General features: G+C 41.7%; 54 protein-coding genes and 1 pseudogene (1 of these 55 cut by a window edge). 11 read left to right on the forward strand and 44 right to left on the reverse strand.

What is annotated here, in order from left to right; all coding sequences use genetic code 11:
• Positions 1-442: 442 nt before the first annotated feature.
• The gene (locus U0035_RS10595; RefSeq protein WP_162817775.1) at positions 443-1,465 is read left to right on the forward strand and encodes a LacI family DNA-binding transcriptional regulator; all 1,023 of its coding nucleotides are present in this window, start codon (positions 443-445) and stop codon (positions 1,463-1,465) included.
• A 5-nt stretch (positions 1,466-1,470) separates the two neighbouring features.
• Here the strand turns inward: U0035_RS10595 and U0035_RS10600 are convergent, their stop codons facing one another.
• A complete protein-coding gene (locus U0035_RS10600) occupies positions 1,471-2,052 on the reverse strand; it encodes a 5' nucleotidase, NT5C type (protein WP_114789771.1) in 582 nt (193 codons plus the stop codon).
• A 221-nt stretch (positions 2,053-2,273) separates the two neighbouring features.
• On the opposite strand from U0035_RS10600, the gene U0035_RS10605 reads away from it, so the two are divergent.
• Positions 2,274-3,470, forward strand: a complete 1,197-nt coding sequence (locus U0035_RS10605; RefSeq protein ID WP_114789772.1) for an MFS transporter — start codon at positions 2,274-2,276, stop codon at positions 3,468-3,470.
• On the opposite strand, the gene U0035_RS10610 is transcribed toward U0035_RS10605, so the two are convergent.
• The 4 genes from U0035_RS10610 to rsmA form a co-directional block, all read right to left on the reverse strand.
• On the reverse strand, positions 3,457-3,846 hold the full coding sequence (locus tag U0035_RS10610) for an HIT family protein (protein WP_114790454.1): 390 nt from the start codon (positions 3,844-3,846) through the stop codon (positions 3,457-3,459). The genes U0035_RS10605 and U0035_RS10610 overlap by 14 nt on opposite strands.
• 79 nt (positions 3,847-3,925) lie before the next feature.
• The gene (gene greA / locus U0035_RS10615; RefSeq protein ID WP_114789773.1) at positions 3,926-4,399 is read right to left on the reverse strand and encodes a transcription elongation factor GreA; all 474 of its coding nucleotides are present in this window, start codon (positions 4,397-4,399) and stop codon (positions 3,926-3,928) included.
• Between the two features lie 145 nt (positions 4,400-4,544).
• Positions 4,545-5,468, reverse strand: coding sequence for an NAD(P)-dependent oxidoreductase (locus tag U0035_RS10620; RefSeq protein ID WP_114789774.1), 924 nt, complete (start codon positions 5,466-5,468; stop codon positions 4,545-4,547).
• 137 nt (positions 5,469-5,605) lie between these two features.
• A complete protein-coding gene (rsmA, locus tag U0035_RS10625; protein ID WP_114789775.1) occupies positions 5,606-6,358 on the reverse strand; it encodes a 16S rRNA (adenine(1518)-N(6)/adenine(1519)-N(6))-dimethyltransferase RsmA in 753 nt (250 codons plus the stop codon).
• Positions 6,359-6,528: 170 nt separating this feature from the next.
• Between rsmA and pdxA the strand changes: the two genes are divergently transcribed.
• The gene (gene pdxA / locus U0035_RS10630; RefSeq protein WP_114789776.1) at positions 6,529-7,611 is read left to right on the forward strand and encodes a 4-hydroxythreonine-4-phosphate dehydrogenase PdxA; all 1,083 of its coding nucleotides are present in this window, start codon (positions 6,529-6,531) and stop codon (positions 7,609-7,611) included.
• Positions 7,612-7,640: 29 nt separating this feature from the next.
• Here the strand turns inward: pdxA and U0035_RS10635 are convergent, their stop codons facing one another.
• From U0035_RS10635 to U0035_RS10665, 7 genes are all read right to left on the reverse strand, one after another.
• Positions 7,641-8,138: a DUF937 domain-containing protein gene (locus U0035_RS10635; protein WP_114789777.1), complete on the reverse strand. Its 498-nt coding sequence runs from the start codon at positions 8,136-8,138 to the stop codon at positions 7,641-7,643.
• Between the two features lie 194 nt (positions 8,139-8,332).
• Positions 8,333-9,244: an OmpA family protein gene (locus U0035_RS10640; protein ID WP_114789778.1), complete on the reverse strand. Its 912-nt coding sequence runs from the start codon at positions 9,242-9,244 to the stop codon at positions 8,333-8,335.
• A gap of 4 nt (positions 9,245-9,248) precedes the next feature.
• The gene (locus tag U0035_RS10645; RefSeq protein WP_114789779.1) at positions 9,249-9,647 is read right to left on the reverse strand and encodes a hypothetical protein; all 399 of its coding nucleotides are present in this window, start codon (positions 9,645-9,647) and stop codon (positions 9,249-9,251) included.
• A complete protein-coding gene (locus U0035_RS10650; protein WP_114789780.1) occupies positions 9,634-11,829 on the reverse strand; it encodes an ATP-binding protein in 2,196 nt (731 codons plus the stop codon). The genes U0035_RS10645 and U0035_RS10650 overlap by 14 nt, the downstream gene beginning before the upstream one ends.
• 17 nt (positions 11,830-11,846) lie before the next feature.
• Positions 11,847-12,554 carry a LytR/AlgR family response regulator transcription factor gene (locus U0035_RS10655; RefSeq protein ID WP_114789781.1) on the reverse strand — a complete coding sequence of 236 codons (708 nt, stop codon included), beginning with the start codon at positions 12,552-12,554 and terminating at the stop codon, positions 11,847-11,849.
• Positions 12,555-12,708: 154 nt separating this feature from the next.
• Positions 12,709-14,292 carry a F0F1 ATP synthase subunit alpha gene (atpA, locus tag U0035_RS10660; protein WP_114789782.1) on the reverse strand — a complete coding sequence of 528 codons (1,584 nt, stop codon included), beginning with the start codon at positions 14,290-14,292 and terminating at the stop codon, positions 12,709-12,711.
• Positions 14,293-14,467: 175 nt separating this feature from the next.
• Positions 14,468-14,941, reverse strand: coding sequence for a DUF4920 domain-containing protein (locus U0035_RS10665; RefSeq protein ID WP_114789783.1), 474 nt, complete (start codon positions 14,939-14,941; stop codon positions 14,468-14,470).
• Between the two features lie 49 nt (positions 14,942-14,990).
• On the opposite strand from U0035_RS10665, the gene U0035_RS10670 reads away from it, so the two are divergent.
• The 3 genes from U0035_RS10670 to U0035_RS10680 all read left to right on the forward strand — a co-directional run bounded on the left by U0035_RS10670 (position 14,991) and on the right by U0035_RS10680 (position 19,792).
• Positions 14,991-15,578: a DUF6580 family putative transport protein gene (locus tag U0035_RS10670; protein WP_114789784.1), complete on the forward strand. Its 588-nt coding sequence runs from the start codon at positions 14,991-14,993 to the stop codon at positions 15,576-15,578.
• 169 nt (positions 15,579-15,747) lie between these two features.
• A complete protein-coding gene (locus tag U0035_RS10675) occupies positions 15,748-17,943 on the forward strand; it encodes a hypothetical protein (protein ID WP_114789785.1) in 2,196 nt (731 codons plus the stop codon).
• A gap of 79 nt (positions 17,944-18,022) precedes the next feature.
• Positions 18,023-19,792, forward strand: coding sequence for an ABC transporter ATP-binding protein (locus U0035_RS10680; RefSeq protein ID WP_114789786.1), 1,770 nt, complete (start codon positions 18,023-18,025; stop codon positions 19,790-19,792).
• A gap of 7 nt (positions 19,793-19,799) precedes the next feature.
• Here U0035_RS10680 and U0035_RS10685 read toward each other — a convergent pair whose 3' ends face one another.
• The 13 genes from U0035_RS10685 to U0035_RS10745 form a co-directional block, all read right to left on the reverse strand.
• The gene (locus U0035_RS10685; RefSeq protein ID WP_114789787.1) at positions 19,800-20,189 is read right to left on the reverse strand and encodes a DUF1398 domain-containing protein; all 390 of its coding nucleotides are present in this window, start codon (positions 20,187-20,189) and stop codon (positions 19,800-19,802) included.
• A 79-nt stretch (positions 20,190-20,268) separates the two neighbouring features.
• Entirely contained in the window at positions 20,269-21,483 is a 1,215-nt protein-coding gene (locus tag U0035_RS10690) for a GAF domain-containing sensor histidine kinase (RefSeq protein ID WP_114789788.1), read from the reverse strand.
• A 123-nt stretch (positions 21,484-21,606) separates the two neighbouring features.
• Positions 21,607-22,263, reverse strand: coding sequence for a class I SAM-dependent methyltransferase (locus U0035_RS10695; protein WP_114789789.1), 657 nt, complete (start codon positions 22,261-22,263; stop codon positions 21,607-21,609).
• A gap of 126 nt (positions 22,264-22,389) precedes the next feature.
• Positions 22,390-23,040 carry an alpha/beta hydrolase gene (locus U0035_RS10700; protein WP_114789790.1) on the reverse strand — a complete coding sequence of 217 codons (651 nt, stop codon included), beginning with the start codon at positions 23,038-23,040 and terminating at the stop codon, positions 22,390-22,392.
• A gap of 17 nt (positions 23,041-23,057) precedes the next feature.
• The gene (locus U0035_RS10705; RefSeq protein WP_114789791.1) at positions 23,058-23,480 is read right to left on the reverse strand and encodes an SRPBCC family protein; all 423 of its coding nucleotides are present in this window, start codon (positions 23,478-23,480) and stop codon (positions 23,058-23,060) included.
• A 105-nt stretch (positions 23,481-23,585) separates the two neighbouring features.
• Positions 23,586-24,512, reverse strand: a complete 927-nt coding sequence (locus U0035_RS10710) for a helix-turn-helix domain-containing protein (RefSeq protein ID WP_114789792.1) — start codon at positions 24,510-24,512, stop codon at positions 23,586-23,588.
• Positions 24,513-24,570: 58 nt separating this feature from the next.
• Positions 24,571-25,407 (reverse strand): SDR family NAD(P)-dependent oxidoreductase, encoded by an 837-nt coding sequence (locus tag U0035_RS10715; protein WP_114789793.1) that lies wholly within the window; start codon positions 25,405-25,407, stop codon positions 24,571-24,573.
• A gap of 166 nt (positions 25,408-25,573) precedes the next feature.
• A complete protein-coding gene (locus tag U0035_RS10720; protein WP_114789794.1) occupies positions 25,574-26,386 on the reverse strand; it encodes a CFI-box-CTERM domain-containing protein in 813 nt (270 codons plus the stop codon).
• A 37-nt stretch (positions 26,387-26,423) separates the two neighbouring features.
• Positions 26,424-27,686, reverse strand: a complete 1,263-nt coding sequence (locus U0035_RS10725) for a Na+/H+ antiporter (RefSeq protein ID WP_245957641.1) — start codon at positions 27,684-27,686, stop codon at positions 26,424-26,426.
• A 123-nt stretch (positions 27,687-27,809) separates the two neighbouring features.
• Positions 27,810-28,391, reverse strand: coding sequence for an NAD(P)H-dependent oxidoreductase (locus U0035_RS10730; RefSeq protein ID WP_114789796.1), 582 nt, complete (start codon positions 28,389-28,391; stop codon positions 27,810-27,812).
• An 82-nt stretch (positions 28,392-28,473) separates the two neighbouring features.
• Complete coding sequence (locus U0035_RS10735) at positions 28,474-28,863, reverse strand: VOC family protein (protein WP_114789797.1); 390 nt, start codon at positions 28,861-28,863, stop codon at positions 28,474-28,476.
• 406 nt (positions 28,864-29,269) lie between these two features.
• Positions 29,270-30,319, reverse strand: coding sequence for a hypothetical protein (locus U0035_RS10740; protein ID WP_114789798.1), 1,050 nt, complete (start codon positions 30,317-30,319; stop codon positions 29,270-29,272).
• Positions 30,320-30,405: 86 nt separating this feature from the next.
• On the reverse strand, positions 30,406-30,831 hold the full coding sequence (locus tag U0035_RS10745) for a GDYXXLXY domain-containing protein (RefSeq protein WP_114789799.1): 426 nt from the start codon (positions 30,829-30,831) through the stop codon (positions 30,406-30,408).
• Here U0035_RS10745 and U0035_RS10750 point away from each other — a divergent pair.
• Entirely contained in the window at positions 30,826-30,993 is a 168-nt protein-coding gene (locus U0035_RS10750; RefSeq protein ID WP_162817776.1) for a hypothetical protein, read from the forward strand. The genes U0035_RS10745 and U0035_RS10750 overlap by 6 nt on opposite strands.
• A 144-nt stretch (positions 30,994-31,137) precedes the next feature.
• On the opposite strand, the gene U0035_RS10755 is transcribed toward U0035_RS10750, so the two are convergent.
• The 5 genes from U0035_RS10755 to U0035_RS10775 all read right to left on the reverse strand — a co-directional run bounded on the left by U0035_RS10755 (position 31,138) and on the right by U0035_RS10775 (position 36,907).
• Positions 31,138-31,542 (reverse strand): hypothetical protein, encoded by a 405-nt coding sequence (locus U0035_RS10755; RefSeq protein WP_162817777.1) that lies wholly within the window; start codon positions 31,540-31,542, stop codon positions 31,138-31,140.
• Between the two features lie 45 nt (positions 31,543-31,587).
• Positions 31,588-32,283 (reverse strand): DUF3800 domain-containing protein, encoded by a 696-nt coding sequence (locus tag U0035_RS10760; RefSeq protein ID WP_114789801.1) that lies wholly within the window; start codon positions 32,281-32,283, stop codon positions 31,588-31,590.
• A gap of 112 nt (positions 32,284-32,395) precedes the next feature.
• Entirely contained in the window at positions 32,396-34,081 is a 1,686-nt protein-coding gene (locus tag U0035_RS10765) for a ribonucleoside-diphosphate reductase subunit alpha (RefSeq protein WP_114789802.1), read from the reverse strand.
• 114 nt (positions 34,082-34,195) lie between these two features.
• On the reverse strand, positions 34,196-35,170 hold the full coding sequence (locus U0035_RS10770) for a ribonucleotide-diphosphate reductase subunit beta (RefSeq protein WP_114789803.1): 975 nt from the start codon (positions 35,168-35,170) through the stop codon (positions 34,196-34,198).
• A gap of 693 nt (positions 35,171-35,863) precedes the next feature.
• Positions 35,864-36,907 (reverse strand): transposase, encoded by a 1,044-nt coding sequence (locus U0035_RS10775; protein WP_114789804.1) that lies wholly within the window; start codon positions 36,905-36,907, stop codon positions 35,864-35,866.
• An 855-nt stretch (positions 36,908-37,762) separates the two neighbouring features.
• Between U0035_RS10775 and U0035_RS10780 the strand changes: the two genes are divergently transcribed.
• Positions 37,763-38,242: a GNAT family N-acetyltransferase gene (locus tag U0035_RS10780; protein ID WP_114789805.1), complete on the forward strand. Its 480-nt coding sequence runs from the start codon at positions 37,763-37,765 to the stop codon at positions 38,240-38,242.
• Between the two features lie 139 nt (positions 38,243-38,381).
• On the opposite strand, the gene U0035_RS10785 is transcribed toward U0035_RS10780, so the two are convergent.
• The 8 genes from U0035_RS10785 to U0035_RS10820 form a co-directional block, all read right to left on the reverse strand.
• Positions 38,382-38,963, reverse strand: a complete 582-nt coding sequence (locus U0035_RS10785; protein WP_114789806.1) for a transposase — start codon at positions 38,961-38,963, stop codon at positions 38,382-38,384.
• Positions 38,964-39,040: 77 nt separating this feature from the next.
• Positions 39,041-39,445: a hypothetical protein gene (locus U0035_RS10790; RefSeq protein ID WP_162817778.1), complete on the reverse strand. Its 405-nt coding sequence runs from the start codon at positions 39,443-39,445 to the stop codon at positions 39,041-39,043.
• Between the two features lie 185 nt (positions 39,446-39,630).
• The gene (gene purH / locus U0035_RS10795) at positions 39,631-41,157 is read right to left on the reverse strand and encodes a bifunctional phosphoribosylaminoimidazolecarboxamide formyltransferase/IMP cyclohydrolase (RefSeq protein ID WP_114789808.1); all 1,527 of its coding nucleotides are present in this window, start codon (positions 41,155-41,157) and stop codon (positions 39,631-39,633) included.
• A gap of 27 nt (positions 41,158-41,184) precedes the next feature.
• The gene (locus U0035_RS10800; RefSeq protein WP_114789809.1) at positions 41,185-41,874 is read right to left on the reverse strand and encodes an aspartate/glutamate racemase family protein; all 690 of its coding nucleotides are present in this window, start codon (positions 41,872-41,874) and stop codon (positions 41,185-41,187) included.
• Between the two features lie 33 nt (positions 41,875-41,907).
• Positions 41,908-43,938 carry a ComEC/Rec2 family competence protein gene (locus U0035_RS10805; protein ID WP_245957642.1) on the reverse strand — a complete coding sequence of 677 codons (2,031 nt, stop codon included), beginning with the start codon at positions 43,936-43,938 and terminating at the stop codon, positions 41,908-41,910.
• Positions 43,939-44,130: 192 nt separating this feature from the next.
• Positions 44,131-44,412, reverse strand: coding sequence for an RNA polymerase alpha subunit C-terminal domain-containing protein (locus U0035_RS10810; RefSeq protein WP_245957643.1), 282 nt, complete (start codon positions 44,410-44,412; stop codon positions 44,131-44,133).
• A 29-nt stretch (positions 44,413-44,441) separates the two neighbouring features.
• Complete coding sequence (locus U0035_RS10815) at positions 44,442-44,864, reverse strand: SRPBCC family protein (protein ID WP_114789812.1); 423 nt, start codon at positions 44,862-44,864, stop codon at positions 44,442-44,444.
• 100 nt (positions 44,865-44,964) lie between these two features.
• The gene (locus U0035_RS10820; protein WP_114789813.1) at positions 44,965-45,609 is read right to left on the reverse strand and encodes an MBL fold metallo-hydrolase; all 645 of its coding nucleotides are present in this window, start codon (positions 45,607-45,609) and stop codon (positions 44,965-44,967) included.
• Between the two features lie 93 nt (positions 45,610-45,702).
• On the opposite strand from U0035_RS10820, the gene U0035_RS10825 reads away from it, so the two are divergent.
• Entirely contained in the window at positions 45,703-48,174 is a 2,472-nt protein-coding gene (locus tag U0035_RS10825; protein WP_114789814.1) for a DUF5686 and carboxypeptidase-like regulatory domain-containing protein, read from the forward strand.
• An 84-nt stretch (positions 48,175-48,258) separates the two neighbouring features.
• Here U0035_RS10825 and U0035_RS10830 read toward each other — a convergent pair whose 3' ends face one another.
• Positions 48,259-48,543, reverse strand: a complete 285-nt coding sequence (locus U0035_RS10830) for a SemiSWEET family sugar transporter (RefSeq protein ID WP_114789815.1) — start codon at positions 48,541-48,543, stop codon at positions 48,259-48,261.
• Positions 48,544-48,755: 212 nt separating this feature from the next.
• Here U0035_RS10830 and U0035_RS10835 point away from each other — a divergent pair, with 212 nt between their 5' ends.
• Together U0035_RS10835 and U0035_RS10840 are read left to right on the forward strand one after the other, a co-directional pair.
• Positions 48,756-49,115, forward strand: a complete 360-nt coding sequence (locus tag U0035_RS10835) for a septal ring lytic transglycosylase RlpA family protein (protein ID WP_114789816.1) — start codon at positions 48,756-48,758, stop codon at positions 49,113-49,115.
• A 44-nt stretch (positions 49,116-49,159) separates the two neighbouring features.
• Positions 49,160-49,618 (forward strand): YqgE/AlgH family protein, encoded by a 459-nt coding sequence (locus U0035_RS10840; RefSeq protein ID WP_114789817.1) that lies wholly within the window; start codon positions 49,160-49,162, stop codon positions 49,616-49,618.
• Between the two features lie 25 nt (positions 49,619-49,643).
• Here the strand turns inward: U0035_RS10840 and U0035_RS10845 are convergent, their stop codons facing one another.
• From U0035_RS10845 to U0035_RS10865, 5 genes and pseudogenes are all read right to left on the reverse strand, one after another.
• Positions 49,644-50,450, reverse strand: a complete 807-nt coding sequence (locus tag U0035_RS10845) for an alpha/beta hydrolase (RefSeq protein ID WP_114790455.1) — start codon at positions 50,448-50,450, stop codon at positions 49,644-49,646.
• A 31-nt stretch (positions 50,451-50,481) separates the two neighbouring features.
• On the reverse strand, positions 50,482-53,157 hold the full coding sequence (gene metH / locus U0035_RS10850) for a methionine synthase (RefSeq protein ID WP_114789818.1): 2,676 nt from the start codon (positions 53,155-53,157) through the stop codon (positions 50,482-50,484).
• A gap of 57 nt (positions 53,158-53,214) precedes the next feature.
• Positions 53,215-53,595, reverse strand: a pseudogene (locus U0035_RS10855) (GxxExxY protein).
• Between the two features lie 32 nt (positions 53,596-53,627).
• Positions 53,628-54,644, reverse strand: coding sequence for a homocysteine S-methyltransferase family protein (locus tag U0035_RS10860; protein ID WP_114789819.1), 1,017 nt, complete (start codon positions 54,642-54,644; stop codon positions 53,628-53,630).
• A 282-nt stretch (positions 54,645-54,926) separates the two neighbouring features.
• Positions 54,927-57,671, reverse strand: the 3' portion of a protein-coding gene (locus U0035_RS10865) for a TonB-dependent receptor (RefSeq protein WP_114789820.1). It continues 195 nt past the right edge of the window; only the last 2,745 of its 2,940 coding nucleotides appear in the window; the start codon falls outside the window, past its right edge; its stop codon occupies positions 54,927-54,929.

Below are 57,671 nucleotides of genomic sequence, written 5' to 3' on the forward strand. Positions count from 1 at the left end.
CGCCGTGGGCATTCCCTGTTTATCAAATTAACGTGTGCCGCGTAGCGGCTACCTGTTTAAAAGCCATGGGAAGACGTATTGCGGGGTAGAGATCGATGCCCAATAAATTGAACAGGCGAGGGTTACGCACCTGCGGCATGCAAAATATTTGTAGGCATTATGGGGCTATAATCAGGTTACTTCTACGGGGCAAGGGCGTTTGGCGAAGGTCGCCTCCCAAATCACCCGGTTAATGGGTGCGGTTAAAATTTTCGCTTTAAGCTGTATTTCTTTTTATAGGGTCATTTCGGACCTGCCGGAAACCTGTCTGACCGGCCGGCAGGTCTCCTATACTTTAGCAGACGCCTCCGTTTTGGTTGGCATGACGTAAGCAAAAATTTGAATGGCACGCTGCTACAGTAAACATCTCCGAATCCAAAAATGTTATATTACATTTGTTTGCATGCCAGGAAGATCAGGAAAAAAAATATCCTTAAAAGATATCGCAAGAGAGGTGGGTGTTTCTGTTGCACTGGTTTCTTATGTGCTGAATAACCGTTTTGAGAACCGGATCAATAAAGATGTGGCGGAAAAGATAAGAGCCACTGCACAAAGGCTGCATTACCAGCCTAACCAGATTGCCAAGAGTCTTAAGACCAATAAAACATTTACGATCGGACTCATTGTAGCTGACATCTCCAACCCCTTCTCTTCCAGCTTGGCCAGGATTATTGAAGACGAAGGCGCAAAATATGGATACACGGTAATCTTTGGCAGTTCTGATGAGGACCTGGTTAAATTTGAGAACCTGACCAATGCTTTTATCAACCGCCAGGTAGATGGCCTGATACTACTTCCGCCATCCGGCTCAGAGCCGGTGCTGATCCGTTTAAAAGAAATGAGATTTCCCTTTGTAATTGCAGACCGTTATTTCCCTAAGCTGGAGGCCCATTGTGTGAACGTAGACAACCTGAAGGCGGCATACGATGCCGTGAGTTTATTTATTGAACACCATAAAAAGGCAATAGGGCTGATTAATTACAAAACAGATCTGGCGCATTTAAATGATCGCACAAAGGGCTATCAGCAAGCTTTAAAAGACGCGGGTATCAGTATTAATAAAAACTGGATCAGGAAGGTTGATATTTCTAACGATGCCCCGGAAATAGAGAAAGCTGTAGCCGCCCTATTGACGCCGCCGTCGGTCAATGCCATTCTTTTTGCATCGAACCGTATCGCTGTTCACGCATTAAAGTACCTTGAACAACAGCAAATTAATATTCCCGGGGACATTGAGCTGATTGGCTTTGACGAAAACGAAGTCTTCGATTTTACAAAGCCCCAGCTATCTTTTATAAGGCAACCTATGCAACATCTGGGGCAAACTGCTACCGAACTGTTAATGGATGTAATAGCGCAAACCCAGAAAGAACAGTTGATATTTATTGCAGCCGAGCTGGTGAAGAGAGGCTCTACCAATGACTAGCCGTCCTATGCATACTTACTGATTGCCGGCGAAAAATCTACCGGGGTATCAGGGCCAACATGCAATTGAGGCGTTAATAAAAGTTGCTCAATTTCTTTCCAGTTATGCACGCGGGTATGCTTACCGGTATCTGCCAGTTCATTATGCGGTTGCGTATATAAGATAGTCTTTCCTTTAAAATGATTGAGGTTTTTAAAATGATCGTCGATCATTATATCGGCCTGGATAATGGTTTTAAAACCACAGAAAACAATTTGCTGCCATTGAATAAAAGGGAAATGCTCATGGAGCCATGCCTGTTTTTCAGGGAGAGATTGGGGAAACTCGGTAGCCGCAGATACAATAAACACTTCAAATTTTTCGTTGAGTTTTTGCAAAACTTCCCGGCTGTCTGCTATAACGGGCATATCCCTGAAAAATCCTGGCTGGTACACATAAGTTCTTGCCTTTTCAAAAAGTTCATCATCTGTTTTCCCTGAACCTCCTTCCCTCGTCTTTCTTACTCCTGTATCAACGTAGTCATATCTTACAAACTGTTCAAAACAATCGGCCAATACACCGTCCATATCTACTGCTATTCTTTTCATTTGCTTTCGATTTTTCTGTTTAAAAATGGAAGCCCTGTACTGCTAAGCGTCAACTCCGGGCTTCGCCAATATACATTTAGTACAATGAGCGGACTTCTTAAAAAGAGCCAGATTTATTCCTGCAAAAATACATATTTGTTTAAACGATTAAACATTTTGACCTACCTTTGTGTATTAGTAACACAATATTTCTATGTTTTGTTACTACAAATGAACCGTTTATGAACAAGAAATTATTTTCGCTCGCCCTCGGCGGGCTGGCAATAGGCACTACCGAATTCATTATCATGGGATTAATGCAAGACGTAGCCACATCCCTTCAAATTTCCATTCCTAAAGCAGGATACCTGATTTCTGCTTATGCTATAGGTGTTATCGTGGGAGCGCCGCTGCTCGTAGCTGCCTCTGTAAAATACAGTCCGAAGAAAGTTTTAATGGCGATGATGGTATTATTTACGGTATTCAACGGACTTTCTGCTGCAGCGCCGGGCTTTTATAGCCTCATTGTTGCCAGATTTTTCTCAGGCCTGCCTCATGGTGCGTTTTTCGGGATCGGGGCTGTAGTGGCCTCAAAAATGGCAAAGGAAGGCAAGCAGGCGCAAGCCATATCTATGATGTTCGCGGGCCTGACAGTTGCCAACCTGGCAATGGTACCGCTGGTTACCTACCTGGGGCATGAATTAGGTTGGCGTTTTGCTTTCCTCGTAGTAGCGCTGATTGGCTTACTCACCATCTTCTTTATCAAAATATGGCTGCCTCCCATACAATTGAACCAGCAAAACAGCATTAAAGACGAGTTGCAGTTTTTCAAAACACCCAAAGCCTGGCTGATTATTTTAATAACTGCCATTGGGTTTGGAGGATTGTTTGCCTGGTTCAGCTACATATCGCCGTTAATGACGCATGTTTCGGGCTTCTCCATTCAATCGGTGTCCTATATCATGCTGATTGCTGGTGCAGGTATGGTGGCCGGCAACCTGATCGGTGGTATTATGGCGGACAAAATGAGGCCTGAAAAAGCTGCAGCGATTTTATTTATTAGTTTGGTAGTAGCACTAATAGCTGTATTTTTCTTTTCAGAAAATCAAACCGCATCCCTGATACTCACCTTTATTTGCGGGCTTCTGGCCATGGCGGTAGGTTCACCTATCAATATACTAATGATCCGCGCAGCCGAAAAGTCGGCCATGATGGGTGCCGCATTTATGCAGGCAGCATTTAATATGGCCAACTCCATCGGCGCTTATTTTGGAGGTTTGCCTATTGCACTGGGGCTGGGTTATAACTACCCATCCTTTGCGGGCGCTATAATGGCATTTGTGGGATTCCTGCTTAGCATCACTTTTATGATGCGTTACGGTAGTGCCCGCACCTCCAAAGATCTTTTATTAAATCAGCAGGCCACTACAGGTTGCTGATAATAAGATTTTGCACCTCCTTCATTTCCTCCTCGCCCAACTTTAGCTTGGGTTGCAGGAAATTCAAATCATTGGCATCATTGAGTGGTATCAGATGTACATGGGCGTGAGGCACTTCTATTCCTACTACACTTATACCACATCGGTTACAGTCAAATGACTTTTCGATAGCGCGGGCAATAGGCTTTGCGAAAACAAGCAACCCCGCCAGATAACTGTCAGGCAGGTCAAATACCTTATCCACTTCTACTTTGGGCACCACCAATACATGCCCTTTGCGCAAAGGCATAATGTCGAGAAACGCAATAAAATGATCATTTTCTGCAATTTTATAAGACGGTATATCGCCTGCTATAATTTTTGAAAATATGGTCATGACTAATGGCTTAATGAAGACGAAAAATACAATAAAAAAACCGGCCTGAGCCGGTTTCCACAATAACATTATACGATTATCATAAACTGATCTCTTCTACTCTGAATTGTATCAGTCCCGCAGGTGCCTGAACGTCGGCAACAGCGCCGGGTTCTTTACCGAGTATACCTTGTCCGATAGGCGAGCTTACCGATATTTTCCCAGCCTTTAAATCAGCCTCCTGCTCACTTACCAACTGATAGGTTACCTGCTTTTTTGTTTTCAGGTTGGTGAGCTTCACCTTAGTTAAAATAGATACTTTACTTGTATCAATTGTGCTTTCATCCAGTATGCGTGCATTAGCTAATGCTCCTTCCAAAGCTGCAATTTTGGCCTCCAGGAGGCCCTGAGCCTCTTTGGCCGCATCATATTCCGCATTTTCTTTAAGATCTCCTTTTTCACGCGCCTCTGCAATTGCCCTGCTGGCTGCAGGACGTTCTACACCCTTTAAGTGCTGTAGCTCTTCTTTCATCTGCTCCAGCGTCTCCTTAGTTACATACTGAATAGCACTCATAACTCATCTTTTTTTATATTAAACAAAAAAAATAACAACGCCCCGGAAGCTAACCAGAGCGTTGCTATCAATTGTTACAAATATAACGAAAAGATCAGTTCAATTTAAAAAGGATTTGTTAAAGAAGGTGGCCTTAAAAAATCGCCTAAAATCCAAGTTTACCCAGTAAAACAGTGGCCATTTTCAGGAATGCCTCATGAGTATACCCTGCTATATGCGGCGTTACAATAACACCTGGAAATGAAAGTAATTCGGCTAATTGTTGCTTTTCAAATTCTGTATAAGTATTCAGCTTTTCATTTTCCAGCACATCCAGGCAGGCGCCTCTCACCTGGCCGTTTTTTAATCCTTCAATAAGATCGGCCGTATTAATTACTTTACCACGGCAGGCGCTGATGATCAGCGGCTGCTTTTTTAAACGGACTAACAACTCTTTATTCAGAAAATGATGTGTTTCTGCTGTAAGCGGTACATTAAAGCTAATGATGTCCGCTTCCTCACATACCTGCTCTAAAGCCGCTTCTTTGATATAATCATTTTCGAAACCGGTTTTGTATTTGTCGTGAGCCAGCACGGTTACTTCAAAAGGCTGCAATAACCTGGCAAAGCTGCTCCCCGTGTTTCCATACCCGATAATGCCTACGGTTTTCCCCAACAATTCCGTTCCCCTGTTCTCATCACGCAGCCATATGCCCTGCCTTACTTCCTGAACAGCTATGTTCATCTTATTGATCTGCATCAGCAGTAATCCCAGTGAGTGCTCGGCCACTGCGTTGCGGTTTCCTTCCGGACTACTGGCACATAAAATATCTTTCGAGCGTGCATAGTCCACATCCACCAGCTCCATACCGCTTCCCAACCGTCCTATCCATTCCAATTGAGGAAGCGCATCAATCAGTTCCTTATCCACTTTGATTCGGGTTGTTAAGACCAGCCCGCTAACCCCCTGACCGTTATTTTTTATCTCTTCGTATGAGATCTGGGGTTGGTACACAACGTCAAACCCTTTATCTGTTAGTGTTTGCATTAAAATGGGATGTGCATTCCCTGTTACAATTACTTTTTTCATTTTATTTATACTGTAATATTATTTTATTCGTATATTTTTTACCCGCCATAGCGGGTTAGTTTTTGGTCCAACACCAGCCTGAACGGACGGACAGGGAACACCCAATATACATTCTTCGGTTTGCAAAAAACTTATGATTATTTCATTTTAAAAGTGAGCGCTGCAAAATCTTTAACCGTTAATTGTTCGGCCCGCTGATTGAATATGGGGTCTTCGAGCTGATCCGGCTCAAATAAGGACCGAACTGCATTACGCAGTGTTTTACGTCTTTGATTAAAAGCGGTCTTCACCAGCAGGAAAAAATGCTTCTCACTTTTCATGGGTTCGGTCGCCGTTGTCCGATACATTTTTATCACCCCGCTTTTTACTTTCGGTGGTGGATTAAAGCAGTTCTCATGTACATCGAACAGGTATTTAACCTGGTAAAAAGCCTGTACCAAAACGCTCAATACCCCGTATACTTTATTACCGGATGGCGCTGCAACCCGCTGGGCTACTTCTTTTTGAAACATACCCACCATCACCGGCACCTGATCTTTCCATTCTAGTATCTTAAAAAGAATTTGCGTAGAAATATTGTAAGGAAAGTTTCCAACAACGGTAAATTCGCCGTCAAACGGCGGCAGTGCATCCAGGAAGCTCTGATGAACAATTTTATCTTTAAGCTCCGGATAGGTATTAGATAAATACGCCACTTTCTCATCATCGATTTCAACCGCCTTAAAATCAATATCAGGAATATTTTTTAGGTACTTGGTAAGCGCCCCTCCGCCAGGCCCCACTTCCAGCAATTGGGATAAGGATTCCTGCTGCAGCGCTTCGACAATCTTGCGGCAAATATTTTCATCTTTCAAAAAATGCTGCCCCAAAGATTTTTTTAATGTATACATGACGCAAAGTTACTTGGCTATCAATTATTTTTTGCTTAATAATTATCAGGACCATATAAGCCGCAATTTAAGGCCTGTGACAAAACAACAGATCTGAATTAGGAAATGGGAAAGGCAACAATAAGCAGCCCTGAAAAATAATACTTACTTTTACAGCCTACTTTTTTGATATGAGTGTAAATAAACCTGCTATTGGCATTTCGTGTGGAGATATAAATGGGATCGGTATTGAGCTGATCGTTAAGGCCTTTTCTGATACCAGAATTACTGAAATATGTACACCTGTTGTTTTTGCAAACAATAAAACGATCAACTTTTACAGGAAGTTTGCAGGTGAACCCAATTTTAATTTTAACAATGTAAAAGATTTTACCCGGATCAATCTGAGGCAGGTAAACATTTTTAACTGCTGGGAGGAAGAAGTTACGGTAACTCCGGGTGTGTTAAACGAGACGGGGGGAAAGTATGCGGTGTTTTCTTTGCAGGCGGCGGTGAAAGCCCTGCAGGAGGGTGCTATTGAAGGCCTGGTAACCGCTCCTATTCATAAAAGCAATGTACAGGGTGAAGCGTTCTCGCATATCGGCCATACCCCTTATCTGAAAGAGGCGTTTGAAGCTAAAGATGTGGTAATGATGATGTGTGCACAAAATATGCGTGTTGCCCTGGTTACCGAACATGTACCTGTTAAAGATGTAGCCAGCCATATCACTACAGCAGCGATATTAAGTAAACTCAACCTGATACAGGAATCTCTGAAAAAGGATTTTGGCATTAATAAACCCCGTATTGCAGTTTTGGGTCTGAATCCTCATGCCGGGGACGAAGGTTTGGTGGGTTATGAAGAAGAAACCATTATCAAACCGGCTATCAAAGAAGCCAGAAATAAAAATATTCTCGCTTTTGGGCCCTATAGCGCCGATGCATTCTTTGCACGCGGACAATATGAGAAGTTTGACGCGGTATTAGCGATGTACCATGACCAGGGATTAATACCTTTTAAGTCGCTTTCAATTGGCGAAGGCATTAATTATACGGCAGGCCTCGACATCGTGCGCACCTCCCCCGATCATGGTGTGGCCTTTGATATAGCCGGAAAGGGTATTGCAGATCCCGCTTCATTCCTGGAAGCCGTTTATCAATGTGTAGATATCATTCAGCATCGTTACGAATACCAGGATCAGCGTTCCAATCCTATTAAAAAGGTGATGCCTGAAGTAACCGCAAAGCTTATTGACGAAAAAATTGATGAGTAAAAAGAAGAGCCGGACTGACTTTATGTTTTCTAATTCAGTACCCCTCTTGCTTTAGCACTTTTTTGCCCTGATGTCGCTTTAAGATAGTTACATAAGTCCGTGTTGTTATAATTCTCCTCTTCACTTATTAGATGGAGTACACTTAATACCGCAGGAGTAATAGAAGCCATGAGAAAGTTGACTGTTTTGTTGCGAACCTGTGTTTTTTTAGCAATTTCATCAATGGTGTCAACAAGTTTTACACCGAATATTTCAGAGTTGATACCTCTTCCTTTTTCAACAATATGGAGATCATCGGTAAAAAGAGTTGAAAATTTCAGAATGGCACACTCTTTACCAATCTTGAGGATTTCTTCAGTTTTTTTATTTTGAGCACATTGAAAATTGAGCGCAGCGATAGCAGCATCCGTAATCAGGTAAATAGCACTTTCGATAGCCGAAGAAGATTCTTGAAAATAGTTGCTGGCGGAGAGGATCAGGTCCTTTTCATTATTTAATTGTGATATGACGCGGTATTTGAAGTCCATAACCAATTTCGTAATTGAGAAGCGTTAAAAAAGAGGGGCGAACGTTTGACCTGGAAAGGTCCCGAAGCCCACTCTAAGCCCTCTAAACCACTGTAAAAGTACCACGTGGCTGGTTATGTATTTACCAATATTCGACGAATTGGTTAATTTATAAGGTGAGTTGCCCTTTTTTATAGATCAATTATTTTTTCGGTCTAAAGCTCCGGTAAAATAGCCCAGTAAAACACAACAACTCTTCTACGTTCGTCATTATCGGTATAATCTGTGATATTATTAAAAGGTAAAGCCTCCCCCCTCCCATAGCTTGAGTAGCCAATTTTCAATTGATTGTAATTGGAAAATTTAGATGCGCTGGTTCTCATAATGATTTTGAGGTTACGCAATAGCTCGTTCGCCCTTAAATCAGAAAGCACCTGGTTCATTTGAACACTTTGAGGATCAGGTTGTTTCATATAGCTCTTTAGCTCATTAAATAACGGAGTGCCCGGGGTAATGGGAGTGGCGTCAGCATAGCCCACAATTACCAGGTGTGCCGTTCTTTTGATATCGGGATAGCGGTTGGAAATTGCCGACATAGAATCTATCGCCGGCTGAAAAGACCGGTTAACACTGCTAAAGGCAGCCGGCGCTATGCGGTAAATTCCCGGCTCAAAAAATGCTCCCATCCCATATTTTTGAAAGGCCTCCATTTTTACGGCCTCATCTAAAAGCTGGTAAATACGATCTCTTGTTTTCTTCTGAAGCTGAAATGAGTCTAACCGGTCAACATAGGGCTTAACATCATCTTCGTAATTATTGGTGCGGAAGTTCTTCTTTTTTTCGAGGAAAAAATCTACTGCGCTAACCGTTTGCTGGATCTTGCTGAGATCACCCTGTAAAGTAGATAACAGGGATACGATCTTTTTATTAAGCGAACTATCCACGCCCCGCTTGCCGAGTTTCTTTGACATCTCCGCCTGAAGGTCATTTAATGCAACAGAATCTGCATTAACAGATTCACGGGTAGTTTTGCTTTTTTCTTTTGTAGCGGTTATCCTTTTCTGGGTACCACAGGAAGTTATTAAAGCCCCGATCATCACAGAGGCATATAGAATTTTCTTAATCATAAGGTTATTGAGGAAGTGGTTTTATGATAAACCCATTACCGGAGGGTGTTGAGGATATTTTTTTAATTTTATTTTTCAACATTTTGGAATATACGAGCTTTCTTTCAGGTGAAGTGCTGGTCTCCAGCTTCGCCTCATCTTCTGCGGCATTTGCTATGGCACCTCTGTTAAGTGAAATATTGATAAGCCCTACATTCTCTCCCAATTGAAGATCCTGGGAAGAGAGCAATAATTCATCTGCAAATATGCCTTTTGCCTTTAATAACGCTGTACTAGATTTTGAGCTATCAGTTTCAATACGCCAGTTGTATAACATCAGCATTAAAAGTATAATAGCGCCAATCCAGAGCAAAACCAAAGAAGCTCTTGCCCTTCTTGTATAAAATGTACTAGCTTTTGGCATTCTCTTTTAATGTTTTATTGATTAAACTATCAATTTCATCTATAAAGCTATTGCACTTATCTGCTGCAACTGTCTGCCCGTTATGTAACAGCCTGCCTTTATCTATAATGATCTTGTAAACCGAATGGTCGGGCCCCAGAGACGAGAATGTTGATTTCATCCGGTGCAAAAGCCGGTTAATCGCTTCCGTATCTTCCTGGCCAGCGGCCGCAGCGAGATCCGTTTTATCTTTTAACCACTGCGCTCTCATTTCCTTTAATATCTCAGCCAGCACTTCTTTATCATCTCCTATAATTGAGGTCAGATAATCGAGGTTATCATTGTAATCAATAGCTGCATCCGTTTCCTGCTGCACCGGTGCCGACGGCTCTTTCCCTGTTTGTTTCAGATAAAAAGCCATTTTCTGAACCAGTAGTTCTTCGTCTACCGGTTTAGCCATGTAATCTGAGAATCCGGCTTCCAGGCATTTCTGAACTTCTCCCTCCGATACGTAGGCAGTCATTGCAATTACCGGTGTTTTCAGGTAAAGCTCCCTGCGCAAAATAGATATAGCCGTATATCCATCCATTACAGGCATTTGAATATCCATTAGTACCAGGTCAAATATCTCTTTCCTTAGAAGGTTTACAGCCTCCTGACCATTGTCGATAATACGGGGTATCAGGCTATGTTTGCTAAAAATATGCTTCAATAATACCTGGTTGGCCTTGTTATCTTCTACAACCAGCACCCTGTAATCCTCAAATGAGTAGGTAGCCGAAACTTCATTGCTTACAGCCTCCTCTACTCTTTCCGCTTTTTCAAGTATGCATGTAAAATTAAATTCTGATCCCTCATTGACATGACTGTATACCGATATAGACCCACCCATACGCTCTACGAGATTTTTCACAATAGTCAGTCCTAAACCAGTTCCTCCATGTTGCCTTTGAGCCCCCTGTTCCAGTTGTTCGAAGCGTTCAAATATAGTTCCGATTTTATCTTTGGGGATACCTACACCGCTATCTTTTATAGTAAAAGACAGCTTATAAAATTTTTGCTCCTCATCCACCCAAATGATGCCGGCGCTCACTTCTATACCTCCGTCTGTGGTAAATTTGATGGCATTACTGATCAGGTTTATAAATATCTGCTGCAACCGGTCAGGGTCTCCTACCACATGCTTGGGAATTTGCTCATCAATAAAGTAATTATAAACCAATCCTTTGTCCTGTATAGTGGCAGAAAACATTTTTTTGATCCTTGTGAAAAGGTCGTACAGGTTGAAAGGACGATGTGCTATGGTTAATTTTCCCGCTTCTATTTTCGAAAGATCCAACACATCGTTTACGATATACAGGAGATTGTAGCCACTGGATTTAATGATCTCAACGTACTCCTTTTGCTTAACATTCAAATCTGTGCCATCCAGCAGGTTACCAAACCCAATCAGTGCGTTGAGCGGTGTACGTAATTCATGACTCATATTTGCCAGGAACTCGTCTTTGGCATTTTTGCTTTTAAGAGCGGCCAGTTCTGCCTCTTTTAATTCTTCAATTAATTTAAGTTGCTGCGACTGCCTGCGTATAATTATAGTTGCCAGCAGGAGGATCGCTATTATTGAAAAAACAGCCAATACACGATTGAACAGAGACAATTTACTGGCCTGGTCTGTATTGGTGTCCAGGGTTCGCTGCAGATCATCTCTCAATTCTCTCTGCAATTGCATGCAGTTCTTATAAACCTTGTTACCCAGGTCCAATTTTTTCAGAGAGTCGATATTTAATTTTAGCTGCTGCGTATTGGAATTTTTTACTGCGGCCAGTATTTTTTCTGAAATAGTTACCTGGGTGTCGATAATATTGTTAATAGAATCGGCTCTTGCCCTGGTGGGTCCTTCAGAAAATGAACTTAATACATAGGCATTGTATCCAAGGGTATTTACAGAGTCCTGGAGCGATTGCAACCGTATTTTATCTGCCGGTAAGTTGGTTGCCCCTTTGAGCTTGCTTTCCAGCTCAAAAGAGGTATTCACAATTTCCTGGATACGGTTATTGAGGCCGAAAGTTGATACGGCTTTCAGGTTCCCGGTGGTTAAGGCATTGGTTGCTTTGTTGGTAAAAAACTGGGTCACCACAATCAACGCCATTAACGCAAGGGCTAAGGTTACCACAGAAAAGAAAGCTACATTTTTTTTATTCATGGTTGTGCAAAAAACCGTTACAGCAATTGCAGGCTTTTCAGAAGCGCATCTTTGTACGATTCTGAAATGGGTATGGCCTGGCCATGCACATAAACAATTCTATCTTCAATATAATCAATCTTGTCGAGAGCTATCGTATAGCTTCGATGAATACGCATAAATTTCTGAGAAGGTAATTTATCTTCAATAGCCTTTAAGCTGCCATGGACAACATAGCTTTTTTGAGGAACATGAAGCTTAATATAATCTCCCTTAGCTTCGATCCACAAAATATCATTCATATTGAGCTTCCTGATTACTTTGTTATCTTTTACAAAAACAAAATCGCTTGACTCATCTTTTCCGATTTTTACATTTTCGTTGCTCAGCAGTTCCTTAGCCCGTTCCACCGCATGTAACACTCTTGCCAGCGAAAAAGGTTTAACAATATAATCCACCACATTCAGTTCAAAAGCTTCAACAGCGTAGCCCTGTTTGGCAGTTGTGAAGATGGTCAGCGGTCTTTTTTGCAGCATGCGTAGCAACTCGATTCCCGTTAATCCCGGCATTTCGATGTCTAAAAACAGCAGATCAATAGGATTATTCTCAATGTAGGTCTTCGCTTTCAAAGGATCGTCAAACTCCCCAATGATATTAATACCATCTATCTTGATCAGGATCTGCTGAAGCAACATCCGGGCTACTTTGTTGTCGTCTACTATGAGGCAATTTATTCGGCGGTCCATAATCAGTTTTAGGCTAATATACGTATTCCAAAATTATTAAATCTAAACGTATAAGCCCTGTTCCGTAGAACAAGGCTTATTATTTTCCGAACAGCCCTCGCCGGCTATTCTCTATTACACACTTTATCCTTAAGTAATTGCTCAGGCAACGCTCTTAAGCCTTTTTATACTGTGGTATGAGGCTGTTAGCTAATTCTACCATTTGTTTAAGGCCTTCTTCGGGCAAGTTTCCTTTTTTAAACTCTGCCATTATTTCAGGTAATTTGTTTTCCATTTCCAGCAGGAAGTGGTCTTCAAATTCCCTAACCCTGTTTACCGGTACCTCTTTAATTAAACCATTAGTGCCCAGGTAAATGATGGCAACCTGTTTTTCTACTGTAAACGGAGAGTACTGGGGTTGTTTTAAAATTTCCACGTTACGGGCACCTTTGTCAATTACATTTTTAGTAGCAGCATCCAAATCTCCACCGAATTTAGAGAACGCCTCCAGCTCACGATAAAGCGCCTGGTCCAGTTTCAGGGTACCCGCAACTTTTTTCATCGATTTGATCTGAGCATTACCGCCCACGCGGCTTACAGAAATACCCACGTTGATCGCCGGGCGAATACCTGAAAGAAACAAGCTCGACTCGAGGAATATCTGTCCGTCGGTAATTGAAATTACGTTGGTAGGGATATAGGCAGATACGTCACCCGCCTGTGTTTCGATAATTGGAAGCGCTGTTAATGAACCGCCACCTTTTACCAGGTGTTTAATTGAATCGGGAAGATCGTTCATGTTTTTAACGATCTCATCATTATTGATCACTTTTGCAGCTCTTTCCAGTAAACGGCTATGCAGGTAGAATACGTCACCAGGGTAAGCCTCACGACCCGGAGGACGACGTAATAACAAAGAAACCTCACGATAAGCTACGGCCTGTTTAGAAAGATCATCATAAATGATCAATGCAGGACGACCTGTATCACGGAAGAACTCCCCGATGGCAGCACCGGCGAAAGGTGCATAGAACTGTAAAGGAGCCGGATCGGAAGCAGAAGCCGCTACGATGGTAGTGTACTCCATAGCTCCGTTGTCCTGTAAAGTTTTCATTACACCGGCAATGGTAGAAGCTTTCTGACCGATTGCTACATAAATACAATATACGGGCTTGCCGGCAGCGAAAAATTCTTTTTGATTGATAATGGTATCAACCGCGATCGCTGTTTTACCGGTTTGACGGTCACCAATGATCAACTCCCTTTGTCCACGACCTACGGGGATCATCGCGTCGATGGCTTTGATACCTGTTTGTAATGGCTCTTTTACCGGCTCACGGAAAATTACCCCGGGCGCTTTACGCTCTAAAGGCATTTCATATAATTCGCCGGCGATAGGGCCTTTGCCATCAATAGGGTTACCCAGGGTATTTACCACACGGCCTACCATGCCTTCACCTACTTTAATAGAGGCGATCTGCTTGGTACGACGTACTTTAGAACCTTCTTTAATTCCCTTACCTTCACCCATTAATACCACACCCACATTATCTTCTTCCAGGTTCAAAGCAATGGCGCGAACACCATCTTCAAACTCAACAAGTTCACCATAACGTACATTTCCTAACCCGTAAACACGGGCAATACCATCCCCTACCTGCAACACAGTACCTACTTCTTCTAAATCCGCATGGGCATTAAAATTGCTTAATTGTTCCCGCAGTATGGCGCTTATTTCGTCGGGTTTAATTTCTGGCATATACTTTATTTAAATATTGGTTTTATTGCGGCCATTTTTATAGCCTTTATTTTTCAGGCTGCAAAAGTAGGATATCGGTAAATTATAACAAAATAAATACCCCGTATCCTTGCAGCGGTTTAAAGCATTTAGGCACCAACTCCCGGTTTTTAACGGGTGATCCTGTCATTTTCGCTTATTTCACTACTAAAACACCATCCGCCAGGAATCTTAGCTGTTTTTGCGGCTCTTTTATGCCGTCAATTTCAGCCTGGCTCTTTTTAGCGTCTTTCGCATAATGTTGTAACTCAGCTACCGAAGTAGTTTTATTAAACGCAATTCCGTCTAAAACAATGGATTTGCCCACAATATCCATGGGTACAAAGAAGGCATAATCCTTAAATTTTACAAACATTTTACTCTTATCCTCCAGTTCTACCTCCATCCAGCAACCTTTTTTTGGGCAGGAGGCTACTACTTTTCCTGAAATCTTGGTTGCTACGGAGTCTTTTTTAGCCAGATCTTTTGATACCTGGGAAAGGGTAGCCACTCCTTTGGGGTCTATCTTTTCTCCATAAGTGTCACCCGCGTTGGCAAGGCCTGCAGGAGGCTGTGCATAACTCAACTTAACCAGACAAACCAATAGAAAAAGGGTGAACATTTTTTTCATATCACTATATTTAAGACTGCAAATTTATAAAACTATCTATTTTTGCAGTATGAACAAATTAAATGTAAAAGTTGGTGTACTTGTCGCGATTATTTTAGTGGCTGCATTGAGCAAACTGATTTTTTCTCATTTCGAGGTTTACAATCTTTCTCCATTGGTAGCTATTGCATTATTTGGCGGCTCACAGTTTAAAAACAAGGGTTGGGCTTATTGCTTCCCGGTCCTGGCCTTTTTAATATCTGACCTGGCTTTTTACCTGATAGGCAAAACAGGGTTTTACGGTGTCAGCCAGTTTTTTGTATATGGATCTATCTTGCTGATCACAGCTATGGGAACGACTTTACATAATCTTAAACCCATCAAAATACTGGGTTATTCACTCACAGGCTCTGCCTTATTCTGGATTATATCCAATTTTGGCGTTTGGGTAGGCAGCCGCATACCGGGAGCTATTGAGTATGAGCCGGGGCTTACATTGGGAATGACCTACCTCAGAGCGCTCCCTTTCTATAACGAGATCAGTACCCAAATGTTTCGCAACGCTTTTGGTGGAGATATTTTTTATACTTTTTTGCTATTCGGCATATATGCTCTTATTCAAAAAACAACGCCTGCAGTTCGTTATTCGAATTCATAATAATCCCGATAGCTGGCTATTCAATCCCGTTGATACCAGCTAATCAACATATTGGAGCAGCGCATCATAGCGCTGCTTTTTCTTTGCAACCATCCCCGTTGCAAGAACATCTTTTAACTTTTTTACGTTATATATCAAATTACCTTTGCAGGCAAGATTAATTACAGTTATGACAGGAAAGGCTTTATTATCAACGATTTTAGGTATTATACTTTCAGCTTCTCTATGGGCCCAGGAGGATGGCAAGGGAATCAACATTCCTATTAACCGCCAGCTTTTTCATGAAAATATCATTAAAGAAAAAAACCTTTTGTTGGGAAGTGACGGCAAACAGGATGACGAATTTACCCTCCAGGGTAATGTTGATGCCGGCCGGTTAGCCACAGCAGCGATCAACAACCAGGTTGATGCCATCAGGTACCTGATTGAAACGGATAATAAAATTGAGCAGCGCCTGAAACCCGGCTACCTGGTGGGGCTGACAGATATATTGAGGCATATGCGCACCGGCTGGCGCAAAAGAGAAGTATTACCCAGCCATTTTGCCCAGATATTCTCTTTATACAAAAAACTGATCGAGGTAAATTCTGCGAAGGAGTCTATAATTCCTTATGTACAACATTTTCCTTACGATATTGCTTACACGGCTACGCTTCCCCGCGTCTTTGAGGAAAATCCTAATTACAATGAGCTGAAAGACCTCCTGATCTTAAAATATTCGGCCCAGTATCCTGGTAAAACTTTTTACCAGCTTACGAAATATACTAACTCAAAGCATACGGACAGCCTGATAAAAGCTGTTGGACGGCAATATCCTGAACAGCTGTATTCCTATGCCCAGGCTGGTAATTCGCTGGGATACAAAATTCGCAGCATTAAGGATGACAATTTCGTAAAAACAGTAGTGGGACTTTCTGAAATGAAAAGCGGCCAGATCTATTTCCCCTTCCTGGACAATCTAGTGAAAGGAAAAGTTACCATGACTGAACTGGACGCTGCAAAAGACGACCGGGTTAAGTACTACCGCCTTTTGGTAAAAACACAAATGGACTATGCCCGGCGTGCACTAAGCGGAGACACCGCTGTAGGCTTTACCGAGCTGACCAATCGCTTACAAAAGAAAGCGAGTGATGAATTTGTAAACGAAATCAACGCCTTACATGAAGCTACCAATGCGGTGCGGTTCAAATGCCTGCAAGAGCTTACACCACAGGAGTTGTATTACCTGGCAGTACTAACAGACGGGTTAATATATACCAGCAGTTATACTGCAGGCGTATACCCGCTGATGATGCAAAAAATGAATAACCGCGGAGACTCTTTACTGCTCAGCCTCTCATTTGACCATTACCGGAAATTCCTTCGCCAGGCGGCAGGGTATAACACGCTTAAAAACTTTTTTGCAACATTTAAAAGTAAAGACGATGCTACTGCTGTGATGACAGCTTTTGTAAACGGGCTGGAAAAATCGAAGGGACTGGAGGATGGTGTAGATGTGGCTGACTCTTACGCCAGTTTATACGAAACACTTCCCGACCTGGCTAAACAAATGTTGACGAATATTAAAACTAATTACCAGAGAAATGCAAGAACCGGTAATAAACGCGGTGTTGCTATTTATAATATTCTTGATAAATTATTCCAGTCGGCAGATCCAACCAAGAATATTAATCTTACCAAAGAATTGGGTATTCCACCGGTGTACAATGTTCCCTTCGACAATTTCACCAACGAAAAAGGAGAGATCATTACACAAATGTTTTTTTACGGCGATGAAGATGGAATGATGGATTTCGACATTTTCGTACGCACTTTCAGTAATGATCCCAAATGGAAACTGGATCAAAGCAACAGCAAATTTGTGGTAGCGAAAACGACTTCAGGCGTACCTATTTACCTCTATGCCAACAGGCCACTGGCTAATACGCCTGATGAAGATTATGTAGCCCAGAATGCGATGCAGGAGTTCTTTGAAAAAAACAACCTGTCTCCCACCGTTACTTTTCACCGGGGACATAGTTATCACGCTCCAACCAGCGTTAGTTATATCACCCCTACCAACCGGGTGGTATTTATGGGTTCCTGTGGCGGCTTCTTCCTGATCGATTCTATTTTGAAAAAGTCGAGCGACGCACATATTATCTCGTCCAAGCAAACCGGTTACCGCGATATTAACCTTCCCTTTATACGCACTTTCCTGGAAACCCTTCGCTTAAAAAAGAACATCGACTGGATATCTTTCTGGAAAGAATTTACATCAGTAGCAAAAGTTACAGGTATCGAAGATTATATACCTCCTTACAAAAACCTGGGCGCTTTATTTATCAAAGCGTATAAAAAGGAAACCGGGGAAGAGGATATATAGACATCCAGCTGCTGAAAAGTCTTCTATTGTTAACGAATACCTTTCGTTCAAACTGTTGTAATTTTTATATCTTGCGAGAATGGAGCAGGGAAAGAAGTTATTTTTTGATGTTTCGAAATTGCGACGCATATTTCAATATGCAGCTCCCTACAAAGGCCGGTTTTACTGGTCGATGATATTGGCTATTGTACTGGCGGCATTGACACCTGTACGACCGTTGCTGATACAGTTGACAGTTGATCAGTACATCGCACAATCGTTACCCAAAATGGTTATTTACGTAACCACTATACAAATGGGTATTATTTTGATAGAAACGCTGATGCGTTTTGCCTTTTCATTTATTACTGCGTGGCTGGGCCAGGCGGTGGTAAAAGACATCCGGAATTCTGTGTATAAAAAAGTACTGGGGTTAAACCTGCGGCAGTTTGATCGGACGCCTATCGGAACGTTGACTACCCGAACGATTAACGATATTGAGTCGATCAACGAAATCTTTTCTGACGGTCTGATTCCTATTATCGCAGACATGCTTTCTATTGTATGTGTATTGGGCTATATGTTTTGGGTAGATTGGCAGTTAACCTTAATCGCACTGATACCCTTCCCTATTATGATTGCGGCTACTTACTATTTTAAGGAGAGCATCAACAAATCTTTTTTTAAAGTAAGGAATGCCGTAGCAGCATTGAACGCCTATGCACAGGAACATTTATCGGGTATGAATGTAGTACAGGCTTTTGCCGCTGAAAGAAATGAGTTCAACAAATTTAAAGCCATCAACAAGCAACATCGCAATGCCAATATCAATGCCATTTTCGCTTACTCTGTTTTCTTCCCTGTAATCGAAATTGTGCTGGCACTGTCTATCGGTTTGGTAGTTTGGTTTACGGCTAAAGAGGCACTAGGCCTGCAGCAAAGCCAGCAGGGCGTGATCGTATCATTTATTCTATGTCTGAACTTATTGTTTCGCCCCCTGCGTATGATTGCCGACAAATTTAATGTGGTACAAATGGGTATCATAGCCAGTGACAGGGTGTTTACTGTATTAGACAACGATGATGAGGAAAAGGTACCGGAAGGCGGTTATACAGTGCCGGAGGATCGGATAAAAGGTCAAATTGAATTTAAAAATGTGAACTTTGCTTATGTAGATGAGCATTGGGTATTAAACGATGTAAACTTCGAAATAAAACCAGGTCAAACTGTTGCAATTGTAGGTCATACAGGCAGCGGTAAAACCACTATCATCAGCCTGATCAACCGTTTTTATAATATTCAAAAGGGAGCCATTGAAATAGATGGCATCGATATTAGACGACTACCTCCTGATTACCTGCGGGAAAATATAGGTGTGGTATTGCAGGATGTGTTCCTTTTCTCCGGTTCCATTATGGACAATATCACACTGCGTAATCCTAATATAACCAGGGAACAGGTAATAGCCGCTGCCAAAATGATCAACATGCATGATTTTATTATGCGCCTGCCTGGCGGATATGATTATAATGTAAAAGAACGCGGGGCTACGCTTTCGCTGGGGCAAAGACAGTTACTGTCTTTTATCCGTGCGCTTTTATATGACCCCTCTATATTGGTTTTGGATGAAGCCACTTCATCTATTGACACAGAGAGCGAGATGCTCATTCAAAAAGCAACAGATACTTTAATCCAGAACCGAACTTCTATCATTATTGCTCATAGGCTAAGTACCATTCGCAAAGCCGACAAAATATTGGTGCTGGACAAAGGCAAATTAATGGAAGCCGGTACCCATAGCGAGTTACTTGCCAGGAGAGGCTTTTATGCCAGCCTGCATCAGATGCAGTTTGAGAAAGAGATGGCATAATCACACTCTAATGCGGGATTACTTCTACTAATATTTTATTACCCGACTTATCATAATAAGTGCAGGTCATTGCCCCCATCTCAACCATCCATTTTTCAATGCCAGACCTGGCGCAGTCGCTGCAGAATGTAGGATAATCTGTGTTGCCCTGTTGATGAGCTTTCAGGTCTGCCTGAAACTGGTCCTTATCAGACAACTCAGCAATAACCAGTTCGGGATACTTAGGTCCTGCCGAAGTTTGAAAACCATTAGCACCAAAGTAAGTGATGTGCCCGTCAGAAACAAAAGCCTCGTAGCCGGTTACTCCCAGTGCTTTTATCTCCTGAATATAGGCAGGAAAATCTGCGCCAGATTGTACTTTGATATGTGCTTGCTTAACTTGTGCTACTGTAAACATCGTTTCGGTTTTAATTACTGTTTCAGAAAATGAACAGATAGGTTCAGATTACAAATATAATACAGTGGTTTTAAAGAGATCAGCTCCTTGGTTGCGCATGCTTTTTAGTGGTAAACATAAACTTTGTACCAACGCCAACGGTCGAATCAAGACTAATGGTACCACCCATTTTGTTGATCAGCTCCTTTACAATGGCTAATCCCATTCCATAACCTTTATCCCCATAGTTATCTTTAGTTTCCTGGGCCTCGAAAAGGTTGAAAACTCTATCCATCAACTCGTTGGCAATGCCCTTACTGTTGTCTTTTACATAAAATGCATACTCCTGCTTACTATCGGCTATACCAATTTCGATCGCCGCAACTTCTTTATCATTGTATTTGATAGCATTGGAAATTAGATTAATTAGTATTTGCTCGAGCGCTATTTTATTGATATGGATGAAATCGAGCGAGGTATTAAAATTAATAATCCGCTTATCGTTACATGCAAACAGATCTTTTATTGCTGTTCGCAACTCCTCCAATGAAACATTAGAAGCGCTTTCGTGTAACAATTTATTAGAGCGGCTTTGTTCCAGTAAATCACTGATCAGGTTTTTAAGTTTCAGTGATGAGGCTTTGACAATCTGGAGTAATTCTTCCACATCCGGCTCTATCGTGTAAGCCGTAGTTAATAAATCTGTTACTCCAATTATATTATTAAGCGGCGATCTTAAATCATGAGCTACGGTCCCAACAAATTTTTCAAGAGCTTTATTTTTTTCGTTCAGACTATTGGTAACATTTTCTAATTGCGCTTTTTTCATGCGTAGCTCAATCAGACGCATAGCCTGCCTGGACAATGCTTTTAATGACTTCAACTGACTATCAGAAAGTTGCGTAGGCTGGTCATTTACCACGCATAAGCTGCCTAAAGCAAACCCGTTTTCAGTTGTTAAAGGCACGCCTGCATAAAAAACCACATGCGGCTCACCAGTAACAAAAGGATTATCGGCAAATCGCTCATCCTCCCGGGCATCCGGCACCATAAACAACTCACCCGGATTATTGATGGCATGTGTACAAAAGGAAAGATGGCGCGGCACTTCAGAGCCGGGTAAACCATGGCTGGACTTAAACCACAATCTGCCGCTATCAGCCAGCGTGATCTGCGAAATTTTAGTGTTGCATATCTGGGATGCTATTTCGGTTATATTATCAAAATCTTCCTCAGAAATAGTATCCAGTATATTGTAGGAATATAGCTCTTTTAATCTTTCCTGCTCATTGGCAGGCATAGGAGGAAATTGCATGTATCTGTATAGTTATGATGTATAACACAAAGATAGGAAGACCACACAGTTAGAGTACATTGTATATAAATGTTTTGCTACCTGTTTATTTTTTAACAACAATTGCTTATGCGTCTCAGAATGCTATTTAACAAGCGTTATAGTTGTGAACTCCCGCTCAACAAGGTCACCGGTTTTAGTTTTAACCGTTTCTGTTTCTGATACGGTGCCCGCTATTTTCCAGGCAGTTTTGGCAACCAGCTGCTCCGCTTTTTTTGTATCATACAGCTCAAAACCAAATTGTACAAAGGGCAATGTTTGCATAAATGCTTTTTGAGCAAATGTGATATTGAACCAGCCACCATCAACCGTAATCCTGTTTATTTCATTCAATAGCGCTACAGGATTTTTCCAGAAATAGATTGTATTCACCGTAAACACTTTATCAAAACTGTTATCATTAAAGGATGTTTTGTCTCCGTCATACAGGAAAAATGCAGCTTGTCTGTTTTCGACTAGTTGTTGATTGATCCTCCGGGCTTCTTTCATCATTAGCTCAGACATTTCGAGTCCCGTATATTGAAGCCGCTCCGCCTGGTTTAGCAAGTAACCAATATGTCCGCCATTGCCATGGCCCAATTCAAGTACCTTCTGATTCTCATGCAGCCCGAGCCTGTTAATAGAATGATAGGTCATGCCAATATTATTTTCATTCATCATATTCGCTACATCAATACCAGCAGCTCCATTAGGTTGCCTGAGCTGAGCTGCTAATTGTTCCAGTTCCTGTTGAGTTGCCATATTTAATATTTAGATGAACCGCCAATCATAGTTTACTACGACTATGATTGCAGTACTTGTGCAAGTAAGTTATTACACCTTTTACTGTCATACTTAAAACATCTACGAACTACTCGCTCAACACGATCAGGTACTTTTTTCTAATACCGACCTGATAATGTGACCTATTTTATCAGCCTTATTCACTGTCATAAAATGCCCGCCACCTTCTATTACATAATCAGCTTTAACGTTCTTTACAGGAATAATCCTGTCTTTATTGCCGTGAATATGGATACTGTTCACGGGTATCATTTCATTTTCCCAGTGGATGATTTCATTAATTGCCCATTTAAAAAAATCCGGATCGGTATCCTTTAAAATATAGCGAAGCAATCGTTTTTCTTCGACTGTCTTTGCACCAAAAAACCAATCAGCTATCGCATTGGGGCGTGTTAGTTTGCGCTCTGGAATAAACTTTCTCAGCCTTAGCAAACATTTCATCAAAAAACCGCGTGGCAACTCATTTTTTGTTTTTGCAGAAGCTATTAAGACGATCTTTTCAACGGGAATGAGTTTGGCTATTTCAACTGACAGCATACCGCCAAACGACAACCCAATTAAAGTGGAAGCCGGTGCAATCTTGTTTACTGCAATACGTCGGGCATAATGAACCAGGGGCTCATTGGGCTGTGGCTTTATCCATTCCACATGCGTAATATCGAGGTCACCAAAATCGATATTATTGAAAACGCGCCGGTCTACACCCAATCCGCTGAATACATAGATCTTGCTCAATGACTTCAGCTATTTAATTATTTTACAATCTTTTTCAACCCAGCTATCACCAAACCCCAGTTGTCTGCAGAGTGCTTAGCTTTTTCATCATCGTAATTAGTTTGGGTAATGGTCAATTCTGTGCCTTCGTCAACCAGCTTTACTGCATAGGTTACAAAAAGATAGTTTTCCGGAATATCCTCCTTGCCGCTCCAGCTGCTTAAATAGGTAAACGAAAGCTTTTCATTGGGTGTATACTCCTGTATGATGCCCTTATCAATATAGGTTTTACCCTCATACTCACCGGTCCAGGTAATAGCGCCGCCTGGCCGCCAGTCCCCCTGTTGATCCGAACCAAAAAAATATTGTTTCACCAGCTCCGGGTTCGTTAATGCTTCCCATACTTTTTCAACCGGTGCGTTTATGATGGTTTGATAAGTAGCTATATGGCCTGTTTGCATGTTGTATATTTTATTTTGATAAGAAGGCTGTTTAAACTACTAAGTTAAGACAAGCCATACAAACATCGCCCCTAACGACGCAGGTCGACCAGGTATTATCTTATTTTAATTAAAAGCCTGGCGAAACTCCAATGGGGAAAAATTGGTTTTGCTTTTAAATAATTTGCTGAACGACTGGGAATGCTCAAAGCCCAATTCGTAAGCTATTTCGCTCACCGATAAAGCAGTAGTTGATAATTTTTCCTTTGCTTTTTCGATTAACTTATTATGAATGTGCTGTTGCGTTGTTTGCCCCGTTAAGGATTTTAACAGGCTGCCCAGGTAATTGGGTGTCATATGAAGCTGCGCAGCTATTTGCTGGGCTGTAGGCAGTCCTTTATTGATCAGGTCATCATTGGCAAAACATGCGTCCAATGCCTGCTCCAGCCGCTCCAGCACCTGGTGCCCGCTCTTCTTCCGGGTGATGAATTGGCGCTGGTAGAAGCGCTCACAATAATTCAGCAACACTTCAATTTGAGCAATAATAATATTTTGGGTGAATTGATCAATACCCGATTGATATTCCTGTTCAATTCCTTTAAAAAGTCCCATTAATAATGCTTCCTCTTTTTCAGACAGAAACAAAGCCTCATTTACATCATATCCAAAGAAGTCGTAGTTATTTATAGTTTTGGCCAATGATGTGTTCCATAAAAAATCCGGGTGAAACGCCAGCAGGTAACCAGAAGGCTTTTTTACATCTTCAGCAGGTTGGTCAATATGCACACGAATCAATTGCTTAGGCGCTACAAAACAAACCAGTCCCTCATCAAAGTCATATTGTTTTTGACCGTACCTGAACTTGCCCTGTATATCCCGTTTCAGCCCGATAAAATAAAGGTCCTGTATCCAACCGATTTCCTCTTCATCTACCTGGTATTCTACCTGGCTATAGTCTACCAGGCTTACCAGCGGATGTTGTGGTTTAGGCAGTCCGCAAATGGTATGAAAGTCATTGATGGTGTCAATGGTATAAAGCTTACTATTTTTCATAATAATGATTTAAAGAGCGGCAGCGATTAAAATGCTGCCGCCAGTTTATCTGTATTCCTTAAAAGTCAGTAGACCGGCTGATACTTTCGTGCTGCGCTATTTCTTCACCTAATGTTTTCAGCGTTTTTCCTGCCAGATCAAATGCATCAGAACCTAACAGCAAATGTACAGGAGGATTTTCCATTTCCGATAATGCTATTAAGGCCACTGCCGCTTTATCAGGATCACCAGGCTGATTGCCATCAATCTCCTGTTCATGCGCAGCCTGTATTTTCCGGGCTACCGAATACGCTTCAATTTCGTTAGCAGGCGTATTCAAAGATCCGCCCGACAGGAAGTTGGTACGGAAGTAGCCAGGGTATACCACTGTAGCTTTTACACCAAACTCTTTCACTTCTGCCGCATAAGATTCTGTGAAGCCCACCATGGCAAACTTAGTAGCACAATACACACCCCAGCCCGGAAAATCACCTGTTAGTCCACCTATGGAGGCGATATTAATTACAATACCGCTTTGTTGTTTGCGCAAATAAGGAGTGGCTTTGCGTATAATATTCAATGCGCCAAAAACATTGGTATCAAAGTTAGCACGGGCTTCTTTATCGCCCAACTCTTCCAGGGTACCCAGCTGGCCGTAACCCGCATTATTTACTACCACATCAATGCTACCCCATCGCGCCACCGTTTGATCGATAGCATTGCCCACACTTTCTTCACTCAGCAAATCCACTTCCAAAGCCAACAAACCGGGGTGCTGACCTAATGCTTTCTCCAGGCCTTGCAAAGTGCGCGAGGTGGCTGCCACCTGGTAACCTTCGCTTAATAATTTTTTAACCAGGCTTAATCCTAATCCTTTAGAGGCGCCTGTAACCAACCATACTTTCTGTGTTTTCATTATTTAATTTTTAGTTTTAATAATTGACACAGCAAAGATGGCACGCGCACACAGCTATAATGTGCCGAAAACAACGGATGTTGTAGCCAAAACAACGATCTGTAAAAAATAAGGATATTCTTTCACTGCAATGGTTAGACTTTTAAAAAATATTTCCCAATAGTAACTAAATAAAATCGTCAGTGTTGTCTGACAATCTTTTTATTAATGGTTGCAAAACATGCTTCCGGATAATTTTTTTCAAAGGTGCTTTATCCTGAATAAAGTGTGCCAAGGCAGGAGACACATAATAATATACCTTAACCGCTAACCGGCCAGCTGTCCTTTGCTGCAGTACATTATCCCGGTAACGTCTTAATACTAATACTTCTTTGGCATCATAGTCCCCATAGCAGGCGGTAGCTATAAAACAACCTTCTGTTTTTTTATACACGTCTGGCGGTACTATTTTTTCTACATACTCTAATGATTCCTTTAGCCCCTTGCCGCTGCAGTCCTTATAGTATTTAACGGCATGCAACTTACCTTTGGTTCGGGCTATTTCAATAACCCGCTGAGCCAACGTTGCAGTACCTTTCGCGCCCGACAGGTTCAATGGTTCTTCAATAGACCATTCATTTCCTTGTCCCTTATCTACCAGCTGATCGACGTACTGTTTACATTTATCAAGGCTCCAACCCGTATTGTCCTTACAAAATTTTATTGCATTTAACTTCCCCGTTGCCTTTACTATTTCAACGATTTGCCTATTTAATGCACTCAAATCGAATGCCGGCTGCACCAGAGCGCTATCAGTTGCAGGATTCGCTGGTTTGAAAGGTTGCTCAACAATCTTTTGAGGTGTCGTGTCTGTATCAACCGCTTTAAACACATAACCACATGACAAACAAGTTAAGGTAAGCTTTCCGCCGCTTTTTTCTGTGGTGCTTAGCTGTTTAGATTGGCAGGAGGGACAACGGACATTTAAAAGGTGACTCATGCATCTAAGTTAATCAGTATAGGCAGCTTTGCCAAACTTAGTCCTGGCTACTTACTTTTTCAATATCGGGCAATGTATTGGCTACATCTTTCCCCTTACCAAACTTTTTTACCACCCAGGGCAGTGTCAGTCCCTGCCCCAACAAAGAAAACAGCACTACGGCTATGGAAAGGAATATGATTTCATTACGCAAAGGAAATGGATGATGATTATTGACACTCAACGGAAGACCTAAGGCTATAGCCAGCGAAACAATACCCCGCATACCTGCCCAGGTAATAATAAGACTGGTTTTGGAATCGAAGAGCGCCTCTTCGCTGATACGACGCTTGCCTTCAAATGCCTTTTGCAGGTTGAATTGCTGCATCAATACTCTTATCAAACGGATCAGAAAAGTAACCACCGTTATAATAGCTGCGTAGCCGATATAGGTCCATATCTGGTTCGTCTCCATTCGCTTTAATACTAAAGGGAACTGAAGTCCAATCAAAACAAATATCAACCCATTCAATAAAAATATATTAACATCCCAGAAATTGCGTGACTGCTGCTTGATGTGTTCGGGGAACCTGTTTTTGCTTAACCAGGACATATTAAGACCTAATACCACAACCGCTATTACGCCCGACACTTCAAAATGTTCAGCTATCAGATAGGTAACAAAGGGCATTAGCAGCATCAGGCTGATTACTACCATGGCGTTATCTCTAAAAAAGCGCAACACGAACCCTAATAGCTTCGCAATGATAATACCCACCAGCAAGCCGCCTCCCAAAACAATTAAAAAATCAAACAGGGCCTTCCACCACACAAAAGCCACGCCTGTAACTGCTGCCACGGCAAAACGATAAGCCACGAGGGCTGAAGCATCGTTCACCAGGCTCTCTCCTTCCAGTATGGTAACAGTTTTATGGGGCAAGCCCAGTCCCTTGGTAATACCGATTGCAGCAACTGCATCGGTGGCCGAAAGCGTAGCGCCTAACACAAAGGCTAAAGGCCAGCTCATGCCCGGAATTACATAGTGTGCCACTGTGGCGATGCCTGCGGTGGTAATAAAAACCAATCCTATAGACAGGGTGCTGATGGTATTAATATTGGTTTTAAAATCTTTGGCAGAAATATTAAAAGCAGCATCGTATAATAAAGGCGGCAGAAAGATCAGCATCACTATCTCCGGATCCAGTTCTATAGCTGGCATGCTGGGCGTAAAGCCCGCTATCATGCCCACCACAATCAACAATACCGGTACAGGCACTTTCAGCTTCTCCGCAAAAGCAGAAGCACCCAACATTAACGCCATAATGACCAGTATAATGGTATAATAATGCACTTTTATAAAGATACTGTTTGCAACGAATAAACAACCAACAGCTGTTTTACGCAGTTACAGGGTATAGAACCAGGATTTACCAAACCAGGCAAACTATTTTAAACGGATACCCATTTCCCTTATCACTCTCAACCATTGTGAACGCTTTTCTTCGGTAGCCGTTTTTACAATACCTATATAGCTTACCTTGACCGGGCTGATCCCGCAGAACTGCAATACTGATCGCCGCAATTGGTTCACACTGGGCCTGCCGAAAGCCAGTCGATAGTAAATACCAGGCTGATCCAAAGTGGTAATGATATGCGCTGTTTTTCCTTTAAGCAGTTTGTCCCACCATACCGACCCTTCGCGATACTTAAAGGCATAGCCGGGGAGAAAAACCCGATCAATAAAGCCTTTTGTTATCGCTGGCAACCCTCCCCACCAAACCGGGTGTATCCAAACCAGGTGATCTGCCCATTGAATGCTTTCCCAGGCTGCGGCCAGGTCGGGTTCCCAGTCAATTCTTTTACGATAACCATACTGCAAATTGGGATTAAATTGAAGATCAGCTATCACCAATTCACGCACCTCTGCATCCGTATGAAGAGCGCCCTCCTTATAGGCATTTGCCAGTGCAAAACATAAGGATTCTTTATTAGGATGACCATTAATGATCAGTATTTTCTTGGACATATTTCAGGCTTTTGAGGGAAGACGGATCAACCTTAAATTTATTTTAAGCCTTTTTAAATATGTCCGAAAAAAGAAAGGATCATCATTCTGTTATTTCTACCGGGTTACCTTCGGTATCCAGCACAACACTTTCATAGTATCCATCACCCGTAGTACGAGGCTCTCCCACAATAGTGAAGCCGTCTGCTCTTAATCTTTCAGTGAGCAGATCTACTTGCTCTTTAGAGCCCACCGAAATAGCCAGGTGCGTAATGCCGGTAACGAGCCCTCTCTGGCCAGTAGTGATGATAATATCGGGGCGATGCATTATTTCAATGCGTGTACCGCCATCTTTAAAAGAAAGAAAGTAAGAAGTGAAATTTTTTATAGGGTTATGATAACGATCGCTTGCTATCATATCAAAATAAGTACAATAGAAATCTCTTGTTTTTTCAAGATCTGCTACCCAAAAGGCAATGTGTTCAATTTTCATGGCTTAAAAATAGCCGGTTTGATTGATTCGCTTTTGTTAATACTGAAAACTCAAAATAAAAATGTACAGGATATTGACAGGGACTGATTTAATATGTCGCCGCTACGCGGCTTGATACATCTGGGCATGCTCGTTATTATTGATATGGCACCGCTACGCGGCGCATATAAAGGCCATATCCCGATAAATCCAGCTCGAAGAAAACGGCGTAAAGTTTACTGTATTCCTTCGCTGCATAATATATCGTCGCTACGCAGCTGAGTACATCTAGGGCACGACCATTATTATTGATATGGCGCCGCATATAAGTGCTACATCCCAATAACTTTGGTTGAAGAAATAGCTTGCAAAGCTTAATGTATTCTCCCCGCTATTTAATAGTAAACCCAACAGAAAACAACAGAAACTACTTCATCTTTTCCAGCCACTGGTTTAACTCCTCTTCGCTCAGCCACTTTTCAATATTGATAGACGCGGGTAATGTTGAAAAACTACGCTGCACATATAAGCCTCTTTGATAAGAGGGTTCTTTTAAAAGAATTACTCTACGACCTTCCAGCGGTTCAATATCTTCAGGACTACCTTCGCTCCATATCCAATGGTCACTATCACTCTCACCTTTTTCTTTATGCGCTGCTGAAAGTATCGGCCAGTTGCACATGTCCCATTTACCGGCGACTGATGCCTCTCCATCCTGCGGACCGGTTCCATTCACTACCGCCGTAAGTTCTGCATCGATCGTATCACCCAGTTCTGGTATGCCCATTAATAAAAGCTGTAATTGAAAATTATCGGCAATGCCACTAATGCTGCCTGTAAAAGCTTTTTGCTGAGCAAGCTCTACCACCAATACAGGCTCATTAAATAGCACGCTAAACAAAGTGCTTAGCCAGCTACAGGCGGTACTTACCTGGCTATAAGGTTTTACCCGATCGTGCAATAAAGATTTGCCCGTATTAAAAAGTTGCAAATCGCTACTGTAAGTTGATACCAGGCAGGGATATATTTTCTCCAACCAATCATCGGCTGCAATTTGTTCCGGATGTTCAACAACTACCTCCTCCCTTAGCTTATCCACTGCCTCATACGGATCTTCTTCTTCGTCATCCGTTGTTTCCATAACATTTACGGATGCCTTCAATAATGGTTCAGCAATATCCAGGTTTTTAATCGTTAACCGTTCCAGTTCACCGATAAAGTATTTTCCTCCATATCCCTTTTCCACCAGGTAGCCACAAAGCATGATGGCATTTATCGCATTTACTTCCTTTGCCGTTTCGAATACACCTGCTAAAGATTGCATAGCCGTAGCCACTTCTCGGGTTGTCGCCCCCGGAAGATTGTCCAAAAAGAGATTGATAGCCGCACTTACCTCTTTATCATTCGTTGAAACAGAAGTAAGCACCTCTGTTAATGATTGTGCAGCCTGGGGGAAAGTTTGCTTTTCAGATGTCATAAATTGCTCTGGATTATCTGATGAAATTAACAAGTATAATTGAAATGATCATATAAGCCGTAAGACTTTATTGTGAACTACATTTATTACTCAATTTTCCTTTTACCTTCATCATATAAACCCACCAATAAACTGTTACCGTTTTTATCAACCCGTAGTGCGCCATATTTTGCACCGTCATATTTTTCTGCCTGTCCTTCTTCAAATAAGAATGACTCTGCCCCTATATTTACATTCCAATTGTCAGGAGCTGTGTAGCCTATTAGTTGCTCGCCACTGTGTCCAGGTAGCGGGGCCTTTTGAAAACGCACCCGGCTGGCTACACCGTTCGATTCCAGCCGCACTACACAATACCCCCGTTTAGAGATTGTATCGGTATCGAGCTCTGCTGAAATTGCGTATCGTAAAGACATATAGTCTCCCTGCATTAAAGAGCGGGGGGCAACGGGCGCCAAAGGCAATAACACCAGTTGTCCGTCTTTCAATAGTTCCTCTTGGATTAGGCAATGCAAGCTAGCGTTTTATTGTATTGGAAGCAGTTGTTATATGACTGCACACATGGGGCACTATCGAATAGTTCTGTAGTGGAGGAAGTGGATGCGGGGGAGGTGCTGGGCTTGGGTAATGAGTTGAAGCGGTTAGTTGGGGCGTTGAATGTGTTAGAAAACTTTTAAAAATTTGATTATCAATACATTAAAAAGGTGGCATTATTAGAATTATGGTACTTCGAAAAAAGGTCGTACTTTTACACTGTTCTTTACCCTTGGTCTGGAATCTACAAAGGTTTTAAACGTTGAACCCGTCAATCAACGTTTTTTCTATTTTCCAAAATATTTTTCGCTTTTTTCAAAATCAGGCGCATTCATTATATTTTCGATGTCTTCTTTTACATAGGCTGTTACAAATCTAGCCTTGAGTAAGCCTATAAATCTTATAATTACGACGTAGTTTCCTTTTACAATTGCGACTCTTCTGTCTTCGAAATACTCCTTCCTTCCGTTATCCCAACCTTTTTTAAAAATAGCGTCGGGATCTTGTAAAGTATCTTTAATCCAAAGCATTTTTTCGAGTCGATTAAGAGAAAGAACCGACTTATCCTTTTCTTGTCTATTAACACTCTCAAAAAAACAATGATCGAACATATCATCGTAAAACTGAACACGAACGCCATCAAAAGTAAATATCTTCTGACTACAATATTCTTGTTGCCACAATATTCTCATTTCTGCTTCAGATAGCTGGTACGACTTTATTTTTTTATAAGCCATCTACCACCCTCCCTGCAAGTTTATTTTGAATACATTAAACTTCTCTTGCCACTTAGGAGTTGGTTGGATTTCGTTTCTCAGATAGACTTGCTCCACATGAGCAATTAATCCTTGTTTTGCTTCACTTTTTAGTTCATTATTAAATTTGGAAACTACCAAGCCTGTCAGCAAATCAGCTAATTGAATGCCTAGAGATTGCTCAGAAGGCAACCCCTGCACACTAATTACATCTGATGTTAGATTTGATTTATCCAATACCCTATGCAGTTCGTTTAATCTCCCTTTATTTCTATTTTCTTTGAGATCCGTAAAAATGGTATAGGTATTAAAATCAAAAATCCAATGTTTGATTAATTGATAATAAAATTTATAAAAACTCAATTCTGCATCGTCATTATGAAAGCGAATATTATCAACTTTATTAGCTTCAATTAATATAACCCTAAATCTTATATACTCCGCATTAAAAAAAAAGTCTATTATATCTTTATACATTTCAAAAAATGCTGGGGACACTTTTTTCCATTTCCATTCGCCATGAACTGAATATTTCTCTTTTATCTTTTTTAACGCGTCTTTAAAATCTGACCGACACTCCGACGGTAACCATATGCCTCCAATACCTACATATAAATGAGCATTCTTCTGCGTGAGTGCCTCCAACCCGCTTTCATCACAATAAACTTCAAAATTCATATATCGCAATTTTCATGAAGTAAATAAATCGTGACGTTTAAACGTAGTCACAAAACATTACAAAAAACCCGAACCACTTTACAATGATCCGGGCTTAATCTTATTTAATTCTTTACGCTTCGCAGCTCACACAGGTAACCAAACTTGTTACCAGCTCTTTACTCACGCTCTGGCTGCGCTGGTAGTACAGGGTTTTTACACCCAGCTGCCATGCTTCAATCATCAGCTTATTTACATCTTTCACCGGCAGGTTGCTCGGTATGTTCAGGTTCAGGCTCTGTGCCTGGTCTACATACTGCTGGCGAATAGCCGCTTGCTGAATAATTTCCAGCTGGCTTATTTCTTTAAAGGTTTTAAATACCGATTTTTCTTCGGGCGTTAAACCTTCTACCTGCTGCACGCTACCATGGTTCAACATGATATTACGCCAGGTATCTTCGTTATCCAGGCCTTTATATTCCAGTAATTGTTTCAGGTATTTGTTCTGGCGCATAAAGTTACCTTTTGCCAAACCTGCTTTATAATAATTGCTGCTAAATGGCTCAATACCCGGAGAGGTTTGTCCTAATATAGCCGAAGAAGAAGTAGTAGGCGCAATAGCCATCGTAGTAGTATTGCGGCGACCATAACCCTTTAATACTTCCGGCTCACCATAGATCCTTGCCAGGTCCATAGTAGCTTTATCAGCCTTCTCTTTAATATCCGCAAATATTTTAGAGGTAAGCTGTTTCGCTCTCAAACCTTCAAACGGAATCATATTGCGCTGCAGGTAAGAGTGCCAGCCCAATACGCCCAGGCCTAATGCACGGTGACGCTTAGCAAATTTATTGGCGCTTGCCAGGTAATGGTTGCCTTCTGTTTTGTTGATGAACTCCTGCAATACTGCATCCAGGAAGAAGATCGCCAAACGCACGGCATCCGTATCTTTCCACTCATCATACAGCTCCAGGTTCATAGAGCTCAGGCAGCAAATGAACGACTCATCGTTAGTTGATGGCAACATGATCTCTGAGCAAAGATTGCTGGCATTGATCATGTAGTTCAAGTCTTTATATACCTGTGGCTTGTTACGATTTACGTTATCGGTAAAGAAGATATAAGGAAGACCTTTCTGCTGGCGGCTTTCCAAAAGTTTCGCCCAGATCTCACGTTTTTCTTTATCTCCTTCGATCATATCCTGCATCCAGTAATCGGGTACGCATACACCGGTAAACAGGTTTTGTATAGGGTGGCCAATGCTTTTAATTTGTAAGAACTCGCTGATATCCGGATGGTCAATATCCAGGTAAGCCGCAAAAGCCCCGCGACGCACACCACCTTGTGAAATAGTATCCATTGCCGTATCAAACAAACGCATAAAGCTTACCGCACCACTACTTTTACCGTTATCGGTAACCGAGCTGCCACGGCCGCGCAGGTCGCCAAAATAAGCTGATGTACCACCGCCTATTTTTGTTTGCATGATCACTTCGCCCAGCTTATGGGTAATGCCCTCAATATGATCGGGTACATGTACGTTAAAACATGAAATAGGTAAACCTCTTTCGGTACCCATATTGGCCCAGATAGGCGAGCTCAGGCTCATCCAGCCACGCTCTACCATTTCCATAAACGCCTCTTTCAATTCCGGCTTATACAGGCGTTGTGCTGCTGCTCCACACACACGCTCAATAGCGCCTTCTACGGTTTCACCCTTTAACAGGTAACCGCGATTGAGTATTTGCTCACTTTCTTCGTTTCTCCACCACATTTTCTCTGTGATGGGCGTTTTTTGTATCATTGGGTCCATTACTTCCATTTTGCTATAGGTTTTAACAGGTTTTAGTATTTATTGTTTAGGGGGCGTGTTGTTAAGTTTTCGGTTGACAGTTGTTAGTTGACGGCTGTCATCTGTACACTGTCATCTGTCCAACTAAAAAAGATCATCTGCCGTAATGCTCTTATCGTGCTTGGTATAATCAACCGGGCGTTTTGCAAAGAAATCATCCAGGCTGTTGGCAAACACTTCTTCCTCAAACCAACGCATGGGGCGATATTGCTCGGCGCTGATAAAGTATTGCGATGGCAGGCCAATTTTATTCAGGCTTTCATCCACCCTGAACTTAATAAAGTTGCTCAGGTCTTTTTTATTCAGGATGTCCACATCCCCCTCTTCAAATATCCAGTCCAGTATCTGCTCTTCAATAGCAATCGACTCTTTCACCATATCGGTAATACGCGACAGTGTTGCTTCGTTCAGCACTTCAGGATATTCTTCCCTTATTTTATTAATGAGGTAGATACCGGCATTGGCATGTATCTGCTCATCTACCGATGTCCAGGCAATAATATTGCTTACATTCTTCATCCAGCCTTTAAAGCGGGTAAAAGAAAGAATGATCGCAAACTGGCTGAACAAGGATACGTTCTCAATTAAGATGGTAAACAATATCAGCGCAATGCTATACTCCTGTTTGTCGTTTGACTTGGTATTTTTTAAAACATTCGATAAATAATCGATACGTTCTTTAATCACAGGTACTTCTATCAGCTTTTCAAATTCGTCGTTATAGCCCAGTACTTCCACCAGCCTCGAATAAGCTTCGCTATGGCGGAACTCACATTCAGCGAAAGTGCTGCCTAAGCCATTCAGCTCGGGTTTGGGAAGATGGTTGTACAGGTTGCCCCAGAAAGATTTTACGGCCACTTCAATTTGGGCGATAGCCAGTAAAGCGCGCTTTACGGCATTACGCTCAGCAGGTGTAAGGTGGCTGTGGAAATCCTGCGTATCGGCAGTAAAGTCTACCTCGGAGTGCACCCAGAACGATTTGTTGATAGCGCTGGTAAACTGCAATACCTCAGGGTACTCAAAAGGCTTGTAGTTTACGCGTTTGTCGAACAGTCCCATGATAAAAAATATTTTAAATAAGGTTTTATAAATTAGAAGAGAGACAAAGGGCCTTCAGCATTACCTGTTAAGTAACTGACTATCAAGCATTTCTGCCGTTCTTCTATAAAAATAAATTGATTTTAAATGTCTGCTGTCAATGGCATGGGCCTTGTCCGCCCCACTCCTCTTAACACCTCCCGGTTAAGCAATTGTTAATCACAACCCGCAAAACCGAGTACAAATTAATTCAATAAAAAACAGAAATAGTAAAGTTGTTATTCACACGATGTGCGAAACTTTGGTTGGATTTTTTGAAGGATTGATAACCTGTTTTTTATAAATTATCGGTACCGGCAAAATATAGTTATCTATTGAAATACTGACACTTATGCTATATGTCACCCCCTTGGTTATAGCCTGCAAACGCAGTACAGTAAAGGGTTTCAGGCTGTCTGTTTAAACGCTGTTAATACAGCTGCTAACGGTCGTTACTAATGCTTCGCAAAGCGCTCAAACCCTTTATCAGAGCCGGTTTAATGCACATGCAGGCGTTAATAACCGGTTGCGGAAAACTCATCGATTGAAATCGACCAGGATATATTAACCGCTGAGATTCTGTGTTAAAATCCAAGAGATTCTTTAATTTTATTTTCTATTAGGCGGCATAAGCCAGCCTGTGTAAGAGGGTAATCAATTGAGATTACCCTCTACTTATTTTATTTCAATTTTAGCTTCCTGATTTTGTTGTTGTAAATAGTCTTTGTCATATTTATATTGTTTTTTGTAAAGTGTATACATTAGTTCCAATAGTTTTCTTTGCACAGCTACAGCTGCTTTCATTTTTATTCCATGTTTTCCTACCAGCCTTGCAAAGATGGCTTTAAACCGATCGTCGTGCCGGATGGCTGCTAAAGCTGGCAGGTGTAGGGATTTTCTTAGGTGTTTATTGCCTTTCTTGGATATTTTCGGCTTGCCCTTTACCGAAGTGCCAGATTGCTTTTCTTTTACGTCCAGTCCCGCATAGCTGGTTAATTGCTTTTTGCTTCGTATTAAATCAAAGCCATTAGTTTCAGCCAGTACAGTAGCAGCTGTTAATAGTCCTACACCTGGTATAGAAGCCAATAATTCTACATCAGCTTTTATTTTTTCATTTGACTTTATCAAAACATTGAATTCTCCTACAACCTGGGCAATCTGTTTGTCTAAAAAAGTTATTTGCTTTTTAAGCCTGCCTATAGTGCCTTTTAGCGGTTCTACCTCTGCCTGCTCTGCATGGAGCTGATTTTTAGCCACTGTGCGGGCTTGAACGATCTGGTCCCGCTCTCTGACCAATTGTCTCATTTGCTTAAATACCGGGTGTGGTGGATGCCAGTCATCTGATTTTCTTTCCAGCCCAAACAGCGTAATAGCTTCGGAAGCTGTTTTGTCTGTAACCGTTCTTACATCCAGTGTGCGGGCATAGTTACTGATTTTATTAGGCAGTATGATGCTTACAGATTGGCTGTTGAGATATAGAAAATGAGCCAGTTTTTCATGGTATACCCCCGTAGATTCCATTACATAACGCACTTCAATACTTTCAATAGCGAACTTCTTTACCCAACTCACCAGCGAATCAAACCCTTTGGCATTGTTGCTAAATGTTTTATAGCACCAGATCTCCGGGCTCCAGTCATCATACATTCTCCCAAGAGCTACAACCAACTCTTTCTGTGACACATCAATACCACATACCTGCTTTACAATTTGTCGCATACCAATAGTTTTTAAATAAAAAGTAAAAGTGAAAAATCTCTCTCCGGCTTTTCTCCTGGCCGGATATTCTGGTTATAAAGTCTTACCTTATACCTTACATTCTGTTCAGTCTCCAAGAGATAAAAAAGAGTGAGGCTGTATCTCCGCGAGAGCATACTAAAAGTTGCTTAGAAAAGAGACGTGCTCTCACTCTTTTTCACTTTATAAAAATCAAATCTATTGGTATCTTCATTCAAAATCTCAAAGAACTACATAAAAAACAAACATAGGAGAAGGGAGATGGAGAGATAACGCAGGGGAAAGCACCAATTGTGTAAAAGCTATCTGTTAAGGATTATACCTCCGCAATTTTGACGTTAAGAACGCTATAGTTGAGGTTATACAACCAATATTTTGGGGATCGGAACCACTCGCATGGGGTTCTGAACTTATCCGACGGGGTCTTTTACCTATCCGGCGGGGTTATCAACCTCATCGTTGGGGTTGGTAAACCTATAATTTGGGGTTATACAACCCCAATTTTGGGGTTCGGAACCACCCGGTCGGGGTTCTAAACCTCATCACTGGGGTTGATGAGCCTGTCCGGATGTATTAATAACCCACCAAAGCTATGCTTTACTGATCTGTACCTATTTTAACCCCGCGCGCGGGGTCGGAACCTCATAAACAAGCAGGCCACATTGTGTATCTACTCAGCGTATCCTCTGCGCCCTTATTTCTCTGCGGTTAAATGTCTTATCAATTCACAGGTATTATTAACCGCGGAGAACAAGAAAAGGAGAGATAATGCAGCGTAAGGTTATTAGCATCGTAATATATCAAAGGAATGATATGATGTATTTGTAATATTGCCTTATGAATCTGAGGAAAGTAAAAGCTACCGATAATGCTACGTTGGCTGCCATTATAAGCAGCGCATTTGATGATTACGATGCACCCAAAAGGGGAACCGTGTATTCTGATCCTACAACCGATGACTTGTATACATTATTTCAAACAGAGCGATCGGTATTATGGGTGGCTGAAATAAACGGAGCAATTGTCGGCTGTTGCGGCGTTTATCCTACACCGGAACTTCCTGCCAACTATGCTGAACTCGTAAAGTTTTATTTAAACAAAACCGCCCGCGGGCTGGGTGTGGGCCGCGCGTTGATGGAACAATGCACCCAGTCGGCTATTGAGCTGGGGTATACCCACCTGTACCTGGAAAGCCTGCCGCAGTTTAGCAATGCTGTAAGCATTTACGAAAAGCAGGGCTACCAGTTGCTGGATCATCCTTTGGGTGAGTCGGGGCATACCTCCTGTGATATATGGATGGTGAAGGAGCTGGGATAAAAGATATGGGCGAGTCCGCCGGCGCAGAGACTCGCCCAGCAGAATGATACCTAAACTAACCCGCAATGTCCATAGCCGAGTCTTACCACGGGCTGCGTGCGTTGGCCTGGACTCGGCGCCTAACGGTATGCGCCAGGCGCTAACGAGTCAGGTCGATATCTGCCAACTCTAAATAATGTAGCACTTTGTAACACCCTTGTTCGCCTGTAGCATAATATTTTGCAGAACAATGCAAATAGTTTACCGGGGTATCCGCCAGCATCCACTTCCCTTTGCAAGGATTGGCATTGGTATAATTAAGTTTCTGCCTTAGAAAGGCATTGGTTCTGCATTCTTTCCAGTTAAAAGAACTTTCCCAAACCTCATGTAGTTTATTTCTTTCCCTATCAGACATGTTAACGTTCCACTCCAGCTTTCGCAATAGCGTTTCCTCGCTCATTGCTTTTAAACGTTTTACAATGGCATAAGCCATAAATCTTTTACCATTTCCAACTATCGTGTTAATCGATTGAATGGTATTTCTGAAAGCAATTAATACATGTATATGATTGGGCATAATAACATATCCCACGATATAATGTCCTTTACTTTTCAGGTAATCGAACCACTTATATACCAGATCGTAACCATCAACAAGTTGTATCAAAGGTCGCCAGTGCAGGCAGGTAAAAGTGATGAAATATACCCCTTCCGGTTCGGTGATTTTTCCTTTGGTTGGCATAACATAAAGTTACGATTCCTTTAAGTAAAAAGGATTAGCCAGTCGCTCGGTCCATAGTCCCCTCAATTACTATGCGGTCAATGATCTCCTAAAAAGCCAACTCTTAATACCAGCATATCTTCGTATCTTTTAGCAATTTGTCCATTCCATTCTTTGTTTTTAGGAAGTTCGGGGTGTCGTCCATACTTGCCCTGTGCATCCATCACTGTTACCAGTAAACGTCTGTTATTTACCCAGGCCCCTCTTTTACTTTTAACGTCTTCTACACCGACGAAGAAAAATACAAAAGTTGCACTGCGTGGGCCTTCTATATCTGGCATATTTGCATTTTCAGGATTGCCAAATGCTGCCTTTATGGGCACTCTGGAACTGTCGAGTAAAACCTTCAAAGGCTTGAGCGTAAAACTATCTTTAATTGCTTTAAGATGTTCCAAATTTTTCTTTATGGCTAAGCTATCAGACTGGGCTACGGCATTTTTCATAATAAGGCTAATTGTCAGTAAATAAAGATATCTTCTCATACTGCTTATAGATCCCACCTTGCTGTATTTCCACAAAAACAAACCCCCACTGTTTACAACAGCGGGGGTCAATGTCGTCATTTACGTCGAGTCCTGTAGAAGAGACTCGATTATTTTTCGTCGAGTCCTGCTAGAGACTCGACGAATTAATGCTTAAAATGTCTCATACCTGTCAGTACCATGGCCAGGTTATTTTCCTTGCAATACTCGATAGAATCTTTATCGCGGATTGAACCACCGGGCTGAATAAAGGCGGCAATACCCGCGCTGTGCGCTATTTGCACGCTATCATTGAAGGGGAAGAACGCATCACTCGCTAACACCGCTCCATTCAGGTCGAAACCAAATTGTTTTGCTTTTTCTAATGAATGACGTACCGCATCTACACGGCTGGTTTGTCCGGCGCCTTTGCCTACCAATTGCTTGCTCTTTACCAATGCAATGGCATTTGATTTTAAATGCTTGCAGATGATGTTCGCAAATTCGAGGTCTGCTTTTTCTTCGGCTGTTGCGGCACGGCCACCTTCTTCTTTCCACTCGGTATAAGAACCTTCGTCAACGGCTTGTTGCAATACGCCGTTCAATACCGATTTGAACTGCACTTTTACCTGCGGTAATTCTTTCAGCTGTAATAAGATCCTGTTCTTTTTAGACTTCAGGATGGTTAAAGCCGCCTCATCAAACGCAGGTGCAATTAACACTTCAAAGAAGATCTCGTTGATGGCATTGGCCGTAGCTTCATCAATCGTACCATTGGTAACCAATACACCACCAAAAGCGCTTTCAGGGTCACCTGCCAAAGCAGTAGCCCAGGCATCAGCGGTAGTGCTGCGACCACCTACGCCGCAAACGTTGGTATGCTTAATGATCGCGAAAACTGTATCGCTATCTTTAGGGAACTCAGCAATCAGCTGTACTGCCGCATCAACATCTACCAGGTTATTATAAGAAAGCTCTTTACCATTTAATTTTTCAAACAGCTTATCATAATCGCCGTAGAAAACGCCCTGCTGGTGAGGGTTTTCGCCGTAACGCATAATTTTAGGATGCGTTTCGGAATGGAAGAAATATTCAACATCAGCATTGGTAGTATTGAAATACTTAGCAATCGCCACATCGTAATGTCCTACCGTTTCAAATGCTTTTGCAGCAAAACCTTTACGCTGTTCGATAGAGGTTTCACCGTTCTGGGTTTTCAATAATTCTGTAATAGCGGCATAATCTTTTTTAGCAGCCACTACTAAAACATCTTTGAAATTTTTAGCGGCAGCGCGTATCATCGACGGACCACCAATATCAATTTTTTCGATAATCGCTTTTTCTTCGGTTGTAGAAGCTACCGTTTCCTCAAAAGGATAAAGGTCTACAATCACCAGGTCTATCTCTGGTATATTGTACTGCTTCATTTCCTGCACATCAGTTTCCAGATCTCTCCTGCCCAAAATACCACCAAACACCGATGGGTGCAAGGTTTTAACACGTCCCCCTAAAATAGAAGGATAGGTTGTGAGGTTTTCAACCGGCACCACGGGTATACCCAGGTCTTCAATAAATTTTTGTGTACCACCTGTGGTATAAATGGTAATACCGAGGCGATCTAATTCTTTAACAATAGGTTCCAGGCCGTCTTTATAAAAAACGGAAATGAGGGCTGATTGAATTTTTTTGTTCATGATTGATATGTGATGTGATGTTGTTTTTTAACTTAAAGCAAATGCTACGGCAGCATCTGAGTGAATTTTTGTGGTATCAAAGCCCGGAATAGTTAAATGCTCCTGCTTTATTAATAACGGTATTTCGGTACAACCCAGTATAACGCCTTCGGCACCCTGAGCTATTAACTGATCAATAATTTTTAAAAAGCCAGCCCTGGTTTCCTCCGTTACAATACCTTTATACAGCTCTGCTTCCAGCTTTTGGGCTATATAATTTCGGCCCTCCTCATCAGGTATAATTGCCCCGATGCCTTTTTCCTCCAGCTTGTTTTTAAAGAAATCGCGCTCCATGGTAAACTTCGTTCCCAGCAATGCCACTTTTTTAAGGCCTTTTGCCCGGATGGCTTCAGCAGTTGCCACGGCTACATGAATCAGGGGCACATCAATAACCTGCGCTACCCTGTCTGCCAGCAAATGCATCGTATTGGCACCCAACAAAATAGCTTCCGCACCGGCTTTCTGAAGACTGTCGCAGGCCTGGGAAAGGATCAAAAATGTTCCCTCCCAGTTATCAGCGAGATTGTTATTGTGTATTTCCTGGAAATTAACGGAATAAATAATGCACTCCGCATAATTAAGGCCACCCAATTTTGCATTGATGCCCTCATTAATGTATCTGTAATAATCGGTTGTGGATACCCAGCTAATGCCGCCCACCAGTCCCAGTTTTTTCATTGAAATTGATCTGAATGAGTGCGCAAATGTACGCTAATACAGGCTCATTACAAAAGCGCCGGATGTCGCTACATTATGACAGGCAATTTGCAGGGAATCGCAGTCCCGCAACCAATAACGGGCTTTCCAGGCGGGCACAGAGCCATCAATAACAATTTGCGAAGGTTTTACCTTTTTTAACAGGTCGGATATGTACAATCGGGGGTTACCCGATAAAATGACCAGGTCTGCAGATAATGGCGCTGCTTCTATGGATTTTCGAAGAGGCTGATTAATACATAGAACCTTTTTGTTGTGAAACAACACCACATTACCTGAATATTCAGGTTTTTGTACCTGTTCTGCGGTTGACCGATGCAAAATGCGGCAAGGATTCATCACATAATTCATTACTGAACCATTCGTCAAAGCCTCGGTATCACCATAAAAAGAATAATACCTTCCGCTAATAATATCCATAGCAGCATACCGGTTGGCATTATATACAATCAGCTTTTGTTGCTTACCCGCATCATAAAAAGAAGCGGCTCTTATCAGCAGGAAAATGCAAAGGCTCGACATAGCCCACCAGAAACCGGATTTCCGTTGCGCCATTAACCAAAATGCAATACCAGCGATCAATACGAAAAGCAATAAGGATTGAGCGAGGTTGATACTGATGCTCCACCATACGGCCAGTGGAAAATCTTCCATCCTTTCTATAAAGGTATTCAGCCACCAGATCAAGCCGTTGAGTAAAGAGCCGATAAAAGCTGCGATGATTTTTATGGGAGATAAAAGCACTAACACCAGCGTTGCTACTAATACCACGGTAGATACTGGCACAACTACCAGGTTACTCAATAAAAAATAAACCGGGAACTGGTGAAAATAATACAATGCGATGGGTGTGGTTAAAATTTGCGCCGCTATACTTACCGCAGCCAGCTGCCATATAGCATGGAGTATCTTATTCTTAACGAATAGTAAGTTATAGATAGGTTTATAAAATACAACAATACTTAACACCGCTGCATAAGACAACTGAAAGCCTACATCCCAAAGCCAGTAAGGATTATAGCAAAACTGGCAAAAAGCCGATACCGCCAGTATATTGTAAATAGAAGCATTTCGGTTGATCTGCTTTCCAACGGTAATAAAAGTAAACATCACTGCAGCACGTACAATGGAAGCTGCTCCACCGGTTATCAGTGAGAAAAACCAAAGGAAGGCCAGTACCAGTACCGCATGCAGCCATTTAGTTTTCTTCCTTCGAAGCAACGGTGCAAATAACAGGTTCAATAACCAATACAATAAGGCCAGGTGCATACCCGATACGGCTATCACATGCACTACGCCGGTATTGGTGTATGACTGCAACAGGCTCTTATCCAGGTCGTCTTTATAGCCTATCAGCATAGCCTCGGCCAATCCCTGTTCTTTAGCTCCCTTAATATGAGCTTTAATGGCGCTTAGCACATAATTCCTGGATTGCAACAACCAGCTCTGATACCAGGGCAGCCCATTACCGGGGAGCTTCTCATACCCTTTATCCGTCAAATAAACCTGGTGCGTAATCCCATTGAACAAGGCGTAACGCTCATAGTCGAAACCACCGGGGTTTCCGGCATTGTGTATCTCCTGGAGATCTTTGGCAATAAGTATCCGGTCACCCGCCCGCAGAGAGGCATTGATGCTGTCTTTTTTGAAGTAGATAATAATGTTCCCGCTAACAGGGCTCTTGTTTCCGCTTTTAAGAATATGGCGAACGGTAGCAACCGCTTTGTAAGATCGTTCTTTGGCTACCAGCGGTTCCTCTAACCTGGCTACCAGCATATCTCCGGTCTGGTAACTTTTGCCCAACCAATGGTTTTGATGCCGCACATCTTTTAACCAGGTGAGCATCATACCAAACGTGATCAGGGTTATTACCATCATCAGTCCCCTGAGAGGCGCCCATTTCCAGCTTTTGAAATTGCGGAGCGCACCTATCATAAAAAATACTGCGCCTGAAACCACAAAAATAACTATGCTAACAGCAATAGGAGACTGCAGGTACCATTGCAGTATGATGCCAGTTATCATTGGTAGCAAAAGCCTTATAACAGGGTTGTGCTTTAAAAACATAGTTAGCCTATACCTGATGTTTTAGGTTATATCTTAGGTTATAGTCAGTATTAAAGTTACAATAAAAATAAATATATTAGCCTTGATTCGTGACGACACGAATCAAGGCTTTAGGAGAACACGAATCGTAGCAGGGGGATACTAACGGAGTTATGATTTAAAGCGAAGCCCTTCCCTTTCAAGAGCCGTTCTTAATATGGGGAGGGAAGCCTTGCCCATACCGTGCAACTGCAGAATTTCTTTTTCGGAATAAGCGGATAGCTTTTGAATGGTTACAATACCGGCTGTTTCCAATGCCCGCCGCGCCGGTGCGCTTAGAGCAGACAGGAAACCACCCGGTTTGTTTTGCTTTTCGCATTCAGGGCAAACCGGGCAGTCGCTGCTTTTATAATACTGGTGCCCGTTAGGACAGGTTCTTAATGTTTTTGACAAGGGTATATCGTTTTAGCTGAAACGATCGGTTAAGCTCTTTCTGCGTAAGCTTTAAAATTATCCAGAATAGCTTGCCAACCGGCTTGTTGCATTTCTTCCGGGTTTTGAGACTCTGCTTCAAATTGCTCATCTATTTGGGTGCCGCCATCTACGTTCTTAAAATCAACCTTCACCTTACGCCCATCACCTAATGTATATTCCAGGTATTGCGTTTCTGTTACTACATCAAAAGTGCCGCCAAAATCGAAACCAAAGCTGCCGTCTTTAGCTTCCATCCTGTAAGAGAATTGACCGCCAGGTTTTAAATCATGTTCTGCTTTAGGAGAGTGCCAATCAGGCGATGCGGCGTTCCACTGCTGAATATCGGATGGCGTAGTCCATAATTTCCATACTTTCTCTACGGGCGCGTTTACTAATGCTGATACAGTAATTGCATTTGCTTTTGTTTCCATGATAATTTTTGTTTTGTTACACAAACATACAACAGCGATCTGCCAGAGATAATAGATATTAGCGACTAATTGAAGGTATTTTGCGACAGGTAATATTTTCCTAATCTTCTCTTACAAAAGGATTATTGCGTTTCTCAAAACCAATACTGGTTCCACCGCCATGCCCGGAATATACTTTGGTTTCATCCGGCAAAGTATAGAGCTCGGTTTTAATGGAATGCTCCAGCTGATCGTAGTCTCCTCCCGGTAAATCAGTACGCCCAATGCTGCCACTGAACAACACATCACCACTGATCACATAGCCATCTTTCTCATTATAGAAACTTACGCTACCTGGTGAATGACCGGGTGTAAATAATACTTTCAATTCGTCGTGACCGATCTTTATTATATCTCCAGGATTTAGCCATTTCATTTCACCGTTATAATTCTCAAAAGGCAAACCATACATATCCGCCGATTTGGGTGCGAAACTCAAAACCATTTTTTCCGTTTCGTGCAGGTATAAAGGCAACTGCCAGGTATCGCTGACGAACTTGTTCCCAAAAACATGATCCAAATGACAATGCGTATTCAACAGGTAAACAGGTTTGAGATTTTTGGACTGTATAAAGCGAACCAATTCGTTGCGCTCCACGTCAAAATAACATCCGGGATCAATGATACAGCAATCGCCATTTTCAGCGTACAGCACATAAGTATTCTCTTGTATCGGGTTAAAAGTAAATTTATGTACGGATAACATTTTTTGTTAAATTTTTTAATTTGAAGCAAAAGTAGCAGATGTTGCCAAGACCAATACATATTACAATTTAAAACAATCGTAGATTTGCGTTCGATGAATCTTATTCTGAAGTTTTTGATCCTGCTTATCGGACTAACAACCTGTACCGTAACTTTTTCGCAAAAAACATTAAGGGGATTGGTAAAAGATGCGCATAGCGATGAAGCTATTGCTTTTGCATCGGTTACTTTTAAAGGCACTTCGATGGGAGCGATTACCGACTCAACCGGCAGGTTTGCTTTCTCGGTTATCGACTGGCCGTCCGATACCCTGGTTATTAGCTATGTAGGTTATGAAACTTATTTCCTTACGATGGACCAGGCTAAAAATGATATGGATGTCACCATCCCTATGCAGCGGGGAACTACAGACGATGTTGTTATCGTAAAATCTAAAATTGACAAGGGGCTCTGGCTCTGGAAAAAAGTGGTAGAACATAAGCCACAAAACAACCGGTACAAGTTTGATAATTTTTCCTACGAACTATACAATAAGCTTGAAGTGGATCTGAAAAACTTTAAAAGCCTGCAAAAGATAACAAGATTTAAGCCACTCCGTCCTATCAACGATCTGATCAATCAAAACATAGACACTTCAGAAGGAATTAAAATTTTACCCACTTATCTCACAGAGGCTATCAGTAATTATTACTACCAGAAAAAACCGACGAAGCGCAGGGAAGAAATTATTGGCGCTAATACCAATGGTATTAAGAACGAAAGCATAGTAAAATTCCTGGGCGGTATGGACCAGGTAATTAACGTGTACAATAACTTCATTAATGTTTTTAATAAAGAGTTTGTAAGTCCTGTTAGTGACAATGGCGATTTTTATTACAAGTATACAATAGCCGATACGCAATATATTGCCGGCGAAAGATATTATCATCTTTTATTCAGGCCTAGGCGTAAAGGCATGAACACATTTGAAGGAGATTGCTGGGTACATTTTGGCAGTTTTGCCGTTCAAAAAATGAACCTGGCTTTAGACAAAAGCGCTGATGTCAACTTCATGGAACGTTTCAGCTATATACAGGAATATACAAGATTGGCCGATAGCAACTGGTTTGTAAGCCGCGAAAAACTGGTAGTGGATGTGGCGCCTGTAGGAGATAAGACACCTGGAATTATTGGCCGCAAAACAAGCACTTACCGTAATGTAATAGTAAACGACAGCTCGGTGGTTTCCCGGCTGAAACTTAATAAAGAACTGGAAGAAATTGTTACCATTCCCGGAGCGCAACAAAAAGACAATACTTACTGGGAAACTGCCAGGCACGAGGAGCTCAGCACTACAGAAAAGAACATTGTGAAAATGATCGACACTATCATGAATGCCCCGGTATATCAGAAGCTTACCAAGCAACTGGAGTTTATGGGCACTGGTTATTTTGATGTAGGCAATGTAAGATTAGGGTCTGCCTACAACTGGTTTTCAGGCAATGCCTGGGAAGGATTCAGGATGCGTTTTGATGTAGCCAGCAATAAACATTTCAATAAAAAATTCATGTACCATACCTACCTGGCTTATGGCTTCACCGATAAAAAGCTAAAAGGTATGGGAGAGCTTTTTTACCTGCCTAAAAAAGATCCGCGCCAGTACTGGGCACTAACCTATAAAAATGACCTGGATTTTGGACAGCGTTATTACGGTGAAATCTCATCGGACAATATATTTTCATTTGCAGTACGTAAGCCCGGCGTTCCGATGAAGTTTATGAACCTGGCAGAGGGCAGTTTCGAATTTTTCAATGAGTTACCAAACGGCTTCTCGGTTAAAGCAACAGCAGCTAACAGAACCTATACACCACTGGCCAATCTTTTACCGGCCGACGCTTTCGGTGAAGGATTGAAAAGATTAACAACCACCGAGCTTTCAGTCCGACTCCGCTTTGCCTTCCTGGAAAAATTCCTGGAATCTACTTTTTATCGCGCCAGCCTGGGTAGCCCTTACCCAATTGTAGAAGCCACTTATACCAAAGGAATATCAGGCATTTTAAACAGCAGGTATAATTACTCAAAGATATTAACAGCTGTTTCAGATTATATAAAAACACCACCCTTTGGAATTATTAACTACCAGATATATGCAGGAAAAACATTTGGCACCGCACCCTATATGTTCTTAGATGTAGCGCCGGGAAACGAATTGTATTACTATAATAAATACGCGTTCAATACCATGATACGCTACCAGTATGTGCACGACCAGTTTGCCGGTATCAATTATGAGCACAATATTGGCAATGGGATTTTCAAGCTGATCCCTAAACTAAAATTCAGGCAATTCTACACGGTTAAGGCGCTATGGGGTTCTCTTTCAGATGCTAATAAGGCGCTTAACTTTCAACCGGGTCATAATTTCTTATCATTGGATGGGAAAACCTACCTGGAATTAGGAACTGGGGTTGACAATATTTTAAGAGTGCTACGCGTAGATTTTATATGGCGTGTACTTCCCGGAGAGCAGCCTGCTTCATCCATAAAGAATTTTGGTGTTTTTGGCAGCCTACGGTTTAATTTTTAAGAGACGTATTTTAAAACACATAGTCACTAGCAATAACATTTGTCTATATAAGACATTGGCTGCACAATAGTCCCATCAAAAATCCTACAAAGTATCCGACGGACTTGCAGTGGTTCTGCCAAACTTAAGTTTCAGGAATACCATCGTCAGCGACAACACCAATATCAGTACATTGGTCATGATAATAACCAGGTCTTTTTTAAGCACCCCGTAAATCACCCACAATACCTGGTTAGCTGCGGCTATTAAAAACATATTTAGCGATACATCTTTGGCAGACTTTTCCTTTACCGTCTTTATTACCTGGGGTAAAAACGTAAGCGTAGTTAATAGGCCCGCAACATAGCCCAGTATATCAACAAATTCCATATCAGTGGGTTTAGATTGCAAAAATAGATATCCTGCTTGAGTTAAGTACTTTATAGATTTGTTTTACGCCGGGGCTAACCGTCATTGCCAAACGCTGATAAACATTTCTAAACTATTTGCCGGGAAGGTATATTCTTAATATTTATGAGGCTTAGTCGTCTTTTGATTTTAACAGAATTTGTAATCCGGATTATCGTTACTATTTTTCCGGCATGAATAAAATAATCCCGGCCCTTTTACTATGCGTTGTTGCCTTTAACAGTTGCAGCAGAAAAATAGTGGAGACAGGCAAAGCTTCTTTTTATGCCGATAAATTCGTGGGACGCAAAACCGCAAGCGGCGCTATATTCAAACAAAACAAATTAACCGCTGCCCATAAAACGTTACCTTTTGGCACTAAAGTGAAGGTGAAAAACCAGGCTAACGGTAAAACAGTTAAAGTATTGATTAATGACCGGGGACCATTTGTTCAGGGCCGGATTATTGATCTCAGCAAAAAGGCTGCTAAAAGGCTGGATATGGTTAATGCAGGAATTTCTGACGTTACCATTAAATACAAAAAGAAGAAATAAGCTGCGTGGAATAATTATTGCGGCCTGAAATAAAAATAGTAACAATGAGCAATTACCAGGGAAAGATATTGAGCAGCACGCCTTCCATGGATGATCCTAATTTCGATTCATCTGTTGTTTTTGTAGCTGAACACAATGAGCAGGGCGCCTTAGGATTTGTGATCAATAAAATTTTTGCCCGTTCGTTAAACGAGCTGGTTGAATTCAGCAGCAGCCCTGCATTTCCCTTATATGAAGGCGGCCCGGTTGACCAGGAGCATCTTTACTTTGTTCATCGCCGCAATGAGCTGATACCGGGAGCCACACCTATTATTGATGATATGTACCTGGGAGGTGATTTTAAAAAGACAATCGAACAAATCAATAATAAAAATCTTACCTCAAAAGACATTAAAATATTTATAGGCTATTGCGGCTGGGATACCGGCGACCTGGAAGCAGAAATTGCGGAAGGCAGCTGGGAGGTAAAAGAACCGGATGCAGATGGTTTATTTGGTCATTAAAACAGCGGGCTTTTCAAGCCTTCTGTTATTTACCATGCTTTCTGATCCAATCCACTATCAGGTAGCAGGCGGGCGCATATACATCACCATGATTAAATCCCTGCAATTCATGCAACTCCACTTCTTTAACACCTATCCCTTTTAGCACGGCATATAAGTGCGCATTCTCCTCGTACCTTGCCATCATTTCCAGGTTTTTATCGCCGGTAATCAGCAATGTAGGAGGTATATCTTTCCGAACTACGTTTAATGGTGCTAATGCATCTACAATGGGTGTTTCCATCGGCAAGCCGCGCTCTTTCCTGATTGTATAATGCGTATTGGTTTGTCCACTTATAGGTAACAGTCCGCGAATACGATTGGCATCTGTTCCAAATTGAGCCAGATATTTTTTATCCAACCCAACCATCAAAGCCAGGTAACCGCCGGCGGAATGTCCTGAAACATAGATATGATCAGCACTGCCACCTAATGAATCAATATGCTTAAACGTCCAGGCTACTGCTTCAGCCGCATCCTCAATATAAGCAGGGCTTTTAGTCTTTGGACTTAAACGATAATTAGCAGCAATTACGGCAATACCCTTGTTTTTTAATTCCTGCGGAATGCCCTTCTCACCGCCTTCCAGGCCGCCTCCATGAAACCATACCACAGTGGCAAAGCCTTTCTTGTCTTTTGGATAATAGATATCCAACACACAACGAGACTTTTTATACGCATCTTTTTCTGTTTTAGCCACATAGGGGACATTCTCTTTAAGAATATAATCCTGTGCAAAAACATGAAAGGCGATACCGCACAATAACAACAGTAAAGAGAGCTTGCGTAACATAGTATTCATTTCTTTTGAGTAATATAAAAAATTATTCCAGAACCGGGCTCAACCATCTTTCTGCGTCTTCGATACTCATGCCTTTTCTTTTTGCATAATCTTCCAATTGATCTTTGCCTATTTTGCCTAACCCAAAATAATGGCTTTTAGGATGAGCAAAATACCATCCGCATACCGAAGCGGGAGGATCCATTGCCAGGCTTTCGGTTAAGGTGATGCCTATATTATCTGTTACTTTCAATAAATCAAACAACTTGTATTTTTCTGTATGATCAGGACAGGCGGGATATCCCGGCGCAGGTCTTATGCCATCGTATTCTTCCCATATCAGGTCTTTATTGGTTAGGTTCTCATCTTTTGCATAACCCCAATATTCTTTTCTTGATTTTTCATGCAGACATTCAGCAAAAGCTTCTACAAACCGATCAGCTAAAACCTGAACCATGATCTTATTATAATCATCAAACTCTGCGGCAAACCTGTCTATGTGCTGCTTCGCACCATGAATAGTAACTGCAAAAGCTCCCATGTAGTCCTGCCCTTTCTCTTTAGGCATTACAAAGTCGGCTAAAGAGAAGTTGAAATGTCCGGCTGCTTTCTTTGACTGCTGACGTAATGATTCGAGTTTCACTTCTGTTCCGTTGGCTTCAATGGTAATCGTATCTGCATTGTTACTGGTAGCTGGCCAGAAGCCAATAACACCATCAGCAGTAAACCATTTTTCTTCGACAATTCGTTCGACCATCTTCTGCGCTTCGGCCAAAAGTTTGGTTGCTTCTGCTCCAAACTTTTCATCACTTAATACCTGTGGATATCTACCGGGCATTTCCCAGGCTATAAAAAACGGGCTCCAATCGAGGTATTTTGCTATTTCTCCGAGATCAAAATCTTTAAACACCTTAACTTCATCTATGGCTGGCTGAGTGGGCGTGTAGCTATCCCAGTCCAGGGACTCTTTAGCAGCTACAGCATCTTTATAAGCAATCAGATCTTTCTTATTCTTATTTGCAAATTGCTGACGCAAGCCTTCATATTCCTCGCTGGTTTTATTCAGCAATTCCTGCTTGTCTTTTCCCAGCAAAGTGCTTACCGCAGTTACACTTCTGGACGCATCCAGAATATGCATTACACCGTTATCATACTGGGGAGCAATCTTCACGGCAGTATGCATGCGGGAAGTAGTAGCCCCCCCAATTAATAAAGGTTGTTTCATATTGCGACGCTTCATTTCATGGGCTACGTGAACCATCTCATCCAGCGACGGCGTAATTAAGCCACTCAGTCCAATAATATGCGCACCTTCCCTTTCGGCAGTATCCAGTATCTTATCAGCAGGCACCATTACGCCCAAATCAATTACATCATATCCATTACAGCCTAATACAACGCCCACAATATTTTTACCGATATCATGTACATCCCCTTTCACGGTCGCTAATAAAACTTTGCCCGCACCGCCAGCCTGTGCTGCCGGGTTAGCTAACTTCTCCTCTTCAATAAAAGGCGTTAACCAGGCCACGGATTTTTTCATCACGCGCGCACTTTTCACCACCTGCGGCAGAAACATTTTTCCGGCGCCGAACAAATCTCCTACTACATCCATACCCGCCATTAAAGGCCCCTCAATAACCTCCAAAGGCCGCGGATACTTTTGCCTTGCTTCCTCAGTATCCGTATCAATATAATCTGTAATACCATTTACCAGCGCATGTTTCAGGCGTTCTTCTACTGTATTATCACGCCATGCATCGTTTTTCTTTTCTACCTTGCCTTCAGATTTAACGGTTTCCGCAAAAGTGATCAGCTTGTCTGTCGCTTCATTATTCGTATTATTACGATTAAGAATAACGTCTTCGCAAAGCTGCTTCAATTGTGGCTCTATTTCATCATACACCACCAACTGGCCTGCATTAACGATACCCATATTCATACCGGCCTTAATAGCGTAGTATAAAAAAACGGAGTGCATCGCTTCGCGTACCGGCTCATTACCTCTGAAAGAAAATGATAAGTTACTAACCCCGCCACTTACCCCCGCCAATGGCATAAGTTGCTTTATACGACGGGTGGCTTCGATAAAGTCTACGCCATAATTATTATGCTCTTCCAAACCAGTTGCAACTGCAAATATGTTCGGATCAAAAATAATATCATGGCCTTTAAAACCAAGTTGCTCTGTCAGTATCTTATAAGCCCGATGACAAATTTCCACTTTTCTATCTTCTGTATCTGCCTGTCCTTTCTCGTCGAAGGCCATTACAATAACTGCTGCGCCATAGTTTTGACAGGTGATAGCCTGTTCAATAAACTTTTGTTCTCCTTCTTTTAAAGAAATAGAGTTTACGATACATTTTCCCTGTACACATTTCAAACCAGCTTCAATAATTTCAAATTTTGAAGAGTCAATCATCAAAGGCACTTTGCATATATCGGGCTCACTTTGCAGGAGGTTGACAAAGGTGGTCATAGCTTGTACGCCATCTAACAGCGCATCATCCATATTAATATCGATAACCTGTGCGCCGTTCTCTACCTGTTGGCGTGCTACGCTTAATGCTTCTTCGTACTTATTTTCACGAATAAGACGTGCAAATTTTTTAGAACCCGTTACATTGGTTCTCTCGCCGATATTGATAAAATTCGTTTCAGGGCGTACAATTAGAGGTTCTAAGCCCGAAAGACGGAGATATGGTTTGATAACTGACATTTTTTTTATTTTACCACAGAGGTTACACTGAGCTTATCACAGAGTTAAAAGAGATGGTTATAATATCAATCTTTTAATTCCGTTTTTTAAACTACTGGTATTAAAATTAAGCAGCAGCCCAACTTTACACCCAGATAATTTTAAGTATGTTAACACCTGCGCAGTATGTACATCATTTAGTGCTTCTACTGCTTTTATTTCTATAATTACTTTTTTCTCTATGAGCAAATCCACCCGGTATCCTACATCCAATTTTACCTGCTCCTAAATTAATGGAAGTGGCTTTTCTTTTTCTGTGTGTAGACCCGAAGTCATTAACTCGTAGTACAAGCATTCCTTATATGACGATTCCAGTAGTCCGGGACCTAATGCCGAATGCACCTTGAAAGCGCATTTCAATATTTGCTCGGTAATGATATTTATCGATTCAAAACTCATTAACTCTGTGCATCACTCCTTTAACACTGTGGTTACAAAATTTCCTCCACCACAGGTAATACTCTTGGTTGTATCGTTTTTACCGCTTTTGCAATTTCACGGATATGATCAGGTGTAGTGCCACAACAGCCCCCTACGATATTCACGAAGCCCTGGTTAGCCCAATCGTCAAGAAAAGCGGCCGTTTGTTCAGGTAATTCATCGTACTCACCCATTGCGTTGGGCAAGCCGGCATTGGGATAAGCAGATACATAGCAACCGGCGATCTGTGACAACTCTTCTACGTGCGCTCTCATTTCACGGGCCCCCAAAGCACAATTAAGACCAATACTTAATGGATTGGCATGTGCCACCGAAATATAGAAAGCCTCTAATGTTTGTCCGCTCAAAGTACGTCCTGATGCATCGGTGATAGTACCACTGATCATGATCTCACATTCGGAACCCGGGTGCTCCCTGAAATATTTTTTTGCCGAAAAAATAGCAGCTTTCGCGTTCAAAGTATCGAAGATGGTTTCAATCAAAAGTATATCGGCTCCTGCCTCAATTAATGCATGGATCTGTTCGGTATAAGCTATTACTACCTCATCAAAAGTTACCGCACGATAGCCAGGGTTATTTACATCAGGTGAAAGACTTAATGTTTTATTCAATGGCCCTATTGCCCCCGCAACAAACTTAGGGGACTTGTCGCCCGTTTCCTTCTGATATTCTGCGATGGCATCTTTTGCAGATTGTACAGAAGCTACGTTTAGCTCATGTGCCAAAGCCTGCATATCATAATCAGCCTGGGCAATAGAGGTACTGCTAAAAGTATTGGTTTCGATAATATCGGAACCTGCCTGCAGGTATTCTTTGTGAATAGCTTTAATAATATCCGGCCGGGTAATACTCAAAAGATCATTATTGCCTTTCACATCGGTATGCCAGTCTTTAAAGCGATCGCCTCTATAGTCTTCTTCGGTAAGTTTATAACGTTGTATCATGGTGCCCATAGCGCCATCCAGTACTAATATTTTTTCATTCAATAAATTTCTTATTGCACTCATTCGTAACAATTTAAATTTTTGCCTTGTTTTTACTGAACTAACTATAAACGTGGGAACCAGGGAGAATGGCCTTACGTTTATTAGTTCATTTTTTTACGCAGGGTGAACAATAAACAAATCCGCCTGCGGCATACAAAGTTACGACAAAAGCCAAAAATTTGGGCTATATTACAATCTATAGACTAAAAACCTAAAAAATATTTTAAATATAGTAAAAAGCACTAAAAACGAATAGCCAAGTGTACATACACTTGGCTATTACACTATAGGGAAAAAATAAAATTAATTACGACCCCGCATACCGCCGCCAAAGCCACCGCCCCCGGAACCGCGTCTCTCAAAATTCCGACGTTCACCGCCCCTACCTTCGCCACTTTCTCCACGGCCACCGCCTCTTCGGCCTCCACCGCCGAATTTTCTCGGATAATAGGATAGCGTAACCATAAAGAATTGCTGTAAGCCATTAGACACCGTAGTGCTTAAGTTAGTTAAACCTGCTGTCGTCGATATATTCTGGTTCTTTTTTAATATATCCATAGCAGACAACTTAACCTCAGCCTGTTTTGTTGGCAGGAAACGATAAGTAGCAAATGCATTCCATAGCGTGGACGATTGATTTGTAGTGTTGTTGGTTACGTAGTTAATGGTTGTGCTGATTGTCAGATCCCGTATAGGAGAGAGATTCAAATTACCCTGGGTAATATAATTAACAGCATTTAAAGATTGCAGGTTACGACTGCTTTGCCGGCTACTGTTAGTGTTGATTGCCTGCGAGGCCTGAATATTACCAATATCGCCCAGTGTATAAAATACGCCCAGGTTATGTGTCAAGCCATTAGCCTTGGCAATATTATATAAACCATCCACATAGTTTGGAGAAGTAGTATTAGTATAGTTTAGCGAATAATTAAATTGAAGCACTTTATTATTTTTTAACTTAAAAGAAGTGCGCCCCGTAAAACCAGCGCTGTAATTACGCCTTCCATCCATATTGATCATGTAAATGGTTCTTCGACCATTTTGTCTGTTATAAAAACTGCTATCAACAATACCGTCATTCACTCCACTGGCAGCGCCATTTACCTCAAAACTCAGGTCTGCTTTTCTTGAAGGTTGCTCCCGGCGATAATTAAAATTAAAATTCACCCCATTAGTAACAGAAGGTCTGAGATTTGCATTGCCGAGATTGATATTATACACATTGGTGCTGGTATCAATAATAGGCCTTAGCTGATCAACAGAAGGAATAGAAGGCGTAGAATTTCCGGATAAATTAGCTTCTATGGTATATTTATTAAATCGCTGGTAATTATAACCAACAGCCGCTGAAGGAGTAAAGAAGCTGAAAGAGCGGTCGATATTGCGGTAATCAAAACTGGACTCATTTTTTTCCGTCAGGAATTGCCCCTGTATGTTTGCCGAAACATTAATATAACGATTAAAGCGGTCTGATAAACGCCTGGTAAAGTTTTTCGATAACCTCAATGAAGGCCTGTCTTCTATCCTGGTAACCCGGTTATCATTGGTCAGTGAGTCATTCCCGATATAATGTCCGGTTAATGAATCATAATCACTAACAAATGAACTTACATCTGATCTTGAAAAGGAAACGTTATTATTGAGCACCATATTAATATTCCATAAACTAAAGTTGCCGAATAACAATCTTTTCAAGGCATTGTAGTTCATACCAAGGCTATTATTGAAGCTGGAGGACTCACTATTATTACGCCTGTTAAAATATCGATTATCATCTGCATTCTCGTAGGATATAAAATCGGTGATATTCCTGCTTTCATTTTCGGACTGATTATATCCCAGGTTATAATTAATACCAAAACTTTTAAGGTTGCGGTCGTCATCGTCTTTATTACGGAACGAAGTTGAGAAATTGATTCCATTATTAGATCCTTGTGAGATGGACGCATTGGAGCTTTCGCTTACCCTTGTGCCATCTTCTATGGCTTTATCGGAAGAGCTGGTAGAGTTCCTTTCACTGGTACCAGAATTAAAACTAAGGTTCACTGCAAAGTCTTTGTCCTGATCTCTTTTATTATAGTTCAAACCAGCATTATGCGTATTATTTTCGGACGTACTTTCCTGCCTGGAATCCTGCAGAAAAACAACATCCGTAGCACTGTTTCTGGAGTCCGTGGTTGAAGTGGTAAAATTTCTTGTATTTCTAAAATCGTAATTAGCTCTTAACTGGTTATTAAAGCGGCTATTATTGGTTTGAGAGAAATCGTATTGCATACTACCTCCTAAAAATAACACCCGGTTAATACCATTGCTTCCAAAATTAGCTACATACCTGTTATTAGGATTATAGTTGCGGTAAGTGCTTTGCTGAAACATTTCCTGCAGGCCTGCCGATTTATTGATATTATTCATGCTGGCAGCTATTCCCCCCCTCATCTTTTTGTTATATGCCAGTCCCGACCCGTCGAATTCATAACGATCGTCGGTTCCGATACCCGCTCCGGCTTTGCCAAAGTATCCAAACTTTTTATCCTCCCGCAACTTTATGTTCATCGTCAACATAGAATCTGCCGGGTTATCATCTATATTATCCTTACTATAATCGGTTTCCTTATATACCTGAATTTTTTCAATAGCGTTCTTGGGTAAATTTTGCGTGGCCATAGCCGGATCACTTCCGAAGAAAGGCTTACCATCTACATATACGTTATTTACCTTTCTACCGTTAACTGTAATCGTGCCATCGCCCCACATGGTAACACCCGGCACCCTTCGCAACATATCTTCTACTACTGCGTTAGAATCTAACTTAAAAGCAGCGGGGTTAATCTCCAACGTATCCCCGTTCATAGTAATAGGAACCACCGCTTTAACTACAACCTCATCCATGGTACCCTGGCTCTTGGCCAAAAACAGGTTTTTAAAATTGAAGCTACGATTCGTTGAATCTAAAGTGATCGTTTTAGAAAAAGGGTTATACCCGGTAAAAGAAAAATTAATATTAACCGGTGTAAAAAAGGGTATATCATTAAAAGTAAAGGCGCCATC

This window comes from Niabella yanshanensis (assembly GCF_034424215.1).
GTDB lineage: Bacteria > Bacteroidota > Bacteroidia > Chitinophagales > Chitinophagaceae > Niabella > Niabella yanshanensis.

Bases quoted from the DNA above. Each gene is read 5' to 3' on its own strand.
- U0035_RS10595 (WP_162817775.1), top strand. From the start codon at position 443: ATGCCAGGAAGATCAGGAAAAAAAATATCCTTAAAAGATATCGCAAGA.
- U0035_RS10600 (WP_114789771.1), bottom strand. From the start codon at position 2,052: ATGAAAAGAATAGCAGTAGATATGGACGGTGTATTGGCCGATTGTTTT.
- U0035_RS10605 (WP_114789772.1), top strand. From the start codon at position 2,274: ATGAACAAGAAATTATTTTCGCTCGCCCTCGGCGGGCTGGCAATAGGC.
- U0035_RS10610 (WP_114790454.1), bottom strand. From the start codon at position 3,846: ATGACCATATTTTCAAAAATTATAGCAGGCGATATACCGTCTTATAAA.
- greA (WP_114789773.1), bottom strand. From the start codon at position 4,399: ATGAGTGCTATTCAGTATGTAACTAAGGAGACGCTGGAGCAGATGAAA.
- U0035_RS10620 (WP_114789774.1), bottom strand. From the start codon at position 5,468: ATGAAAAAAGTAATTGTAACAGGGAATGCACATCCCATTTTAATGCAA.
- rsmA (WP_114789775.1), bottom strand. From the start codon at position 6,358: ATGTATACATTAAAAAAATCTTTGGGGCAGCATTTTTTGAAAGATGAA.
- pdxA (WP_114789776.1), top strand. From the start codon at position 6,529: ATGAGTGTAAATAAACCTGCTATTGGCATTTCGTGTGGAGATATAAAT.
- U0035_RS10635 (WP_114789777.1), bottom strand. From the start codon at position 8,138: ATGGACTTCAAATACCGCGTCATATCACAATTAAATAATGAAAAGGAC.
- U0035_RS10640 (WP_114789778.1), bottom strand. From the start codon at position 9,244: ATGATTAAGAAAATTCTATATGCCTCTGTGATGATCGGGGCTTTAATA.
- U0035_RS10645 (WP_114789779.1), bottom strand. From the start codon at position 9,647: ATGCCAAAAGCTAGTACATTTTATACAAGAAGGGCAAGAGCTTCTTTG.
- U0035_RS10650 (WP_114789780.1), bottom strand. From the start codon at position 11,829: ATGAATAAAAAAAATGTAGCTTTCTTTTCTGTGGTAACCTTAGCCCTT.
- U0035_RS10655 (WP_114789781.1), bottom strand. From the start codon at position 12,554: ATGGACCGCCGAATAAATTGCCTCATAGTAGACGACAACAAAGTAGCC.
- atpA (WP_114789782.1), bottom strand. From the start codon at position 14,292: ATGCCAGAAATTAAACCCGACGAAATAAGCGCCATACTGCGGGAACAA.
- U0035_RS10665 (WP_114789783.1), bottom strand. From the start codon at position 14,941: ATGAAAAAAATGTTCACCCTTTTTCTATTGGTTTGTCTGGTTAAGTTG.
- U0035_RS10670 (WP_114789784.1), top strand. From the start codon at position 14,991: ATGAACAAATTAAATGTAAAAGTTGGTGTACTTGTCGCGATTATTTTA.
- U0035_RS10675 (WP_114789785.1), top strand. From the start codon at position 15,748: ATGACAGGAAAGGCTTTATTATCAACGATTTTAGGTATTATACTTTCA.
- U0035_RS10680 (WP_114789786.1), top strand. From the start codon at position 18,023: ATGGAGCAGGGAAAGAAGTTATTTTTTGATGTTTCGAAATTGCGACGC.
- U0035_RS10685 (WP_114789787.1), bottom strand. From the start codon at position 20,189: ATGTTTACAGTAGCACAAGTTAAGCAAGCACATATCAAAGTACAATCT.
- U0035_RS10690 (WP_114789788.1), bottom strand. From the start codon at position 21,483: ATGCAATTTCCTCCTATGCCTGCCAATGAGCAGGAAAGATTAAAAGAG.
- U0035_RS10695 (WP_114789789.1), bottom strand. From the start codon at position 22,263: ATGGCAACTCAACAGGAACTGGAACAATTAGCAGCTCAGCTCAGGCAA.
- U0035_RS10705 (WP_114789791.1), bottom strand. From the start codon at position 23,480: ATGCAAACAGGCCATATAGCTACTTATCAAACCATCATAAACGCACCG.
- U0035_RS10710 (WP_114789792.1), bottom strand. From the start codon at position 24,512: ATGAAAAATAGTAAGCTTTATACCATTGACACCATCAATGACTTTCAT.
- U0035_RS10715 (WP_114789793.1), bottom strand. From the start codon at position 25,407: ATGAAAACACAGAAAGTATGGTTGGTTACAGGCGCCTCTAAAGGATTA.
- U0035_RS10720 (WP_114789794.1), bottom strand. From the start codon at position 26,386: ATGAGTCACCTTTTAAATGTCCGTTGTCCCTCCTGCCAATCTAAACAG.
- U0035_RS10725 (WP_245957641.1), bottom strand. From the start codon at position 27,686: ATGGCGTTAATGTTGGGTGCTTCTGCTTTTGCGGAGAAGCTGAAAGTG.
- U0035_RS10730 (WP_114789796.1), bottom strand. From the start codon at position 28,391: ATGTCCAAGAAAATACTGATCATTAATGGTCATCCTAATAAAGAATCC.
- U0035_RS10735 (WP_114789797.1), bottom strand. From the start codon at position 28,863: ATGAAAATTGAACACATTGCCTTTTGGGTAGCAGATCTTGAAAAAACA.
- U0035_RS10740 (WP_114789798.1), bottom strand. From the start codon at position 30,319: ATGACATCTGAAAAGCAAACTTTCCCCCAGGCTGCACAATCATTAACA.
- U0035_RS10750 (WP_162817776.1), top strand. From the start codon at position 30,826: ATGCAAGCTAGCGTTTTATTGTATTGGAAGCAGTTGTTATATGACTGC.
- U0035_RS10755 (WP_162817777.1), bottom strand. From the start codon at position 31,542: ATGAGAATATTGTGGCAACAAGAATATTGTAGTCAGAAGATATTTACT.
- U0035_RS10760 (WP_114789801.1), bottom strand. From the start codon at position 32,283: ATGAATTTTGAAGTTTATTGTGATGAAAGCGGGTTGGAGGCACTCACG.
- U0035_RS10765 (WP_114789802.1), bottom strand. From the start codon at position 34,081: ATGGAAGTAATGGACCCAATGATACAAAAAACGCCCATCACAGAGAAA.
- U0035_RS10770 (WP_114789803.1), bottom strand. From the start codon at position 35,170: ATGGGACTGTTCGACAAACGCGTAAACTACAAGCCTTTTGAGTACCCT.
- U0035_RS10775 (WP_114789804.1), bottom strand. From the start codon at position 36,907: ATGCGACAAATTGTAAAGCAGGTATGTGGTATTGATGTGTCACAGAAA.
- U0035_RS10780 (WP_114789805.1), top strand. From the start codon at position 37,763: ATGAATCTGAGGAAAGTAAAAGCTACCGATAATGCTACGTTGGCTGCC.
- U0035_RS10785 (WP_114789806.1), bottom strand. From the start codon at position 38,963: ATGCCAACCAAAGGAAAAATCACCGAACCGGAAGGGGTATATTTCATC.
- U0035_RS10790 (WP_162817778.1), bottom strand. From the start codon at position 39,445: ATGAAAAATGCCGTAGCCCAGTCTGATAGCTTAGCCATAAAGAAAAAT.
- purH (WP_114789808.1), bottom strand. From the start codon at position 41,157: ATGAACAAAAAAATTCAATCAGCCCTCATTTCCGTTTTTTATAAAGAC.
- U0035_RS10800 (WP_114789809.1), bottom strand. From the start codon at position 41,874: ATGAAAAAACTGGGACTGGTGGGCGGCATTAGCTGGGTATCCACAACC.
- U0035_RS10805 (WP_245957642.1), bottom strand. From the start codon at position 43,938: ATGATAACTGGCATCATACTGCAATGGTACCTGCAGTCTCCTATTGCT.
- U0035_RS10815 (WP_114789812.1), bottom strand. From the start codon at position 44,864: ATGGAAACAAAAGCAAATGCAATTACTGTATCAGCATTAGTAAACGCG.
- U0035_RS10820 (WP_114789813.1), bottom strand. From the start codon at position 45,609: ATGTTATCCGTACATAAATTTACTTTTAACCCGATACAAGAGAATACT.
- U0035_RS10825 (WP_114789814.1), top strand. From the start codon at position 45,703: ATGAATCTTATTCTGAAGTTTTTGATCCTGCTTATCGGACTAACAACC.
- U0035_RS10830 (WP_114789815.1), bottom strand. From the start codon at position 48,543: ATGGAATTTGTTGATATACTGGGCTATGTTGCGGGCCTATTAACTACG.
- U0035_RS10835 (WP_114789816.1), top strand. From the start codon at position 48,756: ATGAATAAAATAATCCCGGCCCTTTTACTATGCGTTGTTGCCTTTAAC.
- U0035_RS10840 (WP_114789817.1), top strand. From the start codon at position 49,160: ATGAGCAATTACCAGGGAAAGATATTGAGCAGCACGCCTTCCATGGAT.
- U0035_RS10845 (WP_114790455.1), bottom strand. From the start codon at position 50,450: ATGTTACGCAAGCTCTCTTTACTGTTGTTATTGTGCGGTATCGCCTTT.
- metH (WP_114789818.1), bottom strand. From the start codon at position 53,157: ATGTCAGTTATCAAACCATATCTCCGTCTTTCGGGCTTAGAACCTCTA.
- U0035_RS10860 (WP_114789819.1), bottom strand. From the start codon at position 54,644: ATGAGTGCAATAAGAAATTTATTGAATGAAAAAATATTAGTACTGGAT.